Consider the following 56,371-nt stretch of genomic DNA (forward strand, 5'->3'; position numbering starts at 1 on the left):
GGGCCTACGTCATCTACGCGGTGTTCGCCCTGCTCTCGATCCCCTTCATCCTCAAATGGGTGCCGGAGACCAAGGGCAAGGCGCTGGAGGAGATGGGCTGACCCCCGGCCGGCGCGCCCCCGGCTCAGGACCCGCCAGGGTCCTCCGGGGTCCCCAGCCGGGGCAGCACCTGCTCGCACAGCAGGTGCAGGCTCCGCCAGCCCTCGTCCACCGGCATCCCGCCGCACAGCGGATGCAGCACCAGGTTCCCGGCCTCGCCGGCGCCCCTGGCGTACTCCACCGCCTGCTCCGGGGAGAGGATCCGGTAGACCCCCTCCGCCCTCAGCTCCGCCACCGTCCGGGCCCCGGAGCGCACCGCCGAGCGGATGTCCTTGGACTGCCAGGAGGCGTACATCCCGGCCTCGTGCAGGAACCGCTCCCCGTACATCGCCCAGGCCCGGTCCGGGTCCTCCGCGATGTGCAGCAGCGGGGTCTGCTCGGCGGGCATCATGCAGAACCCCTCGGTGCCGTGGGCGGCCAGCTGCTCCTGGTAGTACGCCTCCAGTTCCGGGAGGTGCGCGCTGGGGAAGAACGGCAGTCCCAGCCGGGCCGCCCGCCGGGCCGCGGCCCGGGAGCTGCCGCCGACCAGCAGCAGCGGGTGCGGCCGGGTGAACGGCCGCGGGGTGACCCGTACGGTCCGGCCGCGGAACTCGAAGGGCTCCCCGGTCCACGCCTTCAGCAGGGTCTCCAGCAGCTCGTCCTGGAGCTTGCCCCGGCGTCCCCACTCCACCCCGTGCTGCTCGTACTCCTCCGGCCGGTAGCCGATCCCGGCCACCGTCACCAGCCGGCCGCCGCTGATCAGGTCCAGTACGGCGATGTCCTCGGCCACCTTCAGCGGATCGTGCAGCGGGCCGATGATCGCGGAGACGGTCACCGCGATCCGGCGGGTGGCGCCGAAGACGGCGGCCGCGAAGGCGAAGGGGGAGGGCATCCAGTTGTTCTCGGTGCCGTGGTGCTCCTCCGTCTGGACGGTGTCGACCCCGCGGTCGTCCGCGTACCTCGCCATCTCCAGGGCCGCCCGGTAGCGGGCCGACAGCGACTCGGGGGTGCCGTTCGGGTCGACGAGATTGAACCGGGCCACGGTGATGGGCATGGGAAGGTCCCCCTCCGGCGGATGCGGTTGGCGAAGGGGGACGTTAGCTGACGCAGCGTCAGTTGGACAGGCTTGCGGCCGGCTCGCGCGCCGGTTCCCCCGCCGGCCCCGCCGCCGCGCCCGCGTCCGGGCCGGCGGCCGGCCGCCGGGTGCGGGGGAGCACCGCGTAGAGCACCGCCGAGACGAGGATGCCGGCCAGCCAGCCCAGTCCGTTCCGGCCGACCCAGGTGTCCGCCAGCGGCCCGCTGAACCAGTCCACCGAGGTGAACAGCAGACCCGCCGCCAGCGCCACCGCCCAGGCCGTCATCGCCTGCCAGGCGAAGCCGCCCCGGTACCAGTACGCGCTGGACGGGGTGGTGTCCAGCAGGGCCGCGCCGTCGTACTCCCGGCCGCGCAGCAGGTCCACGCCGAACACCCCGATCCAGGCCGAGAAGGCCACCGCGAGCAGGGTCAGGAAGGAGATGAAGGAACCGAAGAAGCTGGTCGCGACCACCATCAGCAGGAACCCGAAGACCAGGCTGATCAGGGCGTTCACGCTGACCGCGGCGGCCCGCGGCACCTTGATGCCCAGGGTCTGCGCGGTGAACCCGGCCGAGTACATGGACATCGAGTTGATCAGCAGCATCCCGATCAGCGCGATCAGCAGGTACGGGACCGCGATCCAGGCCGGCAGCAGCTCCCCGATGAAGGACACCGGGTCCTGGGCCTGTGCCAGGTCCGGGGTGCCGACCGCCATCACGGCGCCCATCAGCACCATCGGGATCACCACCACCGCGGCACCGCCCACGGTCGCGCCCACCATCCCCCGGGCCGAGGCGGTGCGCGGCAGGTAGCGGGTGAAGTCGGGGCCCGAGGGCACCCAGCTGATCCCGCCCGCCGCGATGGTCCCGATGCCCGCGACCAGCATCGCGGTGGAGCCGGCCGGCTTGCCGAACACCGCGGACCAGTCGGTCTCCGCCACCAGGTAGCCCAGCACCAGCACGCTGAACCCGCCGAACAGGTACGTGGACCACTTGGAGCAGACCCGCAGCGCGCTGATCCCGAGACCGGACACCAGGAAGGTGCAGCCCACGAACAGCAGCAGGGTGACCACGATCAGCGCGGTGCTGCTCTCCACACCGAACAGCAGGTCCAGCACCGTCAGGATGGCGTAGGCGCCGCTGACCGCGTTGATGGTCTCCCAGCCCCAGCGGGCGATCCAGATCAGCGAGCCGGGGAAGAGGTTGCCGCGCTGCCCGAAGACCGCCCGGGACAGGGCCATCCCCGGGGCCCCGCCGCGCTTCCCGGCGATCGAGACCAGGCCCACGATCCCGTACGAGAGCACCGGCGCGGCCACGGCCACCACCAGCACCTGCCAGAAGTTCAGCCCGTTGAAGATCACCAGCCCGGCGCCCATGGTCAGCAGCAGCACGCTGATGTTGGCCGCCACCCAGGTGGGGACGAGTTCCCGGACCCGGCCGGTGCGCTCGGCGTCGGGCACCGGCTCCAGACCGCGGGTTTCTATCGCGCCGGTGGGGGCGTCGGCAGGCATGGATCACTCCGAGGGGGATGTGGGGGGAGTTGTCCATCATCGTAGATTCACCCCGTAACGCACAAACAGAGGCATAGGTCCTTGTCGGATCCTCCGGCTACCGGGGTGCGGGGCGGCCGTGGCCGATACTGGGTGCGTTATGGACATCCTCATCCTTGCCGTAGTCATCGCCCTGGTCGCGGTCGGCGCGATCAGCGGGCTCGTCGTCGGCAGCCGCAAGAAGAAGCAGCTGCCCCCGCCGGCCCCGCCGAGCACGCCGACCATCACTGCCCCGCCCGCCGAACCGCAGGTGGGGGAGGACGCCGCCCCGACGGCGCAAGAACCGCGCCGGACCATCGAGGAGGTCGTGCTCCCCGAGGCGGAGGCGGCGGCCCCCCAGGCCCCGGCCGAGCCGGAACCCGAGGTCCCGGCCGCACCCGCCGCTCCCGAGATCGAGGTGCCCGAGCCCACCGCCGGCCGCCTCGTCCGGCTCCGCGCCCGGCTGGCCCGGTCGCAGAACTCCCTCGGGAAGGGGCTCCTCACCCTCCTGTCCCGCGAGCACCTGGACGAGGACACCTGGGAGGAGATCGAGGAGATCCTGCTCACCGCCGACGTCGGCGTGCTCCCCACCCAGGAACTCGTCGACCGGCTCCGCGACCGGGTCAAGGTGCTCGGCACCCGCACCCCCGACGAGCTGCGCGCCCTGCTGCGCGAGGAGCTCGTCACCCTGATCGACCCGTCCATGGACCGCGCGGTGAAGACCGAGGGCGGGCTGGAGACCCCCGGCGTGGTGATGGTCGTCGGCGTCAACGGCACCGGCAAGACCACCACCACCGGCAAGCTCGCCCGGGTGCTGGTCGCCGACGGGCGCAGCGTGGTGCTGGGCGCGGCGGACACCTTCCGGGCCGCCGCCGCCGACCAGCTCCAGACCTGGGGCGACCGGGTCGGCGCGCGCACCGTGCGCGGCCCCGAGGGCGGCGACCCGGCGTCGATCGCCTTCGACGCGGTCAAGGAGGGCATCGCCGAGGGCGCGGACGTCGTACTGATCGACACCGCGGGCCGGCTGCACACCAAGACCGGGCTGATGGACGAGCTGGGCAAGGTCAAGCGGGTGGTGGAGAAGCACGGCCCGCTGGACGAGGTGCTGCTGGTGCTGGACGCCACCACCGGCCAGAACGGCCTCACCCAGGCCCGGGTGTTCGCGGAGGTCGTGGACATCACCGGCATCGTGCTGACCAAGCTGGACGGCACCGCCAAGGGCGGCATCGTGATCGCGGTCCAGCGCGAGCTGGGCGTCCCGGTCAAGCTGATCGGCCTCGGCGAGGGCCCCGACGACCTGGCGCCCTTCGAGCCGGGCGCGTTCGTGGACGCCCTGATCGGCGACTGACCGATCGGCGGCTGACCCCGCACGGGCCCGGCCCGTGTCGACCGTACGCCCGGAGCCCCCGTGCCGAGACATCGGCCGGGGGCTCCGGGCGTACGGTCAGGGGGCGCCGGGGTCAGCGGCGCAGCCGGTGGCAGATGTAGGCGAGGGTGCCCAGCAGCAGCCGGGCCTCCGGCGGCCGGGCCGCGGTGTCCAGGGCCGGGGGGCGCAACCAGGAGACCGGGCCGAGGCCCGCGTACTCCGACGGCGGGGCGGTCAGGAAGGCCCCCTCGCCCAGCGCGCGCAGATCGAGGTCCGCGTCGTCCCAGCCCATCCGGTACAGCAGCTGCGGCAGCCCGGCGGCGGCGCCGGGGGCGACGAAGAACTGGGCCCGGCCGTCCGGGGTGGCGGTCACCGGGCCCAGCGGCAGGCCCATCCGCTCCAGCCGGGCCAGCGCGCGCCGGCCCGCCTCCTGGTCGACCTCGATCAGGTCGAAGGCCCGGCCCACCGGAAGCAGCACGGCCGCCCCGGGATAGTCCGTCCAGGTCTCCGTCGCCTCGTCCAGGGTCGCGCCCGCCGGCACGGTCGCCGCGCCGGGCAGCGGATGCGCCCCGGGGCTGGCGCAGTCCGCGTCCCCGCAGGAGCAGTCCCGGCCGGGGCCGGCGGCGCGGGCGCCCGGCAGCGCGTCCCAGCCCCACAGCCCGGTGTACTCGGCCACCGCGGTGCACTCCGACATCCGGCCGCGGCGCCGGGCGCCGGTCCGGAACTCCTTGGTACCCCGGCTGCCGCCGATCGTGAAGCCCATGCCCATGCCCCCTCCAACGGGTCCGGCCTGCCGGTGGTTACGCGCTCCGTCGCCTGCCCTGCGCCCGTCGCCGTCTGCCACCGCGGACGGGCTGTGTCCAGTGAATCGCGCCCGACGGGTGGCGAGTTCATTCGAAGGGGTGGCGAATGGTGGCGTTTCCGCGATCGACCTCGCGGTGGGGGTGATCGTAGGATTACTTTCGGTACATGAACCCCCTGCGGTACGCCCGGGCACGGGTATGCCGGAGGCAACCGGGGGTTCGGGGTGAAGGGGCTGAGCGGATGGGGGCGTTCCAGTGAGCGGCAACGACGCAAGCGGAACGAGCGCGATCGCGGAGTCGGCTGCCCGCAACGAACAGCTGACCTCCTGGTTCGTCCGCAGTGGCTGGTCCAAGGGCGAACTCGCCCGCCAGGTCAACCGGCGCGCCCGGCAGATGGGCGCCCACCACATCAGCACCGACACCTCCCGGGTCCGCCGCTGGCTGGACGGGGAACAGCCCCGCGAACCCGTCCCGCGGATCCTCTCCGAACTCTTCTCGGAACGTTTCGGCACCGTCGTCGCCATCGAGCAGCTCGGCCTGCGCACCGCCCACCAGACCCCCTCCGTCTCCGGCGTGGACCTGCCCTGGGCCGGCCCCCAGACCGTGGAACTCCTCGGCGAGTTCTCCCGCAGCGACCTGATGCTCGCCCGCCGCGGCTTCCTCGGGACCTCGCTCGCCCTCTCCGCCGGCCCCGCCCTCATCGAGCCCATGCAGCGCTGGCTCGTCCCGCTCCCGGCCGCCGACCCGGGAACCCGGGAGGCGGGGCCGGCGGCCCTCGCCGGACACCGGCCGCCCCGGCTCTCCGAACCGGAACTCGACCTCCTCGAAGCCACCACCGTCATGTTCCGCCAGTGGGACGCCCAGTGCGGCGGCGGACTGCGCCGCAAGGCCGTGGTGGGACAGCTCCACGAGGTCACCGACCTGCTCCAGGAGAACCACCCCGCCCCGGTCTCCCGCCGACTGTTCAAGGTGGCCGCCGAACTCGCCGAACTGGCCGGCTGGATGAGCTACGACATCGGCCTGCACCCCACCGCCCAGAAGTACTTCGTCCTCGCCCTGCACGCCGCCAAGGAAGCCGGGGACAAACCCCTCGGCTCCTACATCCTGTCCGGGATGAGCCGCCAGATGATCCACCTCGGCCGCCCCGAGGACGCCCTGGAACTCATCCATCTGGCCCAGTACGGCAGCCGGGACTGCGCCGGCTCCCGCACCCAGGCCATGCTGTATGCGATGGAGGCCCGCGCCTACGCCAACATGGGCCAGCCCAGCCGCTGCAAGCGGGCCGTGCGGATGGCCGAGGACACCTTCGGTGACGTCGGCCTCGGCGGCGAACCCGAACCGGACTGGATCCGCTTCTTCTCCGAGGCCGAACTCAACGGGGAGAACGCCCACTCCTACCGCGACCTCGCCTATGTGGCCGGCCGCAGCCCCACCTACGCCTCACTGGCCGAACCCGTGATGGAACGCGCCGTGGAACTCTTCGCCAAGGACGAGGAACACCAGCGCTCCTACGCCCTCAACCTCATCGGCATGGCCACCGTCCACCTGCTCCAGCGGGAACCCGAGCAGGCCACCCGACTGGTCGACCAGGCCCTCGACGTGGCCGGAAAGGTCCGGTCGGAACGGGTGAACACCCGGCTCCGCAAGACCGTCGACACCGCCGCCCGCGAATACGGGGACGTCGGCGAGGTCGTCCTCCTCACCGACCACCTCGCCGCCCGCCTCCCCGAAGCCGCGGAGGCCGTCTGAGACCCCGGCCGCGGCGGTCACCCGCACGACCCGATCAGGCTCCCCCATCGCCAGATCCCGGGCCCCGCCGCGGCCGGCACCCCCCTCCACCCTGTTCATCGGGCCGTAACAGCCCGGACTCCTTCGTCATCGTCGCGAAACACCGAGCGGCACCGCCGGAAACCGGCCTGCGCGAATCTCATGGCCAATAACCGGCCAGACCCGCAGGCAGGCCGGCCGTACGCGAACGTACCGACGACGAGGAGACGCCGATGGCAGCATCAGCCATCACGACCCTTGCCGCAGACGCCCCGACGCTGTCTGCCGCGAACACCGGGTTCATGCTCATCTGCTCCGCCCTGGTCATGCTGATGACCCCGGGCCTTGCCTTCTTCTACGGCGGCATGGTCCGCGTCAAGAGCAGCCTCAACATGCTGATGATGAGCTTCATCAGCCTCGGCATCGTCACCATCCTCTGGGTCCTCTTCGGCTTCAGCCTCGCCTTCGGCACCGACATCGGATCCGTCATCGGCTGGTCCTCCGAATACGTCGGACTCAGCGGCATCGGCCTCACCCAGCTCTGGGACGGCTACACCGTCCCCGTCTACGTCTTCGCCGTCTTCCAGCTGATGTTCGCGATCATCACCCCGGCCCTGATCAGCGGCGCCCTCGCCGACCGGGTCAAGTTCTCCGCCTGGGCCCTGTTCATCACCCTCTGGGTCTCCCTCGTCTACTTCCCCGTCGCCCACTGGGTCTGGGGCGCCGGCGGCTGGCTCTTCGAACTCGGCGTCATCGACTTCGCCGGCGGCACCGCCGTCCACATCAACGCCGGCGCCGCAGCCCTCGGCGTGATCCTCGTCATCGGCAAGCGGGTCGGCTTCAAGAAGGACCCGATGCGCCCGCACAGCCTCCCGCTCGTCATGCTCGGCGCCGCCCTCCTCTGGTTCGGCTGGTTCGGCTTCAACGCCGGCTCCTGGCTCGGCAACGACGACGGCATCGGCGCCCTGATGTTCCTCAACACCCAGGTCGCCACCGCCGCCGCCATGCTCGCCTGGCTCGGCTACGAGAAGATCCGGCACGGCTCCTTCACCACCCTCGGCGCCGCCTCCGGCGCCGTCGCCGGACTCGTCGCCATCACCCCCTCCGGCGGCTCCTGCTCCCCGCTCGGCGCCATCGCCATCGGCGCCGTCGCCGGTCTGGCCTGCGCCATGGCCGTGGGCCTCAAGTACCGCTTCGGCTACGACGACTCCCTCGACGTGGTCGGCGTCCACCTGGTCGGCGGCATCCTCGGATCCCTCCTCGTCGGCCTCTTCGCCACCGGCGGCGGCCAGTCCGAGGCGGCCGGCCTCTTCTACGGCGGCGGACTCGAACAGCTCGGCAAGCAGGCCGTCGGCGTCTTCGCGGTCCTGGCCTACTCTCTCCTGGCCTCCGCGCTGCTCGCCCTCCTCCTGCACAAGACCATCGGGATGAGGGTCCCCGAGGACGACGAGGTCTCCGGCATCGACCAGGTCGAACACGCCGAGACGGCCTACGACTTCAGCGGAGCCGGAGGCGGCACGGCCACGCGCAGCACCGCCGTACCCGTCACCGCCGTCACGGACTCGAAGAAGGTCGACGCATGAAGCTCATCACCGCCATCGTCAAGCCGCACAAGCTGGACGAGATCAAGGACGCCCTCCAGGCCTTCGGCGTCCACGGCCTCACCGTCTCCGAGGCCAGCGGCTACGGACGCCAGCGCGGCCACACCGAGGTCTACCGGGGCGCCGAGTACACCGTCGACCTGGTCCCCAAGATCCGCATCGAGGTCCTGGTCGAGGACGACGCGGCCCACGACGTGATGGATGTCGTGGTCTCCGCCGCCCAGACCGGAAAGATCGGCGACGGCAAGGTGTGGAGCGTCCCGGTCGAGACCGTGATCCGCGTCCGCACCGGGGAACGCGGCGCGGACGCGCTCTAGAGCGCCCCGCCGGACCCCCCGCCAGAACGCCTCTAGGACCAGGGAGCCGCTGGGTGACGAGCACCGAGAACACCACCACCGATGCCGACCCGGCCGACGCGCCGGACCCCGGCCCCAGCGGCTACGCCGCGGCCCGGCTGCGACTCCTCCGGGAGGAGTCGCGGTCCGGGCCGTCCCGGCGTTCCGCACTGGCCGCGCTGACCGACGACTGGCTGGCCGGCCTGTTCACGGCCGCCACCCGGGAGACCGGGGTGCGCGGCGCCGCCCTGGTCGCCGTCGGCGGCTACGGACGCGCCGAACTCTCCCCCCGCAGCGACCTCGACCTGCTCCTGCTGCACGACGGCAAGGCCGCCCCCGCCGCCCTCTCCCGGCTCGCCGACCGGCTCTGGTACCCGGTCTGGGACCTCGGCCTCGCCCTGGACCACTCGGTCCGCACCCCCGCCGAGGCCCGCAAGACCGCCGCCGAGGACCTCAAGGTCCACCTCGGACTGCTGGACGCCCGACCCGTGGCCGGGGACCTCGGACTCCTCGCCGGACTGCGCACCTCCGTCCTCGCCGACTGGCGCAACCAGGCCGCCCGCCGGCTCCCCGAACTCCACACCCTCTGCCGCGACCGGGCCGAACGCCACGGCGAGCTCCGGTTCCTGCTGGAACCCGACCTCAAGGAGGCCCGCGGCGGCCTCCGCGACGCCGCCGCCCTCCGGGCCGTCGCCGCCTCCTGGCTGGCCGACGCCCCCCGCGAGGGCCTCGCCGAGGCCCGCCGCCGGCTCCTCGACGCCCGGGACGCCCTGCACCTGGTCACCGGCCGGGCCGGCGACCGGCTCTCCCTGCAGGAACAGGACCAGGTCGCCGCCCGGCTCGGCCTCCTCGACGCCGACGCGCTGCTCCGCGAGGTCTACGAGGCCGCCCGGGTCGTCGCGTACGCCGGAGACGTCACCTGGCGGGAGGTCGGCCGGGTCCTGCGGGCCCGGTCGGCCCGCCCCCGGCTGCGCGGACTCCTCGGCGGCCGGACCGCCGCCGCCGGAGCCGGCGAGCGGACCCCGCTCGCCGAAGGGGTCGTCGAACAGGACGGCGAGGCCGTGCTCGCCCTGGCCGCCCGCCCCGAACGCGACCCGGTCCTCCCGCTGCGCTTCGCCGCGGCCGCCGCCCGGGCCGGACTGCCCGTCTCCCCGCACGCCGTACGCCGGCTCGCCGCCCAGACCCGGCCGCTGCCCGTGCCCTGGCCCGCCGAGGCCCGCGAGGAACTGCTCACCCTGCTCGGGGCCGGCGAACCCACCATCGCCGTCCTTGAGGCCCTGGAGGCGGAAGGCCTGGTCAGCCGACTGCTGCCGGACTGGGAACGGGTCCGCTGCCGCCCCCAGCGCAACCCCGTCCACACCTGGACCGTGGACCGCCATCTGATCGAGACCGCCGTCCGGGCCGCCGCCATGACCCGCCGGGTCGGCCGCCCCGACCTGCTGCTGATGTCCGCCCTGCTGCACGACATCGGCAAGGGCTGGCCCGGGGACCACTCCGTGGCCGGCGAGACCATCGCCCGCGACATGGCCGTACGCGTCGGCTTCGGCCCCGCCGACGCCGCCGTCCTGGCCACCCTGGTCCGCCACCACCTGCTGCTCATCGACACCGCCACCCGGCGCGACCTGGACGACCCGGCCACCGTCCGGACCGTGGCCGAGGCCGTCGGCGCCCCCGGCACCCTGGAACTCCTGCACGCCCTCACCGAGGCCGACGCGCTGGCCACCGGCCCGGCCGCCTGGTCGGCCTGGCGCGGCTCCCTCGTCGCCGACCTGGTCCGCCGGGTCGCCGCCGTCCTCGACGGAGCCCCCGCCGCCCCCGCAGTCCAGGCCCGGCCCGGCGCCGACCAGGAACGCCTCGCCGTCGAGGCCCTGCGCACCGGCGAACCCGTCCTCTCCCTGCACGCCCGCCAGGAGGCCGACGCGGTCGGCGTGGAACTGGCCGTGGCCGTGCCCGACCAGCCCGGGGTGCTGCCCGCCGTCGCCGGGGTCCTGGCCCTGCACCGGCTCACCGTCCGGGCCGCCGACCTGCGCACCGTGGAGCTCCCCGAACTGCCCGAGGTCCCCGGCGAGGTCCTGCTGCTGCGCTGGCGGGTCTCCGCCCAGTACGGCTCCCTGCCCGAGGCGGCCCGGCTGCGCGCCGACCTGATCCGCGCCCTGGACGGCTCCCTGGACGTCCCGGCCAAGCTCGCCGACCGCGAGGCCGCCTACCCGCGGCGGCGCGGGGTGCGGCCGCCGCCGCCCCGGGTCACCGTGATCCCGGAGGTCTCCGCCCTGGCCACCGTCCTGGAGGTGCGCGCCCCCGACGCGGTGGGCCTGCTGCACCGGATCGGCCGGGCCCTGGAGGGCGCCGGGGTCCGGGTCCGCAGCGCCCATGTCTCCACCCTCGGCGCCGACGCCGTGGACACCGTCTACGTGGTCGACGCCGACGGCAAACCCCTGGGCCCGGCCGCCGCCGCCACCCTGGCCGGCACCGTCCAGGAGGCCCTCGGATAGCGGCCGCCCGGCGGATCGGGCCGGGGGAGCGGGGAGGATCGGCCCCGCAGGGCCGGGCAGAGCGCCCGGCCCGATACCCTGGGACCCGACCGACCGCCCGCCGCCCCCGACCTTAGGAATCGCGACCACCGTGTTCGATACGCTTTCCGACCGCCTCAGCGCGACCTTCAAGTCTCTCCGGGGCAAGGGCCGCCTCTCCGAGCAGGACATCGACGCCGCGGCCCGGGAAATCCGTATCGCCCTCCTTGAGGCCGACGTCGCCCTCCCGGTCGTCCGTTCCTTCATCGCGAACGTCAAGGAGCGCGCCCGCGGCGCGGAGGTCTCCAAGGCGCTCAACCCGGCCCAGCAGGTCCTCAAGATCGTCAACGAGGAGCTGGTCTCGATCCTCGGCGGCGAGACCCGCCGGCTGAGGTTCGCCAAGACCGCCCCCACCGTGATCATGCTGGCCGGTCTCCAGGGTGCCGGTAAGACCACCCTCGCCGGAAAGCTCGGCCTCTGGCTGAAGAGTCAGGGCCACTCCCCGCTGCTGGTCGCCTGCGACCTCCAGCGCCCCAACGCCGTCAACCAGCTCAGCGTGGTCGCCGAGCGGGCCGGGGTCGCGGTCTACGCCCCCCAGCCCGGCAACGGCGTCGGCGACCCGGTCCAGGTCGCCAAAGACTCGGTCGAGTACGCCCGCACCAAGCAGTACGACGTGGTCGTCGTCGACACCGCCGGCCGCCTCGGCATCGACGCCGAGCTGATGCAGCAGGCCGCCGACATCCGCGACGCGGTCTCGCCCGACGAGATCCTCTTCGTGGTCGACGCGATGATCGGCCAGGACGCGGTCAACACCGCCGAGGCCTTCCGGGACGGCGTCGGCTTCGACGGCGTGGTGCTCTCCAAGCTCGACGGCGACGCCCGCGGCGGTGCCGCGCTCTCCATCGCGCACGTCACCGGCAAGCAGATCATGTTCGCCTCCAACGGCGAGAAGCTCGACGAGTTCGACGCCTTCCACCCGGACCGCATGGCGGGCCGGATCCTCGACATGGGCGACATGCTCACCCTGATCGAGCAGGCCGAGAAGACCTTCAGCCAGGCCGAGGCCGAGAAGATGGCGGCCAAGCTGGCGAAGGGGCCGAAGGAGTTCACCCTCGACGACTTCCTGGCCCAGATGGAGCAGGTCCGGAAGATGGGCTCCATCTCCAAGCTGCTCGGCATGCTCCCCGGCATGGGCCAGATCAAGGACCAGATCAACAACATCGACGAGCGCGACGTCGACCGCACGGCCGCCATCATCAAGTCGATGACCCCGGCCGAGCGCCAGGACCCGCACCTGATCAACGGCTCCCGCCGGGCCCGTATCGCCAAGGGCTCCGGTGTCGAGGTCAGCGCGGTCAAGAACCTGGTCGAGCGGTTCTTCGAGGCCCGCAAGATGATGTCCCGGATGGCCCAGGGCGGCGGGATGCCCGGCATGCCCGGCATCCCGGGCATGGGCGGCGGCCCCGGCCGGCAGAAGAAGCAGGTCAAGCAGGCCAAGGGCAAGCGCAAGAGCGGCAACCCGATGAAGCGCAAGGCCGACGAGGCCGCCGCCGCGGCCCGCCGCGAGCAGGGCCCCCAGGACGACGCCCCGGCCGCCCCCGGGAACCCGTTCGGCCTCCCCGCCGGAGGCGGCAAGCCCGGCCAGGACTTCGACCTGCCGGACGAGTTCAAGAAGTTCATGCAGTAGGCGGAGAAGGCCCCGGAAAGGGGGCGGCGGAGGGCCGGGAAGGCCTCCGCCGCCCCCTTTCCGCATGCGGGCACCCGCGCCCGCCGCGCCCCGGGCCGGGCGGGGCGCGGAGCGGCCCGCTCACGGCACCCGGGCGACCACGTACCGGAAGATGTTCGGCAGCCACACGCTGCCGTCCGGCCGCTCGTACGGGTGCAGTTCCTCGGCCAGCTCCTTCTCGGCCTGGCCGGGGTCGGACAGGTCGTAGAGCCCGGTGGACAGCAGCCCGCGCACCGCGCTGGCGCCGTCCGCGTACCCGAACGGGCAGAACACCCGGCCGGATCCGTCCGGTCGCAGCCCGGCCCGCTCGGCCAGCGCGTCGAGGTCGGCGGGGCCGGCCGGGCCGTACGGACCGGAGGCCTCCGGCAGGGCCGGCACGGTGCAGCGCTCCGGCGGGCCCCAGCCCGCCAGCACCACGGCCCCGCCCCGCCGGACCGCCGGCAGCGCCTCGGCCAGCGCCGCCGGATCCGGCGCGAAGGCGGTCAGCAGCCCGTACCGGGCGGCGTCCGGGCGCGGGGGAGCGGGCAGCACCTCCGGCACCCGGTCCCTGGCCAGGGCCCGCAGGGCCGGCCGGGGCTCCACCCCGGTGACGGCGGCCCCCCGGGCGGCGGCCAGCAGCAGGCTCAGGCCCGCCCCGCAGTCCAGGCCGAGCACCCGGTCCCCCGGCCCGACCTCCAGCCGGTCGTACACCGCTTCGTACAGCGGTACCAGCATCCGTTCCTGGATCTCCGCCCAGTCCCTGGCGGTGTTCACGGCCGTCGGCGTCGGTGTCATCGAAAGAGCGCTCCTGATTCCTCTCGCCCCCTTGCCCCCGTTGCCAGGGAACTCCCGATTCGCCCCCGCGTCCAGAGGAACGCACGCCCCGATTCCGCCCCGATTCACGCTCGGCACGCGCGGCGCCGTACCATTCGCGCCATGGCAAAGGCTCCCGTTCTCACCCCCCAGGCGGAGGATTTCCCCCGCTGGTACCAGGATCTGATCAACAAGGCCGAGCTGGCCGACAACGGCCCAGTGCGCGGCACGATGGTCATCCGACCGTACGGCTACGGGCTCTGGGAGCGGATGCAGCAGGAGATGGACGCGCGCATCAAGGACGCGGGCGCCCAGAACGCGTACTTCCCGCTGTTCATCCCGCAGTCGTACCTGACGAGGGAAGCCGAGCACGTCGAGGGCTTCGCCCCCGAGCTCGCGGTCGTCACGCACGGCGGCGGCAAGGAGCTGGACGAGCCGGTCGTGGTCCGGCCCACCTCCGAGACGATCATCAACGACTACTTCTCCAAGTGGGTCCAGAGCTACCGGGACCTGCCCCTGCTGATCAACCAGTGGGCGAACGTCGTCCGCTGGGAGATGCGCCCCCGGGTGTTCCTCCGTACGAGCGAGTTCCTGTGGCAGGAGGGCCACACGGCCCACGCCAGCTACGAGGACGCCCGCGACTACGCCGCGCGGATCCACACGGACGTCTACGGCGACTTCATGACCAACGTGCTGGGCATCGACGTGGTCCTGGGCCGCAAGACCGCCAAGGAGCGCTTCGCCGGCGCCATCAACACCCTCACCCTCGAAGGGATGATGGGCGACGGCAAGGCCCTCCAGCTGGGCACCAGCCATGAGCTGGGCACCAACTTCGCCAAGGCCTTCAACACCCAGTACCTCTCCAAGGAGGGGAAGCAGGAGCTGGTCTGGCAGACCTCCTGGGGCGTCTCCACCCGCATGGTCGGCGGCCTGATCATGTCGCACGGCGACGACAACGGCCTGCGGGTCCCGCCGCGGCTGGCGCACGTCCAGGTCGTGGTCATGGCGATCAAGGGCGACGAGGCCGTGGCCAAGGTCCGCGAGCTGGGCGACCGGCTGAAGGCGGCCGGCATCCGGGTGCAGGTGGACGACCGGGTGGACACGCCGTTCGGCCGCCGCGCGGTGGACTGGGAGCTCAAGGGCGTACCGGTGCGCATCGAGATCGGCCCCCGGGACCTGGAGGCCGGCACCGCGATGCTGGCCCGCCGGATCCCCGGCGGCAAGACCCCGGTGCAGATCGACGCGCTGGCCGAGCTGCTGCCCGGCGTGCTCGACGAGGACCAGGCGCAGCTGCTGCGCGAGTCCCGGGAGCGCCGTGAGTCCCGCACCTCGGACGTGGCCACCATCGGTGAGGCCGCCGAGGCGGCCGTGGCCGGCGGCTGGGCGCGGATCCCGTGGGCGGACCTCGGGCCGGAGGGCGAGGCCAAGCTGGCCGAGCAGTCCGTTTCGGTGCGCTGCCTGATCGCCGAGGACGGCTCTGTGCCGCAGGCGGACGACGCCCCGGGCACCCTGGCCATCGTGGCCCGCTCGTACTGACCGATCTCGTACTCAGGTGTGCCCCGGGCGTAGTCCGGGGCACACCCGTACGTACCGACTCCTCCTGAGTTCTGCGCACACGTCGTCCTCGGGACGCATGAGACTGAACTGACTGGTACGTGCAAAAAATTTGGAATGGCCCGGAATCGGAACACCGGGGCACCCCGGCTCGTTGTCACGACGTGAGCACGACACCACCTGTTCTCGCCGCAGAGCTGGCGCAGGCGTGGGCCGACATTCAGCGGTACCACCCCGAGCTGCCCGACCTTGCCGCGCCCGAGTCCCTGATCGGAGAGTCCTCGTCCGCCTGTGGCGCCGAGCTCTCCTTCGAGCGACTGCTGCACGAGGCAGTCCACGGCATCGCCGCCGCCCGCGGTGTCCGGGACACCTCGCGCGCCGGCCGCTACCACAACCGCCGGTTCCTGGCGATCGCCGAGGAGATGGGGCTGGACCACTCCGAGGAGCCACACGCCAGCAGCGGCTTCTCGCTGGTCTCCCTCAACCCCGAGGCCAAGAGGCGCTACCGGCCCACCATGGAGCGGCTCCAGCGGGCGCTCAAGGCTCACAAGGCGGCCGCCCAGGCGGACACCAAGCGGAGCTTCCGGGGCCCGGCCGCCCGGCACGGCTCCTCCGGCGGCGGGGTCCGGGTCAAGGCGGTCTGCGACTGCGGCCGCAACGTCCGGGTGGTCCCCTCGGTGCTCGCCCAGGCCCCCATCGTGTGCGGCGGCTGCGGCAAGCCGTTCCGCATCCCGGAAGCCGCCATCGTGGCCGCCGCCTCCTGATCTCTCCCCGTGGGGAAGGGCCACGGGCGTGTGGCACAATGGCTAGCTGTACTCGACAGTCGAACAGGACCCCTCTCTCCTACGGCTGACGCGTCCATCGGGCACCCGAGTACCGCAACCCCACGTGGCATCTCAAGTGCCCAACCACGTCAAGTTCAGGAGACACCACTCCAGTGGCAGTCAAGATCAAGCTCAAGCGCCTCGGCAAGATTCGCCAGCCGCACTACCGCATCGTCGTCGCGGACGCCCGTACCCGTCGGGACGGTCGCGCGATCGAAGAGATCGGTATCTACCACCCGACGTACAACCCCTCGCGCATCGAGGTCAACGCCGAGCGTGCGCAGTACTGGCTGTCCGTCGGCGCCCAGCCGACCGAGGCCGTGCTCGCCATCCTCAAGCTGACCGGTGACTGGCAGGCGCACAAGGGCCTCCCGGCCCCCGCGCCGCTGCTGCAGCCGGCGACGAAGGAAGACAAGCGTCGTTCCTTCGACGAGTTCGCCAAGGCTCTGGAAGGTGGCGACGCCAAGGGCGAGGCCATCACCCAGAAGGCGAAGAAGGCCGACAAGAAGGCGGACGAGGCCGAGGCCTCCGCCGAGTCGACCGAGGCCTGATCATGCTCGAGGAGGCTCTTGAGCACCTCGTGAAGGGCATTGTCGACAACCCCGACGACGTGCAGGTCGCCTCGCGCAACCTGCGCCGCGGGCAGGTGCTGGAGGTCCGGGTCCACCCCGACGACCTCGGCAAGGTGATCGGCCGCAACGGCCGCACCGCGCGCGCCCTGCGGACCGTGGTCGGCGCCATCGGCGGCCGGGGGATCCGCGTCGACCTCGTCGACGTGGACCAGGTCCGCTGAGACGCGGTTCGACAGAAGTGTGAACACCGGCACGGGCCGGGGAGGGCATTCGCTGCCCGCCCCGGCCCGTTGTCGTCTGGACAGGGTCTTGAAACAGGAGAGGCACAGACAGTGGAGCTGGTAGTCGCGCGGATCGGCCGCGCCCACGGCATCAAGGGCGAGGTCACCGTCGAGGTACGGACCGACGAGCCCGAACTGCGGCTCTCACCCGGTGCCGTCCTGCGCACCGAACCGGCCTCGGCCGGGCCGCTGACCGTCGAGACCGGCCGGGTGCACAGCAGCCGGCTGCTGCTCCGGTTCGCCGGGGTGAAGGACCGTACGGCCGCCGAGGCGCTCCGCAACACGCTGCTCATCGCGGACGTGGACCCGGCCGAGCTGCCCGAGGAGGAGGACGAGTACTACGACCACCAGCTGATGGACCTGGACGTGGTGCTCGGGGACGGCACCGAGATCGGCCGGATCACCGAGATCTCCCACCTGCCCTCCCAGGACCTCTTCATCGTCGAACGGCCGGACGGCTCCGAGGTGATGATCCCCTTCGTGGAGGAGATCGTCGCCGAGATCGACCTGGAGGAGCAGCGCTGCGTCATCACCCCGCCGCCCGGGCTGATCGACGACCGCGCCGAGATCGCCTCCGCCCGCGACGCCGAGGCCGGTGCCGGGGACGGGGAAGACGTCTGATGCGGCTCGACGTCGTCACGATCTTCCCCGAGTACCTGGAACCGCTGAACGTCTCGCTGGTCGGCAAGGCCGGCGCCCGCGGGGTCCTCGACATCCACGTCCACGACCTGCGGGACTGGACCCACGACCGGCACAACACCGTGGACGACACCCCCTACGGCGGCGGCCCCGGCATGGTCATGAAGACCGACCCCTGGGGCGACTGCCTGGACGACGCGCTGGCCGCCGGATACGAGGCCGGCGCGCACGGCCCCGTCCTGGTGGTGCCCACCCCCAGCGGCCGCCCCTTCACCCAGGAACTGGCCGTGGAGCTCGCCGCCCGCCCCTGGCTGGTCTTCACCCCGGCCCGCTACGAGGGCATCGACCGCCGGGTGATGGACGAGTACGCCACCCGGATGCCGGTCTACGAGGTCTCCATCGGGGACTACGTGCTGGCCGGCGGCGAGGCCGCCGTCCTGGTCATCACCGAGGCGGTGGCCCGGCTGCTGCCCGGGGTCCTCGGCAACGCCGAGTCGCACCGCGACGACTCCTTCGCCCCCGGCGAGATGGCCAACCTGCTGGAGGGCCCCGTCTACACCAAGCCCCCGGAGTGGCGCGGCCGCGGCATTCCCGAGGTGCTGCTCAGCGGCCACCACGGGAAGATCGCCCGCTGGCGCCGGGACCAGGCCTTCGAGCGCACCGCCCGCAACCGGCCCGACCTGATCGAGCGGACCGAGGCCGCCTCCTTCGACAAGAAGGACCGCGAGACCCTCAGCGTCCTGGGCTGGCGACCGTCCCCGGACGGCCGATTTTGGCTCAGGCCCGAGGCCGTGGAACAATAGGCGGCTGCTGTACGCCCGAGGGCGCCCCTGCCACAGGGGGACCGTCGCCCGCCGGATGGAACGGCAACCGATCTCTCTACGGAAACCCGCACCGCGACCTGTGGCGTCGTGCGAAGAAAGCAGAAGAAGAACATGGCTTCTCTCCTGGACGGCGTCAACGCCGCCTCCCTGCGTTCGGACCTCCCGGCCTTCCGCCCGGGTGACACCGTCAACGTGCACGTCCGCGTGATCGAGGGCAACCGCTCCCGTATCCAGCAGTTCAAGGGCGTCGTCATCCGTCGCCAGGGCTCGGGCGTCTCCGAGACCTTCACCGTCCGCAAGGTCTCCTTCAGCGTCGGCGTGGAGCGCACCTTCCCGGTGAACTCCCCGATCTTCGAGAAGATCGAGCTCGTCACCCGCGGTGACGTGCGTCGCGCGAAGCTGTACTACCTCCGTGAGCTCCGCGGCAAGGCCGCGAAGATCAAGGAGAAGCGCGACCGCTAGTCCCCCTCCGGGTCCCCGGGGAGGCCGGATAGGCTCCCCCCGATGGACACCGAAGCAGGACCCACGCAGCGCGGCCACTCCACCCCCGACCAGGGGGCGGAGCGGCCGCGTTTCGCGTTGTTGCGGTCCTGGCTGCCGCGGACGGGCCTGGGACGGGCCGCGCTGGCCGGGGTCGTGGGCGCGGTGGCGGCGCTGCTGTTCGGCAACTTCGTGCTCCAGCCGTTCCTGATCCCCAGCCGCTCCATGGAACCCACCCTGGAGGTCGGCGACCGGGTCCTGGTCAACAAGCTGGCGTACCGGTTCGGCGACCGCCCGGCCCGCGGCGACGTGGTGGTCTTCGACGGCACCGGATCCTTCGTACGGGAACCCGCCGCCGGCAACCCGGTGGGCGAGGCCCTCCGCGGCGCGGCGGCGGCCCTCGGGCTCGCCGAGCCGGCCGACACCGACTTCGTGAAGCGGGTGGTGGGCGTGGGCGGGGACGACGTGGTGTGCTGCGACGCCCGCGGCCGGCTCGCGGTCAACGGCCGGCCGCTCGACGAGCCCTACCTCTACCCCGGCGACCAGCCCTCCAAGGTGCCCTTCCGGATCGTCGTACCGCTGGGCACCCTCTGGGTGATGGGCGACCACCGGTCCCAGTCCCGGGACTCCCGCGACCACCTCGGCGAACCGGGCGGCGGGATGGTCCCCGAGGAGAAGGTCATCGGCCGGGCCGAATGGATCGGCTGGCCGCTCTCGCGCTGGGGGAGAACCGGTGGATCGAGCGGTACGCATGGGTAGCCGCGGGCGGGCGCGCGGCGAGCGCGACGAGGAGCTGGCCGTGCTCGGCGGCCGGGCCGAGCGGCGCCGGCTGGCCCGCAAGGTCCGGCGGCGGCGCCGCACCCGGCGGGTCGGCGAGCTCCCGCTGCTGGTCGCGGTCGCGCTGTGCATCGCCCTGCTGCTGAAGACCTTCCTGGTGCAGGCCTTCTTCATCCCCTCCGGCTCGATGGAGGACACCATCCGGATCGGCGACCGGGTGCTCGTCGACAAGTTCACCCCCTGGTTCGGCGCCAAGGCCGAACGCGGCGACGTGGTCGTCTTCAAGGACCCCGGCGGCTGGCTCCGCGAGGAGACCGCCCGCTCCCACACCGACCCCGTCGTGGTCAAGCAGGTCAAGCAGGCCCTCACCTTCATCGGGCTGCTGCCCTCCGCCGACGAGCAGGACCTGATCAAACGCGTGATCGGGACCGGCGGGGACACCGTCAAGTGTTGCGACGCCAAGGGCCGGGTCAGCGTCAACGGCTACGCCCTCACGGAACCCTATGTGCGGACCGGGAACAGCCCCTCCGAGATCCGGTTCCAGGTGACCGTCCCCGAGGGCCGGCTGTTCGTCATGGGCGACCACCGCGGGGACTCCGCGGACTCCCGCTACCACCTGGACGAGCCCTTCCAGGGCACCATCGACGAGTCCGGCGTGGTCGGCCGGGCCTTCGTGATCGCCTGGCCCACCGGCCACTGGAAACGGCTGGAACCGCCCGCCGTGTTCGCCTCCGTACCCGATCCCGCGCGCCGGGGGCGCAGACGCCCCAGGCCGTTCGCATAGTGTGTCCTCCGTCTCCCGACCCTTAGGGAACTCCCGCTCGTTAGGGGAGTGGAGGGCTCGTGTCTGATCCGGCGCGGGCGGGAATGCGAATTGAGGAGTGGATGTGGGGGACGTGGCAGTAGGCGCACGGTCCGGGCGCGAGGAACCGGAGGACCGGCCCGAGCGGCCCGGCCGGGCGGACAAGGCCGGCGAGGACTCCGCGTCCGCTTCCGCGACGCCGCCGGCGGGCCCCGGCGACGACGCCCCGGTCACCCCGGACCCGGAGGACGGCGAAGCCGCCCCGCGCCCGCGCTCCTTCTGGAAGGAGCTGCCCCTCCTCATCGGCATCGCCCTGCTGCTGGCCCTGCTGATCAAGACCTTCCTGGTGCAGGCCTTCTCGATCCCCTCCGACTCCATGCAGGACACCCTGCAGCGGGGCGACCGGGTGCTGGTCGACAAGCTGACCCCGTGGTTCGGCTCCGAGCCCGAGCGCGGCGAGGTCGTGGTCTTCCACGACCCGGCGGCCTGGCTGGCCGGGGAGCCCACCCCCGACCCCAACGTCCTCCAGAAGGTCCTCAGCTTCATCGGTCTGATGCCCTCGGCCGAGGAGAAGGACCTGATCAAGCGGACCATCGCGATCGGCGGGGACACCGTGGAGTGCCAGAAGGGCGGCCCGGTCAAGGTCAACGGCAAGGCCCTGGACGAGCCGTACATCTACCCCGGCAACACCCCGTGCGACGACAAGCCCTTCGGCCCGCTGAAGGTCCCGAAGGACCACATCTGGGTGATGGGCGACCACCGCCAGAACTCCTACGACTCCCGGTACCACCAGGACGACGAGACCAAGGGCTTCGTCCCCAACTCCGAGGTCGTCGGCCGTGCCGTGGTGGTGGCCTGGCCGGTCACCCGCTGGGCGACCCTCCCCATCCCGAAGACCTTCGAGCAGCCCGGCATCGGCGACCAGACCGCCGCGACCGCCCTGGGCCTGGCCCCGGCCGGTCTGGGCGTGGCCGGAGCGGTCCCGCTGGTGCTGTGGCGCCGCCGCAGGCTGACCGGTCCGGCCGGATCCGCCCCGGCGGGGGAGACCACCCCCGTGACCCGGGACACTACCGCCGGGTAGATTGCCGCCCATCGAGGAACTCCGGAGTGTGGGGGGCGCTGGGATGGGCGGATCGGCACGAACGAACGGTGGCCACGGCCGCCTCGGCAACCTGTTGTCGGGGCTGGCCGTGGCCATCGGTTTCACGCTGTTCCTGGGCGGATTCGTCTGGGGGGCGCTGGTCTACCGGCCGTACACCGTGCCCACCGACTCGATGATGCCCACCGTGATGCCCGGGGACCGGGTCCTCGCGCAGCGGATCGACGGCGACCGGGTGCACCGGGGCGACGTGGTGGTCTTCACCGACGTGCTGTGGAGCAACGCCCCGATGGTGAAGCGGGTGGTGGGCGTCGGCGGGGACACGGTCCGCTGCTGCACCCAGGGCGGCCGGCTCACGGTCAACGGCAAGGAGCTCGACGAGCCCTACATCGACACCGTCTCCTCCGACGGCACGGGCCGGAAGTCCGGGATAGCCTCCGAGCTCCCGTTCGAGGTGAAGGTCCCGGAGGGCAAGCTGTTCCTGCTCGGCGACCGGCGGGCCGCCTCGCTGGACTCCCGGGCCCACCTCCAGGAGGCCGGCCAGGGCACCGTGGACCGCTCCGCGGTCACCGCCCGGGTGGACGCCAGGGCCTGGCCCTCCGGACAGATGCTGGAACGCCCCCGGGCCTACGCGGGGCTGCCCGGCGGGGTGTCCTCACCCGGCCCGCTGCGGCTCCAGGTGGCCGCGGTGCTGGTCGGCGCCTTCCTGGTGGTCGCCGGAGCGGCGTACGGGCCCCTCGCCCGCAGGTTCGGCGCGGCCGGCCGGGCCGCGCGCGCGGCCCGGGAGCCCTCCCGTGTCGGCTGAGCGGCCCCGCAGGGTCTCCAGGGTGGTCCTGCTCGACCCGGCCGACCGGATCCTGCTGCTGCACGGCTTCGAACCGGCCGATCCGGCGGAGGACTGGTGGTTCACCCCCGGCGGCGGCCTGGAGGGCGCCGAGTCCCGGGCCGAGGCGGCCCTGCGGGAGCTGGCCGAGGAGACCGGGATCACACAGGTGGAACTGGGGCCGGTACTGTGGCGGCGGTACTGCTCCTTCCCGTTCGACGGGCGCCGCTGGGAGCAGGACGAGTGGTACTTCCTGGCCCGAACCGCCCAGACCGAGACCAGCCCGGCCGGTCTGACCGAGCTGGAGCGGCGCAGCGTCTCCGGTGCCAGGTGGTGGACCTCCGAGGAACTGCTGGCGGCACGTGAGACGGTGTACCCGACCAGACTCGCCGAGCTGCTCCGCAGACTGCTCGACGAAGGTCCTCCGGTTGCGCCGGTGGTCCTGGACCCTGAAATCGTTTAGGGGCGGGCGGCACTGGCGCACAATAGGGGGACGCACGGCTGAAGGGGAACATGCCATGAGCGCCGAGGACCTCGAAAAGTACGAGACCGAGATGGAGCTGAAGCTCTATCGCGAGTACCGCGACGTCGTCGGGCTGTTCAAGTACGTGATCGAAACCGAACGCCGTTTCTACCTCACCAACGACTACGAGATGCAGGTGCACTCGGTCCAGGGCGAGGTGTTCTTCGAGGTGTCGATGGCGGACGCCTGGGTCTGGGACATGTACCGGCCCGCCCGCTTCGTCAAGCAGGTCCGGGTGCTGACCTTCAAGGACGTGAACATCGAGGAGCTCAACAAGAGCGACCTCGAACTGCCCGGCAGCTGATCCGGCCGGCGCCTCCGCCCGCTCCCGGCGGCCGCCCCCTCACTCCTGGGGGTGAGCCGGTCGTCCACAACGGCCCGGCCGTCCACCAAGATCCACCGGGTGGGCGGGGGTGCGGGACCGTCGGTACCGGAGGTGGTGCCGAATGGACGCACGACGGGCACTGGGCAGGTACGGCGAGGGACTGGCCGCGCGGCGGCTGACCGAGGCCGGGATGACCGTGATCGCGCGGAACTGGCGGTCCGGGCCGGGCGGCGAGATCGACATCGTGGCGCGGGACGGTGACGCCCTGGTGGTCTGCGAGGTCAAGACCCGCCGGGCCGGGCCCTTCGAACACCCGGCGGCCGCGGTCCGGCCGGTGAAGGCCGAGCGGCTGCGCCGGCTCGCCGAACGCTGGCTGGCGGACCACGGCGGACCACCGCCGGGCGGGGTCCGGATCGACCTGGTCGGAGTGCTGCTGCCCCGGCGCGGGGCGCCCGTCGTGGAACACCTCAGGGGGGTGGCCTGATGGGGTTCGCGCGGACCTGCTCGGTGGCCCTCACCGGGGTCGACGGCGTGGTGGTCGAGGTCCAGGCGGACCTGGAGCCGGGTCTGGCGGCCTTCACCCTGGTCGGACTGCCCGACAAGACCCTGTTCGAGAGCCGGGACCGGGTCCGGGCCGCCGTGGTCAACTCGGGTGCCGAATGGCCCCAGAAGAAGCTCACCGTCGGCCTCAGCCCGGCCTCGGTGCCCAAGTCCGGAGCCGGCTTCGACCTGGCCGTCGCCCTCGCGGTGCTGGCCGCGGCCGAGCGCGTCGACCCGGCCCTGATCGCCGACCTGGTCCTCATCGGCGAGCTCGGCCTGGACGGCCGGGTCCGCCCGGTCCGGGGGATCCTCCCGGCGGTCCTGGCCGCCGTCGAGGGCGGCCACCACCGGGTGGTCGTCCCCCACCAGTGCGCGGGCGAGGCCGCCCTGGTCCCGGAGGCCGAGATCCTCCCGGTCCGCAGCCTCCGCCAGCTGATCGCCCTGCTCGCCGACCCGGCCTCCGCCGCCGCGGCCGAGGGGGAGGAGGATCCCGACACCCCGGCGGACCGCCGGGGCGGCCCGGACCCGATGCTCGCCGGGCTGCTGATCCCGGGAGCGGCCTCGGCGGCCGGGATCGGACCCCCGAACCGGGCCGAGGCACCGGACCTCGGCGAGGTGGCCGGGCAGTACGCCGCCCGCCGGGCGCTGGAGGTGGCGGCGGCCGGCGGCCACCACCTCTTCCTGTCCGGACCGCCCGGGGCGGGCAAGACGATGCTCGCCGAACGCCTCCCCGGACTGCTGCCCCCGCTCACCCGGCAGGAGGCCCTCGAAGTCACCGCGGTCCACTCGGTCGCCGGGATCCTGCCCCCGGGACAGCCCCTGGTGGACTCCCCGCCCTACTGCGCCCCGCACCACTCGGCCAGCATGCAGGCCCTGGTCGGCGGAGGACACGGCATCCCGCGCCCCGGAGCGGTCTCCCTCGCCCACCGGGGGGTGCTCTTCCTGGACGAGACCCCCGAGTTCAGCTCCCGCGCCCTCGACGCGCTCCGCCAGCCCCTGGAGTCCGGGCACGTGGTGGTGGCCCGGGCCGCCGGGGTGATGCGGCTGCCCGCCCGGTTCCTGATGGTGCTCGCCGCGAACCCCTGCCCGTGCGGCCGGCACAGCCGGCACGGCGCCGGATGCGACTGCCCGCCCTCGGCGGTGCGCCGGTACCAGGCGCGGCTGTCCGGGCCCCTGCTCGACCGGGTGGACCTGCGGGTGGAGGTGGAACCGGTCGGCCGGGCCGATCTGCTCGGGCGGGGCGGGCGCGGGGAGCCCAGCGCGGCCGTCGCCGCACGGGTGGCCGAGGCCCGGGCCCGGGCCGCCGCCCGGCTCGCCGGGACCCCCTGGACCCTCAACAGCGAGGTTCCCGGGCACGAGCTGCGCACCCGCTGGGAGCCCGCCCCGGGCGCGCTGCTCGAAGCCGAACGGGACCTGGAGCGGGGGCTGCTGACGGCCCGGGGCCTGGACCGGGTGCTCCGGGTGGCCTGGACGGCGGCCGATCTCGCCGGGCGCGACCGGCCGGGCGCCGCCGAGGTGGGGCTCGCCCTGGAGCTCCGCACCGGTATCGCCCGGGGCACCCCGCTCCTCCCGGCGGGCGCCCGGTGACCGGGGACCACCGGGCGGAGCTGCTGGCCCGCGCCGCCCTGACCCGGGTCCTGGAGCCGGGGGAGGAGCTCGGCGGGCGCTGGCTCGGGGAGCTGGGCCCGGTGGCACTGCTCCGGCTGCTGCGGGCCGGGCGGGCACCGCTGCCGGGAGTCCGGGCCGAGCGGCTGGACGGGTACCGGGCCCGGGCGGCCGCCGCCGAGCCCGAGCGGGACCTGGAGGCGATCGCCCGGGCCGGCGGCCGGTTCGTGGTCCCCGGCAGCCCGCACTGGCCCCGCCAGCTCGACGACCTGGGCCCCGCCCGCCCGGTGGGCCTCTGGCTGCGGGGCAGCGCCGACCTGCGGATATGGGCCCTGCGCTCGGTGGCCGTGGTCGGAGCCCGGGCCTGCACCCCGTACGGCGCGCACATGGCGCAGACCCTGTCCGCCGGGCTCGCCGAACGCGGCTGGGTGGTGGTCTCCGGCGCGGCGTACGGGATCGACGCCGCCGCCCACCGGGGGGCGCTGGCGGCCGGCGGCGCCACCGCCGCCGTGCTGGCCTGCGGGACCGACGTCGCCTATCCCAAGGGGCACTCCGGACTCCTCGGCCGGATCGCCGGGCAGGGACTGCTCATCGGGGAGCTCCCGCCGGGCAGCCACCCCACCCCCAGCCGGTTCGTGCTCCGCAACCGGGTGATCGCCGCCCTCACCCGGGGCACCGTTGTGGTGGAGGCGGCCCATCGCAGCGGGTCGCTGGTCACCGCCCGGCGGGCCCGGGACCTGGGCCGGTTCGTGATGGGGGTGCCCGGCCCGGCCACCAGCGGACTCTCCGCCGGGGTGCACGAACTGCTGCGCGGGGAGGGGGTCCTGGTCACCGACGCCGCCGAGGTGGTCGAACTGGCCGGTGGCATGGGGGAGCTGGCACCGGTCCGGCGCGGACCGGTGCTCCCCCGGGACCTGTTGCCGCCGGACACGGCGCGGGTCCTGGAGGCGCTGCCGGCCGGCCGGGTCGTCGAACCGGCCGCGCTGGCACCGGCCGCCGGCACCGGCACCGATGAAGTCATCGGCAGACTGTACGAACTTCACTCTCTGGGGTTCGTCGAACGGCATGGCGAGGGATGGCGGTTGACCCCGCGGCCGGATACCACGGGCAGGTGAACCCCGGCGGTCCGGCGAGGCGGTCATTGACCTGGGACGTTCCGGTGAAAGAGTGAAGCCGATGAGAGACGCCGTCTTCCCCGGGCCGGCCGCCGGGACCGTGCGCGAGGCGCCGGTCCCGGGCCGCCCGGGGCCCGCCGGGAGCCCTGGAGCCCCCGGCGGATCCCGTACTCTTCGCGGACCGCGACACTTCAGTCACGCTACGCTCGCAAGGAATCCGGCCCCGACAAAGGCGGAGCATGCCCCAGCACACCTCAGGGTCTGACCGCGCCGCTACACCCCCCGCTGCCCGGAGCGGCGAGCGGTCCACCGCGCCCTCGTCCCTGGACGCGCTGTGGCGCACGTACAAGGAAACGGGTGACGAACGGCTGCGGGAGCAGCTGATCCTGCACTACTCGCCCCTGGTGAAGTACGTGGCCGGCCGGGTCAGCGTGGGTCTGCCGCCCAATGTCGAACAGGCCGATTTCGTCTCCTCCGGAGTCTTCGGACTGATCGACGCCATCGAGAAGTTCGACATCGAGCGCTCCATCAAGTTCGAGACGTACGCGATCACCCGGATCCGCGGCGCGATGATCGACGAACTCCGCGCCCTGGACTGGATCCCGCGCTCGGTCCGGCAGAAGGCCCGCGCGGTGGAGCGGGCCTACGCCACCCTGGAGGCCCAGCTGAGACGCACTCCCAGCGAGGCGGAGGTGGCCGCCGAGATGGGCATCGGGGTGGAGGAACTCCACTCGGTCTTCAGCCGGTTGTCGCTGGCGAACGTGGTCGCGCTGGAGGAGCTGCTGCACGCCGGCGGCGAGGGCGGCGACCGGCTCTCGCTGATGGACACCCTGGAGGACACCGCCGCCGACAACCCGGTGGCCGTGGCGGAGGATCGGGAGCTGCGCAGACTCCTGGCCCGGGCCATCAACACCCTCCCCGACCGGGAGAAGACGGTGGTCACCCTCTACTACTACGAGGGGCTCACGCTGGCCGAAATCGGCCATGTGCTGGGGGTCACCGAGAGCCGGGTCAGCCAGATCCACACCAAGTCGGTGCTCCAGCTCCGGGCCAAGCTGGCGGATGTCGGGCGCTGAGCTTGCGCCCCCTCCGTACAGTGGTGACGTGCCCAGGATTCGAGCGGCCTCCGTGGCCGAGCACCGGACGATGCAGCGAGGCGCCCTGCTGGACGCCGCGCGCTCCCTGCTGTCGGAAGGCGGGACGGAAGCCCTGACCTTCCCCGCCCTCGCCGAGCGGACCGGCCTCGCCCGGTCCTCGGTGTACGAGTACTTCCGGTCCCGGGCGGCCGTGGTCGAGGAACTCTGTGCCGTGGACTTCCCGGTCTGGGCCGCCGAGATCGAGGCCGCCATGGAGGCGGCGGAGGGCTCCGAGGCCAAGATCGAGGCCTATGTGCGCCAGCAGCTCTCCCTGGTCGGGGACCGCCGGCACCGCGCCGTGGTGGCCATCTCGGCCAGCGAGCTGGACGCCGGGGCCCGGGACAAGATCCGCGCCGCGCACGGCGGGCTGGTCGCGATGATCGTGCAGGCCTTGGCAGCGCTCGGCCATGAGCAGCCCCGGCTGGCCGCGATGCTCCTGCAGGGCGTGGTGGACGCCGCCGTCCGCCGGATCGAGCTGGGCGCGGAGGACCCCGGATCGGTCACCGAGGCCGCCGTGGGCATGGCCCTGCGCGGGGTCCGCGGCTGAGTCCGCCCCCGGGTCGGCCAACGGCAGCAGCCGCGGTGAGCGGCGTGGGAGCAGGCCCAGCGGGTTCAGATACAGCTCGCCGGCCAGCAGTCCCCAGTGCAGACAGGACACCGGGCAGTGCCCGCCGGCCTCCAGCTCCGCCACCGGCTGCCCGGCCCGCACCACCTCCCCGGCCGCGACCAGCGGCCGCACCGGCTCGAAGGTGGTCCGCAGCCCGCCGGGCAGGGTGAGCGAGAGCACCCCGCGGCCCGCCACCCGCCCGGCGTAGTGCACCCGCCCCGGGCCCACCGCCCGCACCCGGGCCCCCACCGGGGCCGCCAGGTCCACCCCCCGGTGCCCCGCCGCATACGGCGTCGGCGGGGGGTCCCACCAGCGGACCACCTCCAGCGGAGCGGGCAGCGGACGGACGGCCCCGGGGACCAGGGCCAGGAACAGGACGAGCAGCAGCGCGGTCATGCCCCGAGCGTCCCGCCCGGCGGGGACCCGGGGCCCCGCCCTGTGGACGGCCGGGGCCCTGTGGAAAAGGGCGTCACCCGGCACGGTTCCGGGTCCCGTACACTTCTTGTGGCGATCCGGGTCACCGGGTCGACTTCGCACGCCCCAGCACCGGCCCGGAAACGGCCTGGTGACAGCGTCTCTCGGTCCCTGTTCGGGGGGAGGGCGCGGCGGGGCGTCAGGATGCAACCGAGAATTCAAGGAGATACGGCCATGGCCGTCGTCACGATGCGGGAGCTGCTGGAAAGCGGCGTCCACTTCGGTCACCAGACCCGTCGCTGGAACCCGAAGATGAAGCGCTTCATCTTCACCGAGCGCAACGGCATCTACATCATCGACCTGCTCCAGTCGCTGTCGTACATCGACCGCGCCTACGAGTTCGTCAAGGAGACCGTCGCCCACGGCGGTTCCATCATGTTCGTCGGTACCAAGAAGCAGGCGCAGGAAGCGATCGCCGAGCAGGCGACCCGCGTCGGCATGCCCTACGTGAACCAGCGCTGGCTGGGCGGCATGCTCACCAACTTCTCCACCGTCTACAAGCGCCTCCAGCGTCTGAAGGAGCTTGAGGCGATCGACTTCGAGGACGTGGCCGCGTCGGGCCTCACCAAGAAGGAGCTCCTGGTCCTCTCCCGCGAGAAGATCAAGCTGGAGAAGACCCTCGGTGGTATCCGCGAGATGTCGAAGGTCCCCAGCGCCGTCTGGATCGTCGACACCAAGAAGGAGCACATCGCCGTCGGTGAGGCGCGCAAGCTCCACATCCCGGTCGTCGCGATCCTCGACACCAACTGCGACCCCGACGAGGTCGACTACAAGATCCCGGGCAACGACGACGCGATCCGCTCCGTCACCCTGCTCACCCGCGTGATCGCCGACGCGGTCGCCGAGGGCCTCATCGCCCGTTCCGGCGCTGCGACCGGTGACTCGAAGCCGGGCGAGAAGGCCGCCGCCGAGCCGCTCGCCGAGTGGGAGCGCGACCTGCTCGAGGGTGAGAAGAAGGCCGACGACGCCGAGGCCGCTCCGGCCGAGGCCGCCGCCGAGGCGCCCGCCGCCGAGGCCGCTCCGGCCGTCGAGGCCCCGGCCGCCGACGCCGAGCAGGCCTGACCCACTGAGAGCGCCCTGAGTTCACTCCCAGGGCACTCGCAGCACGGACGATGACGACGGGGGACGGTGCCACGAGCACCGCCCCCCGCCGTTCACCCGTAGATCTACGACTTCGAGAGAGAATCCCAGACTCATGGCGAACTACACCGCCGCTGACGTCAAGAAGCTCCGCGAGCTCACCGGCGTCGGCATGATGGACTGCAAGAAGGCCCTGGAAGAGGCCGACGGCGACGTCGACAAGGCCCAGGAAGCACTGCGCATCAAGGGTCAGAAGGGCGTCGCCAAGCGCGAGGGCCGTTCTGCCGAGAACGGTGCCGTCGTCTCCCTGATCGCCGCTGACAACTCGACCGGTGTGCTGGTCGAGCTGAAGTGCGAGACGGACTTCGTCGCCAAGGGCACGAAGTTCCAGGACGTCGCCAACGCGCTGGCCGAGCACGTCGCGAAGACCTCCCCGGCCGACCTGGAGGCGCTGCTCGCCTCCGAGATCGAGGCCGGCAAGACCGTCCAGGCGTACGTCGACGAGGCCAACGCCCTCCTCGGCGAGAAGATCGTCCTGGACCGCTTCGCGCAGTACGCCGACGGCTACGTCTCCGCGTACATGCACCGCACCATGCCGGACCTGCCCCCGCAGATCGGTGTCCTCGTCGAGTTCGACAAGGAGCAGGCCGAGCTCGCGAAGGGCATCGCCCAGCACATCGCCGCGTTCGCGCCGAAGTACCTGACCAAGGAAGACGTCCCGGCCGAGGTCGTGGAGTCCGAGCGTCGCGTGGCCGAAGAGGTCACCCGCGCCGAGGGCAAGCCCGAGGCCGCGCTCCCCAAGATCGTCGAGGGTCGCGTCAACGCGTTCTTCAAGGACGCCACCCTGCTGGGCCAGCCCTACGCGCTGGACCAGAAGAAGTCCGTCCAGCAGATCCTGGACGAGGCCGGCGTCACCCTGAAGCGCTTCACCCGCATCAAGGTCGGCATCTGAGTCCGTCCGTACGCGACGGACACCGGGCCCCGGTAGGGTCTGAGGCAGTCGCCCGCGTTCGCGCGGGACGACCGCAGATCTGACGAGGAGGCCATTGCCGTAGAGGGAACCGCGAGGACCCGTCGGCAATGGCCTCCTTCGTATGTGCACGAGGAGATCTCCATGAATCAGGGCGTGGACCCCCACACCGCTTCCGACGACACGAGCGACCACGAGAAGAAGGGCCGCCGCTTCATGCTGAAGCTGTCGGGCGAAGCCTTCTCCGGCGGCGGGGGACTCGGTGTCGACCCCGACGTCGTCCACGCCATCGCGAGAGAGATCGCCGCGGTGGTCCGCGACGGCGCGGAAATCGCGATCGTCATCGGCGGCGGCAACTTCTTCCGCGGCGCGGAGCTGCAGCAGCGCGGCATGGACCGGGCCCGCTCGGACTACATGGGCATGCTCGGCACCGTCATGAACTGCCTCGCCCTCCAGGACTTCCTGGAGAAGGAAGGCATCGACTCCCGCGTCCAGACCGCCATCACCATGGGTCAGGTCGCGGAACCGTACATCCCGCTGCGGGCCGTACGACACCTGGAGAAGGGCCGCGTCGTCATCTTCGGCGCGGGCATGGGCATGCCCTACTTCTCCACCGACACCACCGCCGCCCAGCGTGCCCTGGAGATCGACGCCGAGGCCCTGCTGATGGGCAAGAACGGCGTGGACGGGGTCTACGACTCCGACCCGAAGAGGAACCCGGGCGCGGTGAAGTTCGACGCGCTCGAATACGGCGAGGTGCTCTCCCGCGACCTCAAGGTCGCCGACGCCACCGCCATCACGCTGTGCCGTGACAACAAGCTTCCGATCCTCGTCTTCGAGCTGCTGACCGAGGGCAATATCGCCCGCGCGGTCAAGGGTGAGAAGATCGGCACGCTCGTGAGCGACCAGGGGACCCGGGACTGAGCGCCCTGCCGGCTCGCGCCGGTCCGCCCGCCCGCCCGCACCATCCGAATCTGACATGCAGGAGCACGTGGTGATCGAAGAAATCCTCCTCGAAGCCGAGGAGAAGATGGAGAAGGCCGTCGTGGTCGCCAAGGAGGACTTCGCCGCGATCCGCACCGGCCGTGCGCACCCGGCGATGTTCAACAAGATCGTGGCCGACTACTACGGCGCCATCACGCCCATCAACCAGCTCGCGTCCTTCTCGGTGCCCGAGCCGCGGATGGCCGTGGTGACCCCGTTCGACAAGAGCGCCCTGCGCAACATCGAGCAGGCCATCCGGGACTCCGACCTGGGCGTCAACCCCAGCAACGACGGCAATATCATCCGGGTGACCTTCCCCGAGCTGACGCAGGACCGCCGCAAGGAGTACATCAAGGTCGCGCGCACCAAGGCCGAGGACTCCAAGATCTCCATCCGCGCCATCCGCCGCAAGGCGAAGGACGCCCTCGACAAGCTCGTCAAGGACAAGGAGTCCGGCGAGGACGAGGTGCGCCGCGCGGAGAAGGAGCTCGACGACGCCACCGCGAAGTACGTCGCCCAGGTGGACGAGCTGCTCAAGCACAAGGAAGCCGAGCTCCTCGAGGTCTGATGAACGACTCTCCCTGGGAGGCGGAGCCCGTTCCGGCTGGTCCCGCATATGATCGGGGGGCCGTCCTTCCGGACGGCCCCCCGTTCCGCGCCGACATGCCGCCGCAGGAGCCCATGCCCACGCCACCCCCGCAGGCCCCGCAGGACGCCTCGCCGCCGCCCAAGAAGCGCGCCGGGCGTGACCTGCGCGCCGCCATAGGGGTCGGTGTCGGCCTCGGTGCGGTCATCTTCGCCTCGTTGCTGATCGTCAAGGCGGTGTTCGTCGGCGTGGTCGCCGTCGCCGTCGTCGTCGGCCTGTGGGAGCTCACCTCCCGGCTGCAGGAACGCAAGGGCATCAAGGCACCGCTGGTACCGCTCGCGGTCGGCGGCGCCGCCATGGTCATCGCCGGATACGTCCGGGGCGCCGAGGGCGCCTGGGTCGCGATGGCGCTGACCGCGCTGGCGGTGCTGGTCTGGCGGATGACCGAGCCGCCGGAGGACTACCTCAAGGACGTCACGGCCGGAGTCTTCGCGGCCTTCTACGTGCCGTTCCTGGCCACCTTCGTGACCATGCTGCTGGCCGCCGACGACGGCCCGCAGCGGGTGATCACCTTCCTGGTGCTCACCGTGGTCAGCGACACCGGCGCCTACGCGGTCGGCTGGCGCTTCGGCCGGAACAAGCTCGCCCCGCGCATCAGCCCCGGAAAGACCCGCGAGGGCCTCTTCGGAGCGATCGGCTTCGCCATGGTCGCCGGAGCCCTGTGCATGGAGTTCCTGATCGACGGCGGCAGCTGGTGGCAGGGCCTGGTCCTGGGACTGGTGGTCGCGGTCACCGCCACCCTCGGCGACCTCGGCGAATCCATGATCAAGCGGGATCTCGGCATCAAGGACATGGGCACCCTGCTGCCCGGCCACGGCGGCATCATGGACCGGCTGGACTCGCTCCTGCCCACCGCCCCGGTGGTCTGGCTGCTGCTCGCGGCCTTCGTCGGAACGGGCTGACCCGCCGGCCGGTACTCTGGAAAGGCGCGCTGCCGGTGCAGCGCGCCTTTCGTCTTAGAGGAGTACCTGCCATGGCCCGCCCCGTTCCCGGTGAGCTCACCTTCGTCGCGCCCCGCGGGGCGAAGAAGCCGCCCCGGCACCTGGCCGACCTGACCCCCGAGGAGCGCCGCGAGGCGGTGGCCGCGATCGGGGAGAAGCCCTTCCGGGCCAAGCAGCTCTCCCAGCACTACTTCGCCCGGTACGCGCACGACCCGGCCGAGTGGACCGACATCCCGGCCGCCTCCCGCGAGAAGCTCCGCGAGGAGCTGCTGCCCGAGCTGATGACGGTGATCCGGCACATCTCCTGCGATGCCGACACCACCCGCAAGACCCTGTGGAAGCTGCACGACGGCACCCTGGTGGAGTCCGTCCTGATGCGCTACCCCGACCGGGTCACCATGTGCATCTCCTCGCAGGCCGGCTGCGGCATGAACTGCCCGTTCTGCGCCACCGGCCAGGCCGGCCTGGACCGGAACCTGTCCACCGCCGAGATCGTGCACCAGATCGTGGACGGGATGCGCGCCCTGCGCGACGGCGAGGTCCCCGGCGGCCCGGCCCGGCTCTCCAACATCGTCTTCATGGGCATGGGGGAGCCGCTCGCCAACTACAAGCGGGTGGTCGGCGCCATCCGGCGGCTCACCGACCCGGAGCCCGACGGCCTCGGGCTGTCCCAGCGCGGCATCACCGTCTCCACCGTCGGCCTGGTCCCGGCCATGCTCCGATTCGCCGACGAGGGCTTCAAGTGCCGGCTCGCGGTCTCCCTGCACGCCCCGGACGACGAGCTGCGCGACACCCTGGTCCCGGTGAACACCCGCTGGAAGGTCCGCGAGGTCCTCGACGCGGCCTGGGAGTACGCGGAGAAGTCCGGCCGCCGGATCTCCATCGAGTACGCCCTGATCCGCGACATCAACGACCAGGCCTGGCGCGGGGACCTGCTGGGCCGGCTGCTCAAGGGCAAGCGCGTACACGTCAACCTGATCCCGCTGAACCCGACCCCGGGCTCCAAGTGGACCGCCTCCCGTCCGGAGGACGAGCGGGCCTTCGTCCAGGCCATCGCCCACCACGGGGTGCCGGTGACCGTCCGGGACACCCGCGGCCAGGAGATCGACGGCGCCTGCGGCCAGCTCGCAGCCTCGGAACGCTAGGTTCCGGACAGATCCGCGCACAGGTTCGGCCACGGGGTACCCTGTGGCCGAACCAATTGCATATTCCGACAGGGGAGCGCCACAGCGCTGAGAGTGCGGCACCCGTCAGGCCGCAGACCCTCTGAACCTCGCCCGGGTCATTCCGGGTAGGAAGTTCGGTCACCACCTCAAGCTGTTGCGCCCTGCGCCGGGCTGCCCGCTCCCTTCTGAGCGCCCGGGGCGGGGCCGCGTCTTCTCCTGGTCACTCCAGGAGGAAATGTTCCATGAGCACCACCAAGAAGATCACGGGCACCGTGCTCGCGGCCGCGCTCGGCGTCGGCACGCTCGCCGGCTGCGGTGGCGGCGACGCCAAGGACGAGTCCAAGGACAAGACCGTCACCCTGGTCAGCCACGACTCCTTCAACGCCTCCGAGGCGATCCTGAAGGAGTTCCAGAAGCAGACCGGCTACACGGTGAAGGTGGTCAAGAGCGGAGACGCCGGCACCGCCCTCAACCAGGAGATCCTCACCAAGGGCAAGCCCCGCGGCGACGTCTTCTTCGGGGTGGACAACACCCTGCTCTCCCGCGCCCTCGACGCGAAGGTCTTCGTGCCCTACGAGGCCAAGGGCCTGGCCTCGGTCGGTGCCGAGTACCAGCTCGACAAGGAGCACCGGGTCACCCCGATCGACAGCGGCGACATCTGCGTCAACTACGACAAGAAGTACTTCGCGGACAAGAAGCTCGCCCCGCCGCAGACCCTGGACGACCTGGTCAAGCCCGAGTACAAGAACCTCCTCGTCACCGAGAACACCGCGACCTCCTCGCCGGGCCTCGGCTTCCTCCTCGCCACCGTCGGCAAGTACGGCGAGAAGGGCTGGGAGGAGTACTGGACCAAGCTCAAGGCCAACGGCGTCGAGGTGGTCGACAGCTGGGAGACGGCCTACAACGAGCGGTTCTCCGGCTCCGCCGGCGGCAAGAAGGCCAAGGGCGACCGCCCGCTGGTGGTCTCCTACGCCTCCAGCCCGCCGGTCGAGGTGCTGTACGCCGAGCCGCAGCCGGCCGAGGCCCCGACGGGCGTCTCCACCGGCACCTGCTTCCGCCAGACCGAGTTCGCCGGCCTCCTGGACGGGGCGAAGAACGAGGCCGGCGGCAAGGCCCTGATCGACTTCCTGATCGGCACCGGCTTCCAGGAGGACATGCCGCTCAACATGTTCGTGAACCCGGTGGTCAAGGACGCCAAGCTGCCCGAGATCTTCACCAAGCACGGTGTGGTCGTCGAGAAGCCCGAGACGGTGGCCCCCGAGACCATCGCCGCGAACCGCGACCAGTGGATCAAGTCGTGGACCTCGCTCGTCGTGAAGTAGACCGCGGACACCCGGTGAAGCGGCGCGGCGGGCCCGGGGGGCCGGGCGGACGGCTGGTCCGGCCGGCCCTGATGGCCCTGCCCCTCGCGTTCTTCGCCCTGTTCTTCGCCTGGCCCGTCGCCGCCATCCTGGGGCGCGGGCTGAGGACCGGCTCCGGCTGGGAGTTCGGCCGGATCGGGGAGGTCCTGACCCGGCCGGACATCGCCGGGGTGCTCTGGTTCACCACCTGGCAGGCCCTCGCCTCCACCGCCCTCACCCTGCTCCTCGCGCTGCCCGGGGCGTATGTCTTCGCCCGCTTCGAGTTCCCCGGCAAGCAGCTGCTGCGCGCCGTGGTGACCGTCCCGTTCGTGCTGCCGACCGTGGTCGTCGGCACCGCCTTCCTGGCCCTGGTCGGGCGGAACGGGCTGGCCGACGAGCTGTGGGGGGTCCGGCTGGACACCACCGTCTGGGCGATCCTGCTGGCCCACGTGTTCTTCAACTACGCCGTGATCGTGCGGACCGTCGGAGGACTGTGGGCCCAGCTGGACCCCCGGCAGGAGGAGGCCGCCCGGGTCCTGGGCGCCGGCCGGTTCGCCGCCTGGCGGCGGGTGACCCTGCCCGCGCTGGCCCCGGCGGTGGCCGCCGCCGCGCTGATGGTGTTCCTGTTCACCTTCAGCTCCTTCGGCGTGGTCCAGATCCTCGGCGGCCCCGCCTACTCCACCTTGGAGGTGGAGGTCTACCGGCAGACCGCCCAGCTGCTCGACCTGCCGACGGCCGCCGTCCTCACCATGATCCAGTTCGTGGCCATGGGCGGGATCCTCGGCCTGCACGCCTGGACGGTGCGCCGCCGGGAGACCGCCCTGCGGCTGGTCGACCCGGCCGGCACCGCGCACCGGCCACACGGCCCCGGGCAGTGGGCCCTGCTCGGCGGGGTGCTGCTGACCATCGGGCTGCTGATCGTGCTCCCGCTGGGCGTCCTGGTGGAACGGTCCTTCGACCTGCCCGGCGGCTACGGCCTCGGCTACTACCGGGCCCTCCAGGACGCCGGGGCCACCGGCACCTTCCTGGTCCCGCCGCTGGAGGCGATCTGGAACTCCTTCCAGTACGCGCTGGCCGCCACCGCCATCGCCCTGGCCGTCGGCGGGCTGGCCGCCGCCGCCCTCACCCGGCGGGGCGGCCGGCTGGTCCGCGGGTTCGACGCGCTGCTGATGCTGCCGCTGGGCGTGTCCGCGGTGACGGTGGGCTTCGGCTTCCTGATCACCCTGGACGAGCCGCCGCTGGACCTGCGGGACTCCTGGATCCTGGTGCCGCTGGCCCAGGCCCTGGTCGGGGTGCCCTTCGTGGTGCGGACCATGCTGCCGGTGCTGCGCGCCGTCGACGGCCGGCTGCGGGAGGCCGCCGCCGTGCTCGGCGCCTCCCCGTGGCGGGCCTGGCGGGAGGTGGACCTGCCGATGGTGCGGCGGGCCCTGCTGATCGCGGCCGGGTTCGCCTTCGCCGTCTCGCTGGGCGAGTTCGGGGCCACCGTGTTCATCGCCCGGCCCGACCATCCGACCCTGCCGGTGGCCGTGGCCCGGCTGCTGGGCCGGGCGGGTGAGCTGAACTACGGGCAGGCGATGGCGCTGAGCACCATCCTGATGCTGGTGTGCGCGGTGGCCCTGGTCGCGCTGGAGCGGCTGCGGCCCGACAAGACCTCCGGAGAATTCTGATGCCCGCAATGCTGGAACTCGACTCCGTCACGGTCCGCTTCGGCGAGCGTCCCGTGGTCGACGCGGTGCGGCTCGACGTGGCCGAGCACGAGATCGTCTGTGTGCTCGGCCCGAGCGGCAGCGGCAAGTCCACCCTGCTCCGGGTGGTCGCCGGCCTCCAGCCGGTCGACTCCGGGCGGGTCAGGCTGGCCGGCGCGGACCAGGCCGGGGTGCCGGTGCACCGGCGCGGGGTGGGCCTGATGTTCCAGGACCACCAGCTGTTCCCGCACCGGGACGTCGGAGCCAACGTGGCCTTCGGCCTGCGGATGCAGGGCGTCGGCAAGGCGGAGACCCGGGCCCGGGTGGCCGAGCTGCTCACCCTGGTGGGCCTGCCGGGCGCCGGGCACCGGGCGGTGGCCTCGCTGTCCGGCGGCGAACAGCAGCGGGTGGCGCTGGCCCGGGCCCTGGCCCCGTCGCCCCGGCTGCTGATGCTGGACGAGCCGCTGGGCCAGCTGGACCGCGGACTGCGGGAGCGGCTGGTGGTGGAGCTGCGGACGCTGTTCTCCCGGCTGGGCACCACGGTGCTGGCCGTCACCCACGACCAGAGCGAGGCCTTCGCGCTGGCCGACCGGGTGGTGGTGATGCAGGACGGCCGGATCGCCCAGGCCGGCAGCCCGCTGGAGGTGTGGCAGCGTCCCGCCTCCGAGTTCGTGGCCCGCTTCCTCGGCTTCGAGAACGTGGTCCCGGCCACCGTGTCGGGGGGCACCGCCGACACCCCCTGGGGGCGCGTCCCGGTCCCCGCCGGATCCGCCGCCGGACCGGGCCGGCTGCTGGTGCGCCCGGCCGGGGTGCGGCTGGCCGGGCCGGAGACCGAGGGGCTGCGCTGCACGGTGGAGTCCCGGACCTTCCGCGGCACCCATGTGGCGGTGACCGTGCGCCCGGCCGAGGGACCGCCGCTGGAGGCCGAGTGCGAGCTGGCGGAGGCCCCGGAGGTCGGCAAGGCCGTCTCGGTGACCTTCGACGCGGGCGATGTGGTGCTGCTCCCCGGCGGGCCGGACGGGCCCGGCGGGCCGGGGGAGCCGGGGGAGCCGGGGGAGTAGCTCCCGGCTACCGCACCGCGGCCGGTTCGGGGGCGGGCGCGGCGGTCGCCGCCGGTTCGGTCTCGTGCCGGCCGAACCAGGCCACCGCCACCGCCCCCGCCACCGCCAGGACGAAGCCGAGCACGGCCAGCCAGGCGTATCCGGGCCGGGAGGCGTCGCCCAGCCAGAGCACCCCGATGGCCCCCGGCAGCACGGTCTCGCCGACCACCAGCGCGGCCGTGGCCCCGTTCACCGAACCGATCTGCAGGGCCACCGTGTGCAGGTACATGCCGCCGGAGCCGGCGATCAGGATCGCGTAGAGCGCCGGGTCGGCGAGCAGGGTGCCGAGGTCGAAGGGGTCCACCCCGTCCAGGATCCGCACTCCGACGCCGAGGGCGCCGAAGCCCAGTCCGGACAGCAGGCCGGCCAGGATCGCGGCCCGGGAGCCGAGGAACCGCACGGCCACCGTGCCGCCCACGATGATCAGCACCGTCACGGCCAGCAGCCACCAGTGGGTGGCCGCCGGGGCGTGGCCGTCCCCCTCGTGGCCCGCCGCGGTCGCCAGCAGCACCAGCGCGGAGCAGACCACCGCGATGGAGGTCCACTCCCGGCGGGTGAGCCGGATCCCCAGCATCCTCACGCTGAGCACCGCGGTGACCACCAGATTGGCGCTGATGACCGTCTGGGAGAGGAACAGCGGCAGCAGCCGGGCGGCGAGTGCGCCCAGCCCGAAGCCGATGAAGTCCAGCACCGTGCCGAGGATGAACTCCCAGGTCATGGCCGCCTTGGCGGTGGAGGACAGATTGGGGCCGCCGTGCGCGGTGACCCCGTCGGCGGTCGGGTTCTCGCGGGCGGCCCGGCGGGAGCCCACCGCTTGGAGCACGGATCCCGTGCCGTAGCAGAGGGACGCCGCCACGGCGGTCAGCAGGCCTATGAGCACCGGTGGGCTCCGTTCACGTCACATGTCGGGCAGGTTCTGCGGTACTCCTGCCAGACGTGGGATCGGGCTCCGGAGTTGCCCCGGGTGACTCAGTTCATTCCGGCGAGGGCCTCGGGGACCTCGTCCACCGAGTCCACCAGGGCGATCCGGGACTCCATCGGCCGGCCCGCGGCCAGGGCCCGCAGCAGCGGCCAGGCGGGCAGCCGCTCGGTCCAGTGCGCCCGGTCCACCAGCACCATCGGGGTGGGCTCGCCGCGGGACCCGTAGTAGTTGGGGGTGGCGGCGTCGAAGACCTCCTGGACGGTGCCGGCGGCGCCCGGCAGGAAGACCACCCCGGCGGTGGAGCGGGCCAGCAGTCCGTCCTCGCGGGTGGCGTTGGCGAAGTACTTGGCGATGTGCCCGGCGAAGGCGTTCGGCGGCTCGTGCCCGTAGAACCAGGTGGGGATGCCCACCGAGTCGCCGCCGGCCGGCCAGCGCTCCCGGACGGCGAAGGCGGCCCGGGCCCAGTCGGACACGGACGGCGTGAAGGAGGGGGCCTTGGCGAGGAGCTCCAGGGCCTCGGTGAGGGCCTCGTCGGGGGCGGGGGCGAGATAGGCGCCGAGGTTGGCGGCCTCCATGGCCCCGGGTCCGCCGCCGGTGGCCACCGTCAGCCCGCCGCGGGCCAGGGTACGGCCGAGCCGGGCGGCCCCCGCGTAGGCGTCGCCGCCGCGGGCCAGGGCGTGGCCGCCCATCACCCCGACCACCCGGGCGCCGACGAGGTGCTCGTCCAGGGCGTCGGACATGGAGTCGTCGTGCACGGAGCGCAGCATGGAGGAGAAGACGTCCCCGTCGTCCTTGGTCTCCTGGAACCAGGAGTAGGCGAGGGCGTCGGGGGTGGCCTCGTAGCCGTGGGGGAGCGAGGCGAAGAGTTCCTCGGGGGTGTAGAGCAGCCCCCGGTACGGGTCGAACGGCAGGTCTGGGACCGGCGGGAAGACCAGGGCCCCGTCCGCGCGGACCTTCACGGCCGCGTCGGGCTCCATCGGGCAGCCCAGGAACACGGCCGCCGAGGTGTCGGCGGACAGCAGGGCGAAGGTGCGTTCCAGCAGGTTGACGGACTGGATCCGGTACCCGCTCAGGGATCCGCGGGCGACCACCTGGTCGAATTCGGTGAGGGTCTCGATCTCGATGTCTGCGTTGGCCACCCGGCCCACCCTATGACGGGGGCCGGGCGGCGCTTCAGCGGGTCAGGGCGGCCGCCGTCAGCTGGGCGACGGCCCAGCTCAGCGGCAGGCAGACCGCCGTGAGGGTGCCCGCCCGCAGGGTGGCGGCGGTGCGCAGGGTGCGGCCGGGGGTGCCGAGGCCGAGCAGCGCGCCCCGGGTCTCGGCGCGGGCCTGCCGGGCCTCGACGGCCGTGGTGAGCAGGATGGCCGCCACGCAGGCGGCGACCAGTCCGGCGGCCGGTCCGGTGAGCGGTCCGGGCGGCAGCGGCAGCCCGCCCCGGTCGCGCAGGGCCAGCCCGGTGAACGCGGCGGCGGCCAGTGCGCAGAGCAGGCCCAGGGGTCCGCCGACCCGGCCGGCCTCCTCCTGGAGTCCGCGGCCGGCCAGCAGCCGCAGCGCCCCCGGGCGGACCGACTGGACCAGGGCCCCGCAGGCGTAGGCCAGGGCGGGACCGGCGAGGACCAGTCCGGCGGCGGTCAGGGTCCAGCCGGCGAGCAGTCCGGCGGGCTCCCGGCCGGCGTAGGCCTGGACGGCCAGGCCGCAGGCGGTCAGTGCGACCCCCCAGGGCAGCCCGGTCTGCGGGGCGCGGGCGGGGCGGGGCCGCAGGGCCAGGGCGGCGGCGGCCGCCCCGGCGAGCGGGACCACGGCGAGCAGGGTGAGGGCGGCGGCCAGCGGGAGCGGCCGGTCGGCGTGCAGGAAGGCGGCGCCGGCCCCGTCGAAGGGCAACCCGGAGAGGTCTCCGCGCAGGTGCAGGAAGACGGCGAAGGCCAGGGCGCTGCCCAGGGCGCAGGCCACGGCGGTGGAGATGGCCGCGACCAGGGTGAGCCGTACGGGTCCCAGCCCGGCGGCGGTCAGCGCGTCCCGGGGGCGGGTGGAGGGGTCGGTGCGGGCCACGGCCACGGCGAGCCGGACGGTGACGGCCAGCGGGACCAGGGCCCAGAGCAGCAGCGGAAAGGATCCGCCGGGTCCGGCGGAGCCGGCGGTGGCCCCGGCGAGGACGGCGAGCAGCAGGAACCCGGTGCCGGCGGAGGCGGCGGCGACCAGCAGCCGGCGGAGTTGGACCAGCGGGCGGGAGCCGCGGGCTAGGCGGAGAGCGAGCACTCTGCGCGGCCCTCCCCGCTGTCGGTGGCGGCCCGGGGCGGTCCGGCGAGGCCGGTGTGGCTGGTGCGCCCGTCGAGGAGGGCGAGCTCACGGTCGGCGGCCGCGACGGTGTCCTGGTCGTGGGTGGCGATGACCACGGTGATCCCGTGGGAGCGGGCGGCGGTGGTGAGGGTGCGCAGCAGCAGGGCCCGTTCGGCCCGGTGCAGCGGGGCGGTGGGTTCGTCGGCGAAGACCACCGCGGGTTCGTTGGCCAGGGCCCTGGCCAGGGCCACCCGCTGGGCCTCGGGCCGGGTCAGGGCGCGGGGCCGTTTCCGGGCGAGTCCGCCGATGTCGAGGCGGCTCAGCCATTCGAGGGCGGCGCGCTTGGCCGCGCGGTGCGGGGCGCCGGTGAGCAGCAGCGGGAGGGCGGCGTTCTCCCAGGCGGTGAGCTCGGGGAGCAGCTGGGGTTCGGGGCCGATCCAGCCGAACCGGTCGCGGCGCAGCCGCTCGCGGGTGACGGCTCCCATGGTGTGCACGGGGACGCTGTTGAACCACACCTCGCCCTGGTCGGGTGCCAGCTGTCCGGACAGACAGCGCAGCAGGGTGGTCTTTCCGCTGCCGCGGGGGCCGGTCACGGCGAGGATCTCGCCCTGCCGGACTCCCGCGGACACGTCGGTCAGGCCGGGCGTGCCGTTGTGGGTGTGGTGCAGGGACCGCGCCCAGAGCACCTCGTTGTCCGGTGGTTCCACCATGGCGTACACCTCCGTCCGGGGGAACGAAGCGGAGCCGCTGGAAGTCACTGGCGCCGCAAAGAGATGTAAGAGGATGAAACGCCCGGCTGGGGACAGCACACGGCCCGGACCCCCCGTTCTCACTCGAACGGCGGATCCGGGCCGGGGCGGCTCGGTGGAGCGGTGGTGCGCTGGTTACAGCTTGGTCCACGCCTCGGTGAGCACGGAGCGCAGGATGCCCTCGATCTCGTCGAAGGTGCCCTGGTCGGCGATCAGCGGCGGGGCCAGCTGGATGACCGGGTCGCCGCGGTCGTCGGCCCGGCAGTACAGGCCGTTCTCGAAGAGCGCCTTGGAGAGGAAGCCGTAGAGCACGCGCTCGGTCTCCTCGTCCGTGAAGGACTCCTTGGTGACCTTGTCCTTGACCAGCTCGATGCCGTAGAAGAAACCGTTGCCGCGGACGTCGCCGACGATCGGGAGGTCGTGCAGCTTCTTCAGGGTCTCGAAGAAGTTGCCCTCCTGGTCCAGCACGTGCTGGTTCAGGCCTTCCTTGTCGAAGATGTCGAGGTTGGCCAGCGCCACCGCGGAGGACACCGGGTGTCCGCCGAAGGTGTAGCCGTGCAGGAAGGTGTTGTCGCCCTTGTAGAAGGGCTCGGCGATGCGGTCGGAGACGATGCAGGCGCCGATCGGGGAGTAGCCCGAGGTCATGCCCTTGGCGCAGGTGATCATGTCCGGCACGTAGTCGAACTTGTCGCAGGCGAACATCGTGCCGAGGCGGCCGAAGGCGCAGATCGTCTCGTCGGAGACGAGCAGTACGTCGTACTGGTCGCAGATCTCGCGGACCCGCTGGAAGTACCCGGGCGGCGGCGGGAAGCAGCCGCCGGCGTTCTGCACGGGCTCCAGGAAGACGGCCGCGACGGTGTCGGGGCCCTCGAAGAGGATCTCCTGCTCGATCTGGTCGGCGCACCAGCGGCCGAAGGCCTCGGGGTCGTCGCCGAAGATCGGGGCGCGGTAGATGTTGGTGTTCGGCACCTTGTGGGCGCCGGGGACCAGCGGCTCGAAGGGGGCCTTCAGGGCCGGCAGGCCGGTGATGGACAGGGCGCCCTGCGGGGTGCCGTGGTAGGCGACCGCACGCGAGATGACCTTGTACTTGGTGTGCTTGCCCTGGAGCTTGAAGTACTGCTTGGCGAGCTTCCAGGCGGTCTCGACGGCCTCGCCGCCACCGGTGGTGAAGAAGACCTTGTTCAGGTCGCCGGGGGCGTAGTCGGCGAGGCGCTCGGCGAGCTCGACGGCCTTGGGGTGCGCGTACGACCAGATGGGGAAGAACGCGAGGTCCTGGGCCTGCTTGTAGGCGACCTCGGCCAGCTCCTTGCGGCCGTGGCCGGCGTTGACCACGAACAGCCCGGCGAGGCCGTCCAGGTAGCGCTTGCCCTTGTCGTCGTAGATGTAGGTGCCCTCGCCCCGCACGATGGTGGGGACGGGGGAGTTCTCGTACGAGGACATGCGGGTGAAGTGCATCCACAGGTGGTCGTACGCGGTCTTGGACAGGTCCTGGGTCACGGTTATCGGGTTCCCCACATGTAGGTCTGCTTCTTCAGCTTCAGGTAAACGAAGCTTTCGGTAGATCGCACGCCGGGGAGCGTGCGGATCTTCTTGTTGATCGTGTCGAGCAGGTGGTCGTCGTCCTCGCAGACGATCTCCACCATCAGGTCGAAGGAGCCCGCGGTCATCACCACGTACTCGCATTCGGCCATCGCGGTCAGGGCGTCGGCCACCGGGTCGAGGTCGCCCTCGACGTTGATGCCGACCATCGCCTGGCGCCGCAGGCCCACGGTGAGCGGGTCGGTGACGGCGACGATCTGCATGACCCCCTGGTCGAGCAGCTTCTGCACGCGCTGCCGCACGGCCGCTTCGGAGAGGCCGACGGCCTTGCCGATCGCTGCGTAGGGACGGCGTCCGTCCTCCTGCAGTTGCTCGATGATCGCCAGGGACACAGCATCGACCGAAGGGGACGGTTGTCGGTTCCTGGAATCTGCGCTTCGACTGACCACGGCCTCACTGTGCACGAGGACTCGTCTGTTCCGCAACCCGGAATCGATGAAATCCGTTGTTTGGGCGACGTAAGTTCACGGATTTCGTAGTCGACTCCGCTTGGCTCTGTCGAAAGCGTCGGCAAACGAGCTAGGCTGGCGTCATCGTCTCAATCGTTGGACATGTGATCAGGAGTGTGGGTGTAGTGACCACCGAACTGCGTCGTCTGCGCAACTACATCGGCGGAGAGTTCAAGGACGCCGCCGACGGGCGGACCACCGAGGTGGTCAACCCCGCCACCGGCGAGGTCTACGCGACCGCCCCGCTGTCCGGCCAGGCCGATGTCGACGCCGCCATGGCCGCCGCCGCGGCCGCCTTCCCCGGCTGGCGCGACACCACCCCCGCCGAGCGCCAGAAGGCCCTGCTGAAGATCGCCGACGCCTTCGAGGCCCGCGCCGACGAGCTCGTCGCCGCCGAGTCGGAGAACACCGGCAAGCCGCTCGCCCTCACGGCCAGCGAGGAACTGCCCCCGATGGTGGACCAGATCCGCTTCTTCGCCGGCGCCGCGCGTCTGCTGGAGGGCCGCTCGGCCGGCGAGTACATGGAGGGCATGACCTCCATCGTCCGCCGCGAGCCGGTCGGCGTATGCGCCCAGGTCGCCCCCTGGAACTACCCGATGATGATGGCCGTGTGGAAGTTCGCCCCGGCCATCGCCGCGGGCAACACCGTGGTCCTCAAGCCCTCGGACACCACCCCCGCCTCCACCGTCCTGATGGCCGAGATCATCGACTCGGTGCTGCCCAAGGGCGTCTTCAACGTGATCTGCGGCGACCGCGAGACCGGCAGGGCCATGGTCGAGCACTCCACCCCGGCGATGGCCTCCATCACCGGCTCGGTGCGGGCCGGCATGCAGGTCGCCGAGAGCGCCGCCAAGGACGTCAAGCGGGTCCACCTGGAGCTCGGCGGCAAGGCCCCCGTCGTGGTCTTCGAGGACGCCGACCTGGCCAAGGCCGTCGAGGACATCGCCGTCGCCGGCTACTTCAACGCCGGCCAGGACTGCACGGCCGCCACCCGCGTGCTGGTCCACGAGTCGATCCACGACGAGTTCGTGACCGCCCTCGCCAAGGCCGCCGCCGACACCAGGACCGGCCAGCCGGACGACGAGGACGTGCTCTACGGCCCGCTGAACAACCCCAACCAGCTCGCCCAGGTCAGCGGGTTCATCGAGCGGCTCCCCGCCCACGCCAAGGTCGAGGCGGGCGGCCACCGGGTCGGCGACAAGGGCTACTTCTACGCCCCGACCGTGGTCTCCGGCCTCAAGCAGGACGACGAGATCATCCAGAACGAGGTCTTCGGCCCGGTCATCACCGTCCAGTCCTTCACCGACGAGGACCAGGCCCTGGAGTACGCCAACGGCGTCGAGTTCGCCCTCGCCTCCTCCGTCTGGACCAAGGACCACGGCCGCGCCATGCGGATGTCCAAGAACCTCGACTTCGGCTGCGTGTGGATCAACACCCACATCCCGCTGGTCGCCGAGATGCCGCACGGCGGCTACAAGAAGTCCGGCTACGGCAAGGACCTCTCCGCCTACGGCTTCGAGGACTACACCCGCATCAAGCACGTGATGACCTCGCTCGGCGGCTGACCGCCCGGCGACTGATCGATCATCGGCCCGGTCAGGCCGGGCTCCCCTGGGGCGGGCAGTAGACAGTGTGTCTATTGCCCGCCCCTCGGCGTTTCCCCGAGTCTTTCCCCATGCCTGAACTCGCCTTCTCGCGCCGCTCCGCCCTGCGTGGCCTGGGGGCCGCGGGCCTGCTCGCCGCGCTCACCGGCTGCGGGGTGCCCGCCGCGTACATCCCGGAGGACCGGCGCGGCGGACCGGACCGGTCCGGCCGGGACAGGAGCCTGGCCTTCGCCAACTGGCCCCTCTACATCGACACCGACGAAGAGGACGAGACCCTGCGGCCGACCCTGTCGGCCTTCTCCGAGCGGACCGGGATCTCCGTCCGCTACAGCGAGGAGATCAACGACAACGACGAGTTCTTCGGCAAGGTCAGCCCGGCCCTGATGAACGGTCAGGAGACCGGCCACGACCTGGTGGTGGTCAGCGACTGGATGGCCGCCCGCTTCGTCCACCTGGGCTGGGCCCAGAAGATGGACCGCGCCGCCCAGGGCAACGTCACCGCCCACCTGGACCCGCTGCTCGCCGACCCCGCCTTCGACCCCGGCCGGCTGCACACCGTCCCCTGGCAGTCCGGGATCACCGGGATCGCCTACAACCGCAAGGCGCTGGGCCGCGAACTGAAGTCCGTCCGGGACCTGTGGCACCCCGACCTGGCCGGCAAGGTCACCCTGTTCTCCGGCCTGGACGAGTCCTTCTCCCTGCTGATGCAGGGCGACGGGGTCGACGTCACCCGCTGGACCGAGAACGACTTCCACCGGATGTGCGACCGGGTGGAGGCGCTGGTCCGCAAGAAGCACATCCGCCGCTTCACCGGCAACGACTACACCTCCGACCTCAGCAAGGGCGATGTGATCGCCTGCCAGGCCTACTCCGGCGACGCCATCCAGCTCCAAGCCGACAACCCCGACATCGAGTTCGTGGTCCCGGAGGAGGGCGCGGAACTGTGGGCGGAGAGCCTGCTCATCCCCAACCTCGCCCGGCACAAGGCCAATGCCGAGGCCCTGGTGGACCACTACTACCAGCCGGAGGTCGCGGCCGAACTCGCCGCCTACGTCAACTACGTCTGCCCGGTCCCGGCCGCCCGCGAGGTCCTGGCCGGCTCCGAGGACGAGGAGACGGCCGCCCTCGCCGAGAACCCGCTGATCTTCCCGGACACCGCCATGCGCGCACGGCTCGCGGTGGCCCGGGACATCTCGGCCGAGGAACGGCGCCCCTTCGCCAAGCGCTGGAACGCCATCGTCGGCCTCTAGGCCCGGCCTGGCTGCCGGCCCTCGCGCAGGGCGGCGGTGCGGGCCCGGACCCCGGCCAGCAGGTCGACGCGGTTGGTGGTGATGGAGTCCACGCCCGCCGCGATCAGCTTCCGCATGCTGCGGGCGGTGTCCGCCGTCCAGGCCGACACCAGCAGGCCGTCCGCCTGGAGCGCCCGGGTCAGCTCCGGCCCGAGCAGCCCGAACCGGTAGTTGAGCCAGGCCGGGCCGATCGCGTCCAGCAGGACCCGGCGCGGCGGGCTGAGCGTGGTCCAGGTCAGGGCGATCTCGGCGCCCGGGTCGGCGGCCCGGACCGCCAGCATGGTGTCGGCGCCCGCGCAGTAGTACACCCGGTCCCGGGCCCCGCACTCGCGGACCTGCCCCACCACGGTCCGCACCGCCTCCGGGGTCGCCCCCGGCAGGTCCACCATGACCCGGGCGGCCCCGGTGGCGATCAGCGCCTCCCGCAGGGTCGGCACCCCGCCGCCGGTGAGCTCGCGCAGCTGGGCCGCGGTCACCGAGGCCAGCGGCACGTCCGCCCGCCACAGCCGGCCCAGGGTGTCGTCGTGCAGCAGCACCGGCACCCCGTCACGGGTCAGCCGTACGTCGATCTCCACGGCGTCCGCTCCGCGCGCGAACGCGGAGCGGAGCGATGCGAGGGTGTTCTCGCGGACGCGGTAGGGATCACCGCGGTGGCCGACTGCAGTCAGGGTGCGCATGATCCCCATTCTCCGCGCAGGTCAGGCGGCGAGCCAGGAGGCGGTGTACGCGTCGATCTCGGCGGTCAGCGCCGCCTTGCCGGCCGGGTCGAGGAAGGAGGCCTCCACCGCGTTCTTCGCCAGCTGGGCCAGGCCCCGCTCGTCCAGGTCCAGCAGCCGGGCGGCCACCGCGTACTCGTTGTTCAGGTCGGAGCCGAACATCGGCGGGTCGTCGCTGTTGATGGTGACCAGCACCCCGGCCGCCACCATCTCCTTGACCGGGTGCGCGTCCAGGTCGGTGACCGCACGGGTGGCGAGGTTGGAGGTGGGGCACACCTCCAGCGCGATCCGGTGCTCGGCCAGGTACGCCAGCAGCTCCGGGTCCTGGGTGGCGCTGGTGCCGTGACCGATGCGGACGGCCCCCAGCTCGCGGATGGCGTCCCAGACGGTCTCCGGGCCGGTGGTCTCGCCGGCGTGCGGGACGCTGTGCAGACCGGCCGCCCGGGCGGCGTCGAAGTAGGGCTTGAACTGGGGGCGGGGCACGCCGATCTCCGGCCCGCCGAGGCCGAAGGAGACCAGCCCCTCGGGGCGCAGGTCCACGGCCAGCCGGGCCGTCTCGGCGGCGGCCTCCAGGCCGGCCTCGCCGGGGATGTCGAAGCACCAGCGCAGGACCACGCCGAGCTCGGCCTCGGCGGCCAGCCGGGCGTCCTCGATGGCCGCCATGAAGGCCTTCTCCTCGATGCCCCGGCGGGTGGAGGAGTAGGGGGTGATGGTGAGTTCGGCGTAGCGGATGTTCTGCCGGGCCATGTCGCGGGCGACCTCGTAGGTCAGCAGCCGGACGTCCTCGGGGGTGCGGACCAGGTCCACCACCGACAGGTACACCTCGATGAAGTGCGCGAAGTCGGTGAAGGTGAAGTAGTCGGCGAGCGCCTCGGGGTCGGTGGGCACCTTGGAGTCGGGGTGCCGCGAGGCCAGTTCGGCCACGATCCGGGGGGAGGCCGAGCCGACGTGGTGGACGTGCAGCTCGGCCTTGGGCAGCCCCGCGATGAAGCGGTGCAGGTCGGACATGGGGGGCCTCTCTCACAGCGGGTACCGAACCCTCATCGTAGGCAGGCCCGGGGAGCCGCCGGGGCAGCCCGTAGCATGGCCGTCCGAGAAGGGGGGCGCACATGACGAACCAGAGCCCTGATCCCGCCGACCCGTGGGCGCTGCCCGAGCGGCCCGCCGGGCAGGCACCGGGGGCCGCGGACCGGCAGGGTCCGCCGTCCGTGCACGACCAGCCGACCGTCGCGGGGATGCCCGGAGCCGCCGGCCCGGCGTACGGGTACCCGGCCCCGGCCGAACCGGCGGCCCCCGCCGGCGCCCCCGGCGGGTACGAGTACGGGTACGGCTACGACAGCGGCGCGTCCCAGGCCTACGGATACGGCTATCCGGGCGGCCCGCAGGCCGCCGGCCCCGGCCTCCCGCCGTACGGGGCGCTGCCGCGCAACGGCTTCGGGGTGACGGCCCTGACCCTGGGGATCATCTCGGCGGTGCTGTCCTGCCTCGGCCCGCTGTCGGTGGTCCTCGGCATCGCCGCCGTGGTGTTCGGGATCCTGGGACGCGGCCGGGCGGCGCGCGGCGAGGCCTCCAACGGCGGGCAGGCGCTGGCCGGGATCGTGGTCGGCGCGGTCGGCATCGTGCTGGGCGCGCTGATGACCGTCCTGGTGGTCCTCGGGGCCGTCTACGGCGGGGACGGCGAAGGCGAGGGCGGAACCGAGTACGGGGTGGACGACCCCGCGACCTCCCAGGTGCTGCACCGCAGCTGACCGGCCGGAGCGGGGCCGCCCCCCGACGGCCCCGCCCTCCCGGCCGCCACGCGGCCGGGGCTCAGGTCCCCGTGGTCCCGTTGGTCCCGTTGGTCCCGGTGGTTCCGGTGGCTCCGGCCCGGAGCCGTTCCCGGGCCTCCATCAGGGCGAAGCCCAGCAGGTTCAGCCCCCGCCAGCGGGCCGGGTCCAGGGCGCGTTCGTCGTCCGCGGCCAGTCCGATGCCCCAGATCCGGTCCATCGGGCTGGCCTCCACCAGCACCCGCCGGCCGGTGCCCAGCAGATAGCCGAGCAGCTCGGGGCTGGAGCCGAACTTGTGGACGCTGCCGTCCACCACGATCCCGAACCGCTCCCGCTCCCACACGGCGGGGTCGAAACCGCGGACCAGCCGGCCCGCCTTCTTGGCCTGGGCGGGGCTGCGCGCGGTCAGCGCCGCGTGTTCCGCTTCCGGGTCCTCGAACAGCCGGGCCTTCGCGGCCATCATCCAGTGCTCGGCCGTCGCGTACTCCACCTCACCGACGGTGAAGGGGGAGGGCCACCACTGGCTGAGGCAGCCCGGTCCCAGGGAGCCGTCGGGCCGGGCCCGGTGCCCCCAGAACGGCAGGAACTTGACCCGCTCACCCCGGCTGACCTGCCCGATCAGCGTGTCGATCATCTCCATGCACGCCAGTCTGGCAGCCGCCACGGACACTTCGTACGGGATTTGCGGCCAGTCTCGACACTTGGTCGACCGATTCCGTCGCGTAATCAAAAGGCAACTACGGAATCCCTTGGCTGGGGCCAATGCCTCTGCCAGGATCGGCACTCAATTCGGGCAGGAGCTACGGAGAGCGTGATGGGCAACCGCTTCCAGATCAAAGACCGCTTCGCAGAGGGCGCGCAGTACATCGACGGGCGGCTGCGGTCCGGGACCTCGGGAGAATCGCACACCGTCGTCGACCCGGCCACCGGCCAGGAGGTGCTGACCTTCGAGCTGGCCGGCACCGAGGACGTGGACGCGGCCGTGGCCGCCGCCGTGGCGGCCTTCCCCGGCTGGTCCGGGAGCACCCCGGGCGAGCGCTCGGACGCCCTGCACCGGCTGGCCGCGATCCTCGCCGAGCAGGCGGCGGACTTCGCGTACGCCGAGTCCGTGCAGTGCGGCAAGCCGCTCAAGCTGACCACCGAGTTCGACGTACCGGGCACCGTGGACAACACGGCCTTCTTCGCGGGGGCGGCCCGGCACCTCCAGGGCCAGGCGGCCGCCGAGTACTCCGGGGACCACACCTCCCACGTGCGCCGCGAGGCCATCGGGGTGGTCGGCTCCATCGCACCCTGGAACTACCCGCTCCAGATGGCCGCCTGGAAGATCCTGCCGGCCGTGGCCGCGGGCAACACCATCGTCCTGAAGCCGGCCGAGCTCACCCCGCTGACCTCCCTGATGTTCGCCCAGGCGGCCAAGGAGGCCGGCATCCCGGACGGCGTGATCAACATCGTCACCGGGGCCGGCCGGACCGCCGGGGAGCACCTGGTCGGGCACCCCGACGTGGCCATGACCTCCTTCACCGGCTCCACCGCCGTCGGCAAGCGGGTCGCCGAGATCGCCACCGCCGGGGTCAAGCGACTGCACCTGGAACTCGGCGGCAAGGCCCCCTTCGTGGTCTTCGACGACGCCGATCCGGAGGCCGCCGCGCACGGCGCCGTCGCCGGCTCCCTCATCAACACCGGCCAGGACTGCACGGCCGCCACCCGCGCCTACGTCCAGCGGCCGCTGTACGAGGCCTTCGTGGCCCGGGTCGCCGAGCTGATGGACACCGTCCGGGTCGGCGACCCCTTCGCGGCCGGCACCGACCTGGGCCCGCTGGTCTCGCACGCCCAGCGCGACCGGGTGGCCGGATTCGTGGAGCGGGCCCGCGGCTACGCCACGGTGGTCACCGGCGGGGAGGTCCCGGACACCGACCCGGCCGGCAACAGCCTGGCCGGGGGTGCCTACTACCGGCCCACCCTGGTCGCCGGGGCCGCCCAGGACAGCGAGATCGTCCAGTCCGAGATCTTCGGGCCGGTCCTGGTGGTGCTGCCCTTCGACACCGACGAGGAGGGCATCGCGCTGGCCAACGACACCCCCTACGGCCTCGCCGCCTCCGCCTGGACCCGGGACGTCTACCGGGCCGGCCGGGCCACCCGCGAGATCAAGGCGGGCTGCGTCTGGGTCAACGACCACATTCCGATCATCAGCGAGATGCCGCACGGAGGCTACAAGGCCAGCGGCTACGGCAAGGACATGTCGGCCTACTCCTTCGAGGAGTACACGCAGGTCAAGCATGTGATGTACGACAACACCGCGGTCGCCGAGAAGGACTGGCACCGCACGATCTTCGGGGACCGTCCGTAACGACCCGCGGCCACCGCCGCGCGGCAGCCACCGCCCGACCAGCGGTACACCTCCGAAAGGGCACAGCGCATGGAGCACCACGAGCCCGACCGCCTCTCGGCGGCGCAACTCGCCGCGATGCGGCGGAGCCTGACCAGTGGCCGCGGGGCCCTGACCCGCCGGTCGCTGCTGCGCGCCTCCGGGGCCGGGGCGCTCGCGCTCGGCGGGCTGGCGGGCCTGACCGCCTGCGGGATCCCGCCGGCCAAACGGGCCGACGGGCCCGCGGCGGCCTCCGACGACCACTCGGCCGCGGAGAAGGAGATCAACTTCTCCAACTGGACCGAGTACATGGACATCAGCGAGGACGAGAAGTCCCGCCCGACCCTCGCCGCGTTCGCCAAGCGGACCGGGATCAAGGTCAAGTACACCGAGGACATCAACGACAACGTCGAGTTCTTCGGCAAGATCCGGCCGCAGCTGGCGGCCGGCCAGGACACCGGCCGCGACCTGATCGTGGTCACCGACTGGCTGGCCGCCCGGATGATCCGGCTGGGCTGGGCCCAGCGGCTGGACCCGGCCCGGCTGCCGCACGCCTTCGCGAACCTGTCCCCGCAGTTCCGCAGCCCCGACTGGGACCCGGGACGGGCCCACAGCTACCCCTGGACCGGCATCTCCACCGTCATCGCCTACAACATCAAGGCCACCGGCGGCCGGAAGGTCGACTCGGTCACCCAGCTGCTGGACGACCCCGCCCTCAAGGGCAGGGTCGGGTTCCTCACCGAGATGCGCGACTCCGTCGGCATGACCCTCCTCGACCAGGGCAAGGACCCGGGGAACTTCACCACCGCCGACTTCGACGGGGCCATCGGCCGGCTCAACAAGGGCGTGGAGAAGAAGCAGATCCGCCGGTTCACCGGCAACGACTACACCTCCGACCTGGACAAGGGCGACCTCGCCGCCTGTCTGGCCTGGGCCGGGGACGTCATCCAGCTGCAGGCCGGCAACCCCGACATCCGCTACGCCATCCCGGCCGCCGGCTACATCACCTCCAGCGACAACCTGCTGGTCCCCGCCCGGGCCCGGCACAAGGCCAACGCCGAGAAGCTCATCGACTACTACTACGAGCTCCCGGTCGCCGCCCAGCTGGCCGCCTACATCAGCTACGTCTGCCCGGTCGAGGGCGTCAAGGACGAGCTCGCGAAGATCGATCCGGCCCTCGCGGACAACACGCTGATCGTCCCGGACAAGGCGATGACCGCCAAGTCCCGCGCCTTCCGCTCCCTCACCCCGGAAGAGGAGACGGCGTACGAGGAGAAGTTCGCCAAGCTCATCGGCTCCTGATCCGCCCTCTTCCGCCCACCACAGACAACCGGGACCGCGACCCATGACTGACAAGACTCCCGGCGGCGACGTCCGCCTCAGCGGCATCAGCAAGCACTACGGCTCCTTCACCGCCGTGCACCCGCTGGACCTGACCATCCCGCAGGGTTCCTTCTTCGCCCTGCTCGGCGCCTCCGGCTGCGGCAAGACCACCACCCTGCGCATGATCGCCGGCCTGGAGGAACCCTCCACCGGCACGGTCAGCCTCGGCGACCGCGACGTCACGGACCTCCCCCCGTACAAGCGCCCGGTCAACACCGTCTTCCAGAGCTACGCGCTCTTCCCGCACCTGGACATCAGCGAGAACGTCGCCTTCGGACTGCGCCGGCGCGGCATCAAGTCCGTGAAGAAGCAGGTGGACGACATGCTGGAGCTGGTCGAGCTCGGCCAGTTCGCCCGCCGCAAGCCGCACCAGCTCTCCGGCGGCCAGCAGCAGCGGGTGGCGGTGGCCCGCGCCCTGATCAACCACCCCCAGGTACTGCTGCTGGACGAACCGCTGGGCGCCCTGGACCTCAAGCTGCGCCGGCAGATGCAGCTGGAGCTCAAGCGGATCCAGACCGAGGTGGGCATCACCTTCGTGCACGTCACCCACGACCAGGAGGAGGCCATGACCATGGCCGACACGGTCGCGGTGATGAACGGCGGCCGGGTGGAGCAGCTCGGCGCCCCCGCCGAGCTCTACGAGAACCCGCGCACCACCTTCGTCGCCAACTTCCTGGGCACCTCCAACCTGATCGAGGCCGAGGTGGTCACCGCGGGCTCCGACGAGGTGGTCGTGGGCTCGGCCGGAACCAAGCTGCGGCTGCCCGCCGCACGGTGTTCCGCCACCCCGCGGGCCGGCGGGAAACTGCTGGTCGGGGTGCGGCCCGAGAAGATCTCGCTGGTCCACGCGGACGAGGCGGACACCGTCGCGGCCGGCCGCAACAAGGTCACCGGCCGGATCGCCGCCTCCTCCTTCATCGGGGTCTCCACCCAGTTCGTCATCGACAGCCCGGTCTGCCCGGAGCTGGAGGTGTACGTCCAGAACATCGAGCGGGACGCCCGCCTGGTGCCCGGGGCCGAGGTGGTCCTGCACTGGAACCCCGACCACACCTTCGGCCTGGACGCCGCCCAGTCCCTGCTCGCCGGGACGATGGGCGACGCCGGGATCGAGACGGTCGAGGAGAACGCGTGACCCTCACCGAGGCGCCCCCGAAGGCGCCCGCCCCCGCCGACCCGCCGGTCCACACCCCCTCGCTGCGCAAGCGGCTGGTCCCGTACTGGCTGCTGCTCCCCGGCATCCTGTGGCTGCTGGTCTTCTTCGTCCTCCCGATGGTCTACCAGGCCTCCACCTCGGTGCAGACCGGTTCCCTGGAGGAGGGCTACCAGGTCACCTGGCACTTCCAGACCTACTGGGACGCCTTCACCGAGTACTACCCGCAGTTCCTGCGCTCCCTGCTGTACGCGGGCACCGCGACCGCCCTGTGCCTGCTGCTGGGCTACCCGCTGGCCTATCTGATCGCCTTCAAGGCCGGCCGCTGGCGCAACCTGCTGCTGATCCTGGTCATCGCCCCGTTCTTCACCAGCTTCCTGATCCGCACCCTGGCCTGGAAGACGATCCTGGCCGACGGCGGCCCGGTGGTCGGCGCGCTGAACTCGCTGCACGTCCTGGACGTCACCAGCTGGCTCGGGATGACGGAGGGCGACCGGGTGCTGGCCACCCCGCTCGCGGTGGTCTGCGGTCTGACGTACAACTTCCTGCCGTTCATGATCCTTCCGCTGTACACCTCGCTGGAGCGGATCGACACCCGCCTCCACGAGGCCGCCGGGGACCTCTACGCCCGGCCGGTGACCACCTTCCGCAAGGTCACCTTCCCGCTGTCCATGCCCGGCGTGGTCTCGGGGACCCTGCTGACCTTCATCCCGGCGAGCGGCGACTACGTCAACGCCGAACTGCTCGGCTCCACGGACACCCGGATGATCGGAAACGTCATCCAGTCGCAGTACCTGAGGATCCTCGACTACCCGACGGCGGCCGCGCTGTCCTTCATCCTGATGGCCATCGTGCTGATCATGGTCACCATCTACATCCGCCGAGCGGGGACGGAGGACCTGGTCTGATGCGCACTTCCGTCAGCTGGCTGCGCCGCAATCTCGTCGTCATCGCCGGGCTGGGCACGCTCGCGTACCTGATCCTGCCCAACGTCGTCGTCACGGTGTTCTCCTTCAACAACCCGGCCGGCCGCTTCAACTACGCCTGGCAGGAGTTCTCCCTCGACGCCTGGAAGGACCCCTGCGGGGTCGCCGACATGTGCGGCTCGCTGAGCCTGTCCCTGCAGATCGCCCTCTGGGCGACGATAGGCGCGACCGCCCTCGGCACGGCCATCGCCTTCGCGCTGGTCCGGTACCGCTTCCGGGGCCGGGGCGCGGTCAACTCGCTGATCTTCCTGCCGATGGCGATGCCGGAGATCGTGATGGCGGCCTCGCTGCTCGCCCTCTTCCTCAACATGGGCGTCGAGCTGGGCTTCTGGACCATCCTGATCGCCCACGTGATGTTCTGCCTGAGCTTCGTGGTCGCCGCCGTCAAGGCCCGGGTGCTGTCCATGGACCCGCGGCTGGAGGAGGCCGCCCGCGACCTCTACGCGGGACCCGTGCAGACCTTCCTGAGGGTCACCCTGCCGATCGCCGCCCCCGGTATCGCGGCGGGTGCGCTGCTGTCCTTCGCGCTCTCCTTCGACGACTTCATCATCACCAACTTCAACTCGGGCAACACCGTCACCTTCCCCATGTTCGTGTGGGGCTCGGCCCAGCGCGGTACGCCC

General features: G+C 72.2%; 53 protein-coding genes and 3 pseudogenes (1 of these 56 cut by a window edge). 42 read left to right on the forward strand and 14 right to left on the reverse strand.

All coding sequences use genetic code 11. From position 1 onward, the window contains the following. The coding region (locus ACZ50K_RS30005) for an MFS transporter (RefSeq protein ID WP_468908863.1) at positions 1–101 on the forward strand (101 nt) is incomplete at its 5' end. 23 nt (positions 102–124) lie between these two features. On the opposite strand, the gene ACZ50K_RS30010 is transcribed toward ACZ50K_RS30005, so the two are convergent. Together ACZ50K_RS30010 and ACZ50K_RS30015 are read right to left on the reverse strand one after the other, a co-directional pair. Continuing rightward, positions 125–1,132: an LLM class flavin-dependent oxidoreductase gene (locus ACZ50K_RS30010; RefSeq protein WP_468908629.1), complete on the reverse strand. Its 1,008-nt coding sequence runs from the start codon at positions 1,130–1,132 to the stop codon at positions 125–127. A gap of 58 nt (positions 1,133–1,190) precedes the next feature. Further along, the gene (locus tag ACZ50K_RS30015) at positions 1,191–2,663 is read right to left on the reverse strand and encodes a cytosine permease (RefSeq protein ID WP_468908631.1); all 1,473 of its coding nucleotides are present in this window, start codon (positions 2,661–2,663) and stop codon (positions 1,191–1,193) included. Between the two features lie 139 nt (positions 2,664–2,802). On the opposite strand from ACZ50K_RS30015, the gene ftsY reads away from it, so the two are divergent. Then, the gene (gene ftsY / locus ACZ50K_RS30020; RefSeq protein ID WP_468908633.1) at positions 2,803–4,029 is read left to right on the forward strand and encodes a signal recognition particle-docking protein FtsY; all 1,227 of its coding nucleotides are present in this window, start codon (positions 2,803–2,805) and stop codon (positions 4,027–4,029) included. Between the two features lie 112 nt (positions 4,030–4,141). On the opposite strand, the gene ACZ50K_RS30025 is transcribed toward ftsY, so the two are convergent. Further along, positions 4,142–4,810: a bifunctional DNA primase/polymerase gene (locus tag ACZ50K_RS30025; RefSeq protein ID WP_468908635.1), complete on the reverse strand. Its 669-nt coding sequence runs from the start codon at positions 4,808–4,810 to the stop codon at positions 4,142–4,144. A 295-nt stretch (positions 4,811–5,105) separates the two neighbouring features. Between ACZ50K_RS30025 and nsdA the strand changes: the two genes are divergently transcribed. The 5 genes from nsdA (at position 5,106) to ffh (ending at position 12,750) form a co-directional block, all read left to right on the forward strand. Next, a complete protein-coding gene (gene nsdA / locus ACZ50K_RS30030) occupies positions 5,106–6,599 on the forward strand; it encodes a transcriptional repressor NsdA (protein ID WP_468908637.1) in 1,494 nt (497 codons plus the stop codon). 251 nt (positions 6,600–6,850) lie between these two features. Continuing rightward, on the forward strand, positions 6,851–8,200 hold the full coding sequence (locus tag ACZ50K_RS30035) for an ammonium transporter (RefSeq protein ID WP_468908639.1): 1,350 nt from the start codon (positions 6,851–6,853) through the stop codon (positions 8,198–8,200). Beyond that, entirely contained in the window at positions 8,197–8,535 is a 339-nt protein-coding gene (locus ACZ50K_RS30040; RefSeq protein WP_468908641.1) for a P-II family nitrogen regulator, read from the forward strand. The genes ACZ50K_RS30035 and ACZ50K_RS30040 overlap by 4 nt, the downstream gene beginning before the upstream one ends. 53 nt (positions 8,536–8,588) lie before the next feature. After that, positions 8,589–11,045, forward strand: a complete 2,457-nt coding sequence (locus ACZ50K_RS30045; protein WP_468908642.1) for a [protein-PII] uridylyltransferase — start codon at positions 8,589–8,591, stop codon at positions 11,043–11,045. A 130-nt stretch (positions 11,046–11,175) separates the two neighbouring features. Continuing rightward, positions 11,176–12,750, forward strand: a complete 1,575-nt coding sequence (ffh, locus tag ACZ50K_RS30050; RefSeq protein WP_468908644.1) for a signal recognition particle protein — start codon at positions 11,176–11,178, stop codon at positions 12,748–12,750. A 120-nt stretch (positions 12,751–12,870) separates the two neighbouring features. On the opposite strand, the gene ACZ50K_RS30055 is transcribed toward ffh, so the two are convergent. Further along, entirely contained in the window at positions 12,871–13,563 is a 693-nt protein-coding gene (locus tag ACZ50K_RS30055) for a methyltransferase type 11 (RefSeq protein ID WP_468908646.1), read from the reverse strand. Positions 13,564–13,704: 141 nt separating this feature from the next. Between ACZ50K_RS30055 and proS the strand changes: the two genes are divergently transcribed. The 18 genes and pseudogenes from proS to ACZ50K_RS30145 all read left to right on the forward strand — a co-directional run bounded on the left by proS (position 13,705) and on the right by ACZ50K_RS30145 (position 28,047). After that, positions 13,705–15,117, forward strand: a complete 1,413-nt coding sequence (proS, locus tag ACZ50K_RS30060; RefSeq protein WP_468908648.1) for a proline--tRNA ligase — start codon at positions 13,705–13,707, stop codon at positions 15,115–15,117. Positions 15,118–15,299: 182 nt separating this feature from the next. Further along, a complete protein-coding gene (locus tag ACZ50K_RS30065; RefSeq protein ID WP_468908651.1) occupies positions 15,300–15,899 on the forward strand; it encodes a hypothetical protein in 600 nt (199 codons plus the stop codon). Positions 15,900–16,072: 173 nt separating this feature from the next. After that, the gene (gene rpsP / locus ACZ50K_RS30070) at positions 16,073–16,510 is read left to right on the forward strand and encodes a 30S ribosomal protein S16 (RefSeq protein ID WP_468908653.1); all 438 of its coding nucleotides are present in this window, start codon (positions 16,073–16,075) and stop codon (positions 16,508–16,510) included. 2 nt (positions 16,511–16,512) lie between these two features. Then, positions 16,513–16,752 (forward strand): RNA-binding protein, encoded by a 240-nt coding sequence (locus ACZ50K_RS30075; RefSeq protein WP_007266827.1) that lies wholly within the window; start codon positions 16,513–16,515, stop codon positions 16,750–16,752. Positions 16,753–16,863: 111 nt separating this feature from the next. Further along, entirely contained in the window at positions 16,864–17,433 is a 570-nt protein-coding gene (gene rimM, locus ACZ50K_RS30080; protein ID WP_468908656.1) for a ribosome maturation factor RimM, read from the forward strand. Then, positions 17,433–18,254 (forward strand): tRNA (guanosine(37)-N1)-methyltransferase TrmD, encoded by an 822-nt coding sequence (gene trmD / locus ACZ50K_RS30085; RefSeq protein WP_468908659.1) that lies wholly within the window; start codon positions 17,433–17,435, stop codon positions 18,252–18,254. Before rimM ends, trmD begins: the two co-directional genes overlap by 1 nt. Before the next feature lie 132 nt (positions 18,255–18,386). Continuing rightward, positions 18,387–18,737 carry a 50S ribosomal protein L19 gene (gene rplS, locus ACZ50K_RS30090; RefSeq protein ID WP_468908662.1) on the forward strand — a complete coding sequence of 117 codons (351 nt, stop codon included), beginning with the start codon at positions 18,387–18,389 and terminating at the stop codon, positions 18,735–18,737. Positions 18,738–18,779: 42 nt separating this feature from the next. Next, positions 18,780–19,514, forward strand: a complete 735-nt coding sequence (gene lepB / locus ACZ50K_RS30095; RefSeq protein ID WP_468908665.1) for a signal peptidase I — start codon at positions 18,780–18,782, stop codon at positions 19,512–19,514. Next, positions 19,507–20,511: pseudogene (gene lepB / locus ACZ50K_RS30100) on the forward strand (signal peptidase I); the annotation flags it as partial. The gene lepB (ACZ50K_RS30095) and the pseudogene lepB (ACZ50K_RS30100), both read left to right, overlap by 8 nt. Beyond that, the gene (lepB, locus tag ACZ50K_RS30105; protein ID WP_468908667.1) at positions 20,429–21,415 is read left to right on the forward strand and encodes a signal peptidase I; all 987 of its coding nucleotides are present in this window, start codon (positions 20,429–20,431) and stop codon (positions 21,413–21,415) included. The pseudogene lepB (ACZ50K_RS30100) and the gene lepB (ACZ50K_RS30105), both read left to right, overlap by 83 nt. 43 nt (positions 21,416–21,458) lie before the next feature. Continuing rightward, positions 21,459–22,238 (forward strand): signal peptidase I, encoded by a 780-nt coding sequence (gene lepB / locus ACZ50K_RS30110; RefSeq protein ID WP_468908670.1) that lies wholly within the window; start codon positions 21,459–21,461, stop codon positions 22,236–22,238. Continuing rightward, positions 22,228–22,719, forward strand: coding sequence for an NUDIX hydrolase (locus ACZ50K_RS30115; RefSeq protein ID WP_468908673.1), 492 nt, complete (start codon positions 22,228–22,230; stop codon positions 22,717–22,719). Before lepB (ACZ50K_RS30110) ends, ACZ50K_RS30115 begins: the two co-directional genes overlap by 11 nt. Before the next feature lie 55 nt (positions 22,720–22,774). Next, positions 22,775–23,083: a DUF2469 domain-containing protein gene (locus ACZ50K_RS30120; RefSeq protein WP_005311352.1), complete on the forward strand. Its 309-nt coding sequence runs from the start codon at positions 22,775–22,777 to the stop codon at positions 23,081–23,083. A gap of 142 nt (positions 23,084–23,225) precedes the next feature. After that, on the forward strand, positions 23,226–23,588 hold the full coding sequence (locus ACZ50K_RS30125) for a YraN family protein (protein ID WP_468908675.1): 363 nt from the start codon (positions 23,226–23,228) through the stop codon (positions 23,586–23,588). Further along, positions 23,588–25,231 (forward strand): YifB family Mg chelatase-like AAA ATPase, encoded by a 1,644-nt coding sequence (locus ACZ50K_RS30130; RefSeq protein ID WP_468908678.1) that lies wholly within the window; start codon positions 23,588–23,590, stop codon positions 25,229–25,231. Before ACZ50K_RS30125 ends, ACZ50K_RS30130 begins: the two co-directional genes overlap by 1 nt. Beyond that, entirely contained in the window at positions 25,228–26,364 is a 1,137-nt protein-coding gene (gene dprA, locus ACZ50K_RS30135) for a DNA-processing protein DprA (RefSeq protein ID WP_468908681.1), read from the forward strand. Before ACZ50K_RS30130 ends, dprA begins: the two co-directional genes overlap by 4 nt. 239 nt (positions 26,365–26,603) lie before the next feature. Further along, the gene (whiG, locus tag ACZ50K_RS30140; protein ID WP_468908684.1) at positions 26,604–27,440 is read left to right on the forward strand and encodes an RNA polymerase sigma factor WhiG; all 837 of its coding nucleotides are present in this window, start codon (positions 26,604–26,606) and stop codon (positions 27,438–27,440) included. A gap of 52 nt (positions 27,441–27,492) precedes the next feature. Further along, entirely contained in the window at positions 27,493–28,047 is a 555-nt protein-coding gene (locus tag ACZ50K_RS30145) for a TetR/AcrR family transcriptional regulator (RefSeq protein ID WP_468908866.1), read from the forward strand. 120 nt (positions 28,048–28,167) lie between these two features. On the opposite strand, the pseudogene ACZ50K_RS30150 reads toward ACZ50K_RS30145, so the two are convergent. Further along, positions 28,168–28,503 (reverse strand): annotated as a pseudogene (locus ACZ50K_RS30150) (peptidoglycan DD-metalloendopeptidase family protein); the annotation flags it as partial. Between the two features lie 252 nt (positions 28,504–28,755). On the opposite strand from ACZ50K_RS30150, the gene rpsB reads away from it, so the two are divergent. The 9 genes from rpsB to ACZ50K_RS30195 all read left to right on the forward strand — a co-directional run bounded on the left by rpsB (position 28,756) and on the right by ACZ50K_RS30195 (position 38,454). Beyond that, positions 28,756–29,643 carry a 30S ribosomal protein S2 gene (rpsB, locus tag ACZ50K_RS30155; protein ID WP_468908687.1) on the forward strand — a complete coding sequence of 296 codons (888 nt, stop codon included), beginning with the start codon at positions 28,756–28,758 and terminating at the stop codon, positions 29,641–29,643. A 133-nt stretch (positions 29,644–29,776) separates the two neighbouring features. Then, a complete protein-coding gene (tsf, locus tag ACZ50K_RS30160) occupies positions 29,777–30,613 on the forward strand; it encodes a translation elongation factor Ts (protein WP_468908690.1) in 837 nt (278 codons plus the stop codon). A gap of 162 nt (positions 30,614–30,775) precedes the next feature. Continuing rightward, positions 30,776–31,555: a UMP kinase gene (gene pyrH / locus ACZ50K_RS30165; protein ID WP_468908692.1), complete on the forward strand. Its 780-nt coding sequence runs from the start codon at positions 30,776–30,778 to the stop codon at positions 31,553–31,555. Between the two features lie 70 nt (positions 31,556–31,625). Continuing rightward, positions 31,626–32,183, forward strand: coding sequence for a ribosome recycling factor (gene frr, locus ACZ50K_RS30170; RefSeq protein ID WP_468908694.1), 558 nt, complete (start codon positions 31,626–31,628; stop codon positions 32,181–32,183). Beyond that, positions 32,183–33,163 carry a phosphatidate cytidylyltransferase gene (locus ACZ50K_RS30175; RefSeq protein WP_468908697.1) on the forward strand — a complete coding sequence of 327 codons (981 nt, stop codon included), beginning with the start codon at positions 32,183–32,185 and terminating at the stop codon, positions 33,161–33,163. The genes frr and ACZ50K_RS30175 overlap by 1 nt, the downstream gene beginning before the upstream one ends. 71 nt (positions 33,164–33,234) lie before the next feature. Further along, on the forward strand, positions 33,235–34,347 hold the full coding sequence (gene rlmN / locus ACZ50K_RS30180) for a dual-specificity RNA methyltransferase RlmN (RefSeq protein WP_468908700.1): 1,113 nt from the start codon (positions 33,235–33,237) through the stop codon (positions 34,345–34,347). Positions 34,348–34,610: 263 nt separating this feature from the next. Continuing rightward, positions 34,611–35,690: a thiamine ABC transporter substrate-binding protein gene (locus tag ACZ50K_RS30185; RefSeq protein ID WP_468908703.1), complete on the forward strand. Its 1,080-nt coding sequence runs from the start codon at positions 34,611–34,613 to the stop codon at positions 35,688–35,690. Between the two features lie 71 nt (positions 35,691–35,761). Continuing rightward, positions 35,762–37,375, forward strand: coding sequence for an ABC transporter permease (locus ACZ50K_RS30190; protein ID WP_468908869.1), 1,614 nt, complete (start codon positions 35,762–35,764; stop codon positions 37,373–37,375). Positions 37,376–37,383: 8 nt separating this feature from the next. Next, complete coding sequence (locus tag ACZ50K_RS30195) at positions 37,384–38,454, forward strand: ABC transporter ATP-binding protein (RefSeq protein ID WP_468908871.1); 1,071 nt, start codon at positions 37,384–37,386, stop codon at positions 38,452–38,454. Positions 38,455–38,461: 7 nt separating this feature from the next. Here ACZ50K_RS30195 and ACZ50K_RS30200 read toward each other — a convergent pair whose 3' ends face one another. From ACZ50K_RS30200 to ACZ50K_RS30225, 6 genes and pseudogenes are all read right to left on the reverse strand, one after another. Continuing rightward, positions 38,462–39,373 (reverse strand): DMT family protein, encoded by a 912-nt coding sequence (locus tag ACZ50K_RS30200; protein ID WP_468908705.1) that lies wholly within the window; start codon positions 39,371–39,373, stop codon positions 38,462–38,464. An 89-nt stretch (positions 39,374–39,462) separates the two neighbouring features. Then, positions 39,463–40,554 (reverse strand): LOG family protein, encoded by a 1,092-nt coding sequence (locus ACZ50K_RS30205; protein ID WP_468908708.1) that lies wholly within the window; start codon positions 40,552–40,554, stop codon positions 39,463–39,465. Positions 40,555–40,588: 34 nt separating this feature from the next. Continuing rightward, complete coding sequence (locus ACZ50K_RS30210) at positions 40,589–41,671, reverse strand: hypothetical protein (protein ID WP_468908709.1); 1,083 nt, start codon at positions 41,669–41,671, stop codon at positions 40,589–40,591. Next, positions 41,653–42,318 (reverse strand): annotated as a pseudogene (locus tag ACZ50K_RS30215) (ABC transporter ATP-binding protein); the annotation flags it as partial. The gene ACZ50K_RS30210 and the pseudogene ACZ50K_RS30215, both read right to left, overlap by 19 nt. A 258-nt stretch (positions 42,319–42,576) precedes the next feature. After that, positions 42,577–43,956, reverse strand: coding sequence for an aspartate aminotransferase family protein (locus tag ACZ50K_RS30220; protein ID WP_468908712.1), 1,380 nt, complete (start codon positions 43,954–43,956; stop codon positions 42,577–42,579). Then, entirely contained in the window at positions 43,941–44,444 is a 504-nt protein-coding gene (locus ACZ50K_RS30225; RefSeq protein ID WP_468908715.1) for an Lrp/AsnC family transcriptional regulator, read from the reverse strand. Before ACZ50K_RS30225 ends, ACZ50K_RS30220 begins: the two co-directional genes overlap by 16 nt. A 170-nt stretch (positions 44,445–44,614) precedes the next feature. Between ACZ50K_RS30225 and ACZ50K_RS30230 the strand changes: the two genes are divergently transcribed. Together ACZ50K_RS30230 and ACZ50K_RS30235 are read left to right on the forward strand one after the other, a co-directional pair. Continuing rightward, positions 44,615–46,054, forward strand: a complete 1,440-nt coding sequence (locus ACZ50K_RS30230) for a gamma-aminobutyraldehyde dehydrogenase (RefSeq protein WP_468908717.1) — start codon at positions 44,615–44,617, stop codon at positions 46,052–46,054. A 110-nt stretch (positions 46,055–46,164) separates the two neighbouring features. Next, a complete protein-coding gene (locus tag ACZ50K_RS30235; RefSeq protein WP_468908720.1) occupies positions 46,165–47,343 on the forward strand; it encodes a polyamine ABC transporter substrate-binding protein in 1,179 nt (392 codons plus the stop codon). Here the strand turns inward: ACZ50K_RS30235 and ACZ50K_RS30240 are convergent. Both ACZ50K_RS30240 and ACZ50K_RS30245 read right to left on the reverse strand, forming a co-directional pair. Continuing rightward, positions 47,340–48,068: a glycerophosphodiester phosphodiesterase gene (locus ACZ50K_RS30240; protein ID WP_468908722.1), complete on the reverse strand. Its 729-nt coding sequence runs from the start codon at positions 48,066–48,068 to the stop codon at positions 47,340–47,342. The genes ACZ50K_RS30235 and ACZ50K_RS30240 overlap by 4 nt on opposite strands. Before the next feature lie 12 nt (positions 48,069–48,080). After that, positions 48,081–49,106, reverse strand: a complete 1,026-nt coding sequence (locus ACZ50K_RS30245) for an adenosine deaminase (RefSeq protein WP_468908725.1) — start codon at positions 49,104–49,106, stop codon at positions 48,081–48,083. A 101-nt stretch (positions 49,107–49,207) separates the two neighbouring features. Here ACZ50K_RS30245 and ACZ50K_RS30250 point away from each other — a divergent pair, with 101 nt between their 5' ends. Next, positions 49,208–49,846, forward strand: coding sequence for a DUF4190 domain-containing protein (locus tag ACZ50K_RS30250; protein WP_468908728.1), 639 nt, complete (start codon positions 49,208–49,210; stop codon positions 49,844–49,846). Between the two features lie 61 nt (positions 49,847–49,907). On the opposite strand, the gene ACZ50K_RS30255 is transcribed toward ACZ50K_RS30250, so the two are convergent. After that, positions 49,908–50,504, reverse strand: a complete 597-nt coding sequence (locus ACZ50K_RS30255) for an NADAR family protein (RefSeq protein WP_468908731.1) — start codon at positions 50,502–50,504, stop codon at positions 49,908–49,910. Positions 50,505–50,678: 174 nt separating this feature from the next. On the opposite strand from ACZ50K_RS30255, the gene ACZ50K_RS30260 reads away from it, so the two are divergent. The 5 genes from ACZ50K_RS30260 to ACZ50K_RS30280 all read left to right on the forward strand — a co-directional run. Next, positions 50,679–52,211 (forward strand): gamma-aminobutyraldehyde dehydrogenase, encoded by a 1,533-nt coding sequence (locus ACZ50K_RS30260; RefSeq protein ID WP_468908733.1) that lies wholly within the window; start codon positions 50,679–50,681, stop codon positions 52,209–52,211. Positions 52,212–52,280: 69 nt separating this feature from the next. Beyond that, positions 52,281–53,531 (forward strand): polyamine ABC transporter substrate-binding protein, encoded by a 1,251-nt coding sequence (locus ACZ50K_RS30265; RefSeq protein ID WP_468908735.1) that lies wholly within the window; start codon positions 52,281–52,283, stop codon positions 53,529–53,531. 43 nt (positions 53,532–53,574) lie between these two features. Further along, complete coding sequence (locus tag ACZ50K_RS30270; protein WP_468908737.1) at positions 53,575–54,744, forward strand: ABC transporter ATP-binding protein; 1,170 nt, start codon at positions 53,575–53,577, stop codon at positions 54,742–54,744. Continuing rightward, positions 54,741–55,670 carry an ABC transporter permease gene (locus tag ACZ50K_RS30275; protein ID WP_468908740.1) on the forward strand — a complete coding sequence of 310 codons (930 nt, stop codon included), beginning with the start codon at positions 54,741–54,743 and terminating at the stop codon, positions 55,668–55,670. Before ACZ50K_RS30270 ends, ACZ50K_RS30275 begins: the two co-directional genes overlap by 4 nt. Next, positions 55,670–56,371, forward strand: partial view of an ABC transporter permease gene (locus ACZ50K_RS30280; RefSeq protein WP_468908742.1) — the 5' portion only. The gene runs 105 nt beyond the window's last position; only the first 702 of its 807 coding nucleotides appear in the window; it begins with the start codon at positions 55,670–55,672; its stop codon lies off the right edge, out of view. The genes ACZ50K_RS30275 and ACZ50K_RS30280 overlap by 1 nt, the downstream gene beginning before the upstream one ends.

The organism is Streptomyces sp. NPDC033845 (genome assembly GCF_055576225.1).

Excerpts from the sequence above, each read along its gene's own strand:
- ACZ50K_RS30055 (WP_468908646.1), bottom strand. The coding sequence starts at position 13,563 with ATGACACCGACGCCGACGGCCGTGAACACCGCCAGGGACTGGGCGGAG.
- ACZ50K_RS30075 (WP_007266827.1), top strand. The coding sequence starts at position 16,513 with ATGCTCGAGGAGGCTCTTGAGCACCTCGTGAAGGGCATTGTCGACAAC.
- ACZ50K_RS30270 (WP_468908737.1), top strand. The coding sequence starts at position 53,575 with ATGACTGACAAGACTCCCGGCGGCGACGTCCGCCTCAGCGGCATCAGC.
- ACZ50K_RS30130 (WP_468908678.1), top strand. The coding sequence starts at position 23,588 with ATGGGGTTCGCGCGGACCTGCTCGGTGGCCCTCACCGGGGTCGACGGC.
- ACZ50K_RS30175 (WP_468908697.1), top strand. The coding sequence starts at position 32,183 with ATGAACGACTCTCCCTGGGAGGCGGAGCCCGTTCCGGCTGGTCCCGCA.
- whiG (WP_468908684.1), top strand. The coding sequence starts at position 26,604 with ATGCCCCAGCACACCTCAGGGTCTGACCGCGCCGCTACACCCCCCGCT.
- ACZ50K_RS30260 (WP_468908733.1), top strand. The coding sequence starts at position 50,679 with ATGGGCAACCGCTTCCAGATCAAAGACCGCTTCGCAGAGGGCGCGCAG.
- tsf (WP_468908690.1), top strand. The coding sequence starts at position 29,777 with ATGGCGAACTACACCGCCGCTGACGTCAAGAAGCTCCGCGAGCTCACC.
- lepB (WP_468908665.1), top strand. The coding sequence starts at position 18,780 with ATGGACACCGAAGCAGGACCCACGCAGCGCGGCCACTCCACCCCCGAC.
- trmD (WP_468908659.1), top strand. The coding sequence starts at position 17,433 with ATGCGGCTCGACGTCGTCACGATCTTCCCCGAGTACCTGGAACCGCTG.
- rpsB (WP_468908687.1), top strand. The coding sequence starts at position 28,756 with ATGGCCGTCGTCACGATGCGGGAGCTGCTGGAAAGCGGCGTCCACTTC.
- ACZ50K_RS30195 (WP_468908871.1), top strand. The coding sequence starts at position 37,384 with ATGCTGGAACTCGACTCCGTCACGGTCCGCTTCGGCGAGCGTCCCGTG.
- ACZ50K_RS30185 (WP_468908703.1), top strand. The coding sequence starts at position 34,611 with ATGAGCACCACCAAGAAGATCACGGGCACCGTGCTCGCGGCCGCGCTC.
- pyrH (WP_468908692.1), top strand. The coding sequence starts at position 30,776 with ATGAATCAGGGCGTGGACCCCCACACCGCTTCCGACGACACGAGCGAC.
- ACZ50K_RS30120 (WP_005311352.1), top strand. The coding sequence starts at position 22,775 with ATGAGCGCCGAGGACCTCGAAAAGTACGAGACCGAGATGGAGCTGAAG.
- ACZ50K_RS30190 (WP_468908869.1), top strand. The coding sequence starts at position 35,762 with ATGGCCCTGCCCCTCGCGTTCTTCGCCCTGTTCTTCGCCTGGCCCGTC.
- rlmN (WP_468908700.1), top strand. The coding sequence starts at position 33,235 with ATGGCCCGCCCCGTTCCCGGTGAGCTCACCTTCGTCGCGCCCCGCGGG.
- rplS (WP_468908662.1), top strand. The coding sequence starts at position 18,387 with ATGGCTTCTCTCCTGGACGGCGTCAACGCCGCCTCCCTGCGTTCGGAC.
- lepB (WP_468908670.1), top strand. The coding sequence starts at position 21,459 with ATGGGCGGATCGGCACGAACGAACGGTGGCCACGGCCGCCTCGGCAAC.
- ACZ50K_RS30125 (WP_468908675.1), top strand. The coding sequence starts at position 23,226 with ATGGACGCACGACGGGCACTGGGCAGGTACGGCGAGGGACTGGCCGCG.
- ACZ50K_RS30250 (WP_468908728.1), top strand. The coding sequence starts at position 49,208 with ATGACGAACCAGAGCCCTGATCCCGCCGACCCGTGGGCGCTGCCCGAG.
- ftsY (WP_468908633.1), top strand. The coding sequence starts at position 2,803 with ATGGACATCCTCATCCTTGCCGTAGTCATCGCCCTGGTCGCGGTCGGC.
- ACZ50K_RS30255 (WP_468908731.1), bottom strand. The coding sequence starts at position 50,504 with ATGGAGATGATCGACACGCTGATCGGGCAGGTCAGCCGGGGTGAGCGG.
- proS (WP_468908648.1), top strand. The coding sequence starts at position 13,705 with ATGGCAAAGGCTCCCGTTCTCACCCCCCAGGCGGAGGATTTCCCCCGC.
- ACZ50K_RS30025 (WP_468908635.1), bottom strand. The coding sequence starts at position 4,810 with ATGGGCTTCACGATCGGCGGCAGCCGGGGTACCAAGGAGTTCCGGACC.
- ACZ50K_RS30235 (WP_468908720.1), top strand. The coding sequence starts at position 46,165 with ATGCCTGAACTCGCCTTCTCGCGCCGCTCCGCCCTGCGTGGCCTGGGG.
- ACZ50K_RS30040 (WP_468908641.1), top strand. The coding sequence starts at position 8,197 with ATGAAGCTCATCACCGCCATCGTCAAGCCGCACAAGCTGGACGAGATC.
- ACZ50K_RS30245 (WP_468908725.1), bottom strand. The coding sequence starts at position 49,106 with ATGTCCGACCTGCACCGCTTCATCGCGGGGCTGCCCAAGGCCGAGCTG.
- ACZ50K_RS30015 (WP_468908631.1), bottom strand. The coding sequence starts at position 2,663 with ATGCCTGCCGACGCCCCCACCGGCGCGATAGAAACCCGCGGTCTGGAG.
- ACZ50K_RS30240 (WP_468908722.1), bottom strand. The coding sequence starts at position 48,068 with ATGGGGATCATGCGCACCCTGACTGCAGTCGGCCACCGCGGTGATCCC.
- ACZ50K_RS30035 (WP_468908639.1), top strand. The coding sequence starts at position 6,851 with ATGGCAGCATCAGCCATCACGACCCTTGCCGCAGACGCCCCGACGCTG.
- ACZ50K_RS30010 (WP_468908629.1), bottom strand. The coding sequence starts at position 1,132 with ATGCCCATCACCGTGGCCCGGTTCAATCTCGTCGACCCGAACGGCACC.
- ACZ50K_RS30265 (WP_468908735.1), top strand. The coding sequence starts at position 52,281 with ATGGAGCACCACGAGCCCGACCGCCTCTCGGCGGCGCAACTCGCCGCG.